Source organism: Shewanella sp. MF05956, from assembly GCF_059758055.1.
In genome coordinates, this window is the sequence record NZ_JCAYNV010000004.1 from 115,343 (window position 1) to 173,013 (window position 57,671).

59 protein-coding genes and 2 pseudogenes (2 of these 61 running past the window's edge) are annotated in these 57,671 nt (G+C 38.2%); 48 read left to right on the forward strand and 13 right to left on the reverse strand.

Annotated elements, in window-relative coordinates; all coding sequences use genetic code 11:
* The 28 genes from AC19MX_RS05890 to AC19MX_RS06025 form a co-directional block, all read left to right on the forward strand.
* Positions 1-199, forward strand: the 3' portion of a protein-coding gene (locus AC19MX_RS05890) for a hypothetical protein (protein ID WP_498296996.1). 89 nt of this gene lie to the left of the window's left edge; the window shows 199 of its 288 coding nt (coding positions 90-288); the start codon falls outside the window, past its left edge; its stop codon occupies positions 197-199.
* Positions 180-602 carry an HNH endonuclease gene (locus AC19MX_RS05895; protein WP_498296998.1) on the forward strand — a complete coding sequence of 141 codons (423 nt, stop codon included), beginning with the start codon at positions 180-182 and terminating at the stop codon, positions 600-602. The genes AC19MX_RS05890 and AC19MX_RS05895 overlap by 20 nt, the downstream gene beginning before the upstream one ends.
* A 1-nt stretch (position 603) precedes the next feature.
* Complete coding sequence (locus AC19MX_RS05900) at positions 604-789, forward strand: hypothetical protein (RefSeq protein ID WP_498297000.1); 186 nt, start codon at positions 604-606, stop codon at positions 787-789.
* Positions 790-1,027: 238 nt separating this feature from the next.
* Positions 1,028-1,573 (forward strand): hypothetical protein, encoded by a 546-nt coding sequence (locus AC19MX_RS05905; protein WP_498297002.1) that lies wholly within the window; start codon positions 1,028-1,030, stop codon positions 1,571-1,573.
* The gene (locus tag AC19MX_RS05910; RefSeq protein WP_498297004.1) at positions 1,570-1,845 is read left to right on the forward strand and encodes a hypothetical protein; all 276 of its coding nucleotides are present in this window, start codon (positions 1,570-1,572) and stop codon (positions 1,843-1,845) included. Before AC19MX_RS05905 ends, AC19MX_RS05910 begins: the two co-directional genes overlap by 4 nt.
* Positions 1,846-2,226: 381 nt before the next feature.
* Positions 2,227-2,646 (forward strand): P27 family phage terminase small subunit, encoded by a 420-nt coding sequence (locus tag AC19MX_RS05915; protein ID WP_498297006.1) that lies wholly within the window; start codon positions 2,227-2,229, stop codon positions 2,644-2,646.
* Positions 2,639-4,405 (forward strand): terminase large subunit, encoded by a 1,767-nt coding sequence (locus AC19MX_RS05920; RefSeq protein ID WP_498297008.1) that lies wholly within the window; start codon positions 2,639-2,641, stop codon positions 4,403-4,405. The genes AC19MX_RS05915 and AC19MX_RS05920 overlap by 8 nt, the downstream gene beginning before the upstream one ends.
* A 70-nt stretch (positions 4,406-4,475) precedes the next feature.
* Positions 4,476-5,783 carry a phage portal protein gene (locus tag AC19MX_RS05925; protein WP_498297010.1) on the forward strand — a complete coding sequence of 436 codons (1,308 nt, stop codon included), beginning with the start codon at positions 4,476-4,478 and terminating at the stop codon, positions 5,781-5,783.
* Positions 5,784-5,816: 33 nt separating this feature from the next.
* Complete coding sequence (locus tag AC19MX_RS05930; RefSeq protein WP_498297012.1) at positions 5,817-6,578, forward strand: NUMOD3 domain-containing DNA-binding protein; 762 nt, start codon at positions 5,817-5,819, stop codon at positions 6,576-6,578.
* Positions 6,572-7,276 carry an HK97 family phage prohead protease gene (locus AC19MX_RS05935; RefSeq protein WP_498297014.1) on the forward strand — a complete coding sequence of 235 codons (705 nt, stop codon included), beginning with the start codon at positions 6,572-6,574 and terminating at the stop codon, positions 7,274-7,276. The genes AC19MX_RS05930 and AC19MX_RS05935 overlap by 7 nt, the downstream gene beginning before the upstream one ends.
* A 197-nt stretch (positions 7,277-7,473) precedes the next feature.
* Entirely contained in the window at positions 7,474-8,658 is a 1,185-nt protein-coding gene (locus AC19MX_RS05940) for a phage major capsid protein (protein ID WP_498297016.1), read from the forward strand.
* A 43-nt stretch (positions 8,659-8,701) separates the two neighbouring features.
* Entirely contained in the window at positions 8,702-9,208 is a 507-nt protein-coding gene (locus AC19MX_RS05945) for a head-tail connector protein (RefSeq protein ID WP_498297018.1), read from the forward strand.
* A gap of 8 nt (positions 9,209-9,216) precedes the next feature.
* On the forward strand, positions 9,217-9,531 hold the full coding sequence (locus tag AC19MX_RS05950) for a phage head closure protein (protein WP_498297020.1): 315 nt from the start codon (positions 9,217-9,219) through the stop codon (positions 9,529-9,531).
* A gap of 2 nt (positions 9,532-9,533) precedes the next feature.
* Positions 9,534-10,085: an HK97-gp10 family putative phage morphogenesis protein gene (locus tag AC19MX_RS05955; protein WP_498297022.1), complete on the forward strand. Its 552-nt coding sequence runs from the start codon at positions 9,534-9,536 to the stop codon at positions 10,083-10,085.
* Positions 10,082-10,450, forward strand: a complete 369-nt coding sequence (locus AC19MX_RS05960) for a hypothetical protein (RefSeq protein ID WP_498297023.1) — start codon at positions 10,082-10,084, stop codon at positions 10,448-10,450. Before AC19MX_RS05955 ends, AC19MX_RS05960 begins: the two co-directional genes overlap by 4 nt.
* Before the next feature lie 20 nt (positions 10,451-10,470).
* A complete protein-coding gene (locus tag AC19MX_RS05965; protein WP_498297025.1) occupies positions 10,471-10,905 on the forward strand; it encodes a hypothetical protein in 435 nt (144 codons plus the stop codon).
* Between the two features lie 91 nt (positions 10,906-10,996).
* Complete coding sequence (locus AC19MX_RS05970) at positions 10,997-11,386, forward strand: hypothetical protein (protein WP_498297027.1); 390 nt, start codon at positions 10,997-10,999, stop codon at positions 11,384-11,386.
* Positions 11,387-11,409: 23 nt separating this feature from the next.
* Positions 11,410-11,748 carry a hypothetical protein gene (locus tag AC19MX_RS05975; RefSeq protein WP_498297029.1) on the forward strand — a complete coding sequence of 113 codons (339 nt, stop codon included), beginning with the start codon at positions 11,410-11,412 and terminating at the stop codon, positions 11,746-11,748.
* Between the two features lie 83 nt (positions 11,749-11,831).
* Positions 11,832-14,774, forward strand: a complete 2,943-nt coding sequence (locus AC19MX_RS05980) for a hypothetical protein (RefSeq protein WP_498297030.1) — start codon at positions 11,832-11,834, stop codon at positions 14,772-14,774.
* Positions 14,775-16,001: 1,227 nt separating this feature from the next.
* Positions 16,002-16,580, forward strand: coding sequence for a hypothetical protein (locus AC19MX_RS05985; RefSeq protein WP_498297032.1), 579 nt, complete (start codon positions 16,002-16,004; stop codon positions 16,578-16,580).
* Complete coding sequence (locus tag AC19MX_RS05990; protein ID WP_498297034.1) at positions 16,580-17,299, forward strand: hypothetical protein; 720 nt, start codon at positions 16,580-16,582, stop codon at positions 17,297-17,299. Before AC19MX_RS05985 ends, AC19MX_RS05990 begins: the two co-directional genes overlap by 1 nt.
* A complete protein-coding gene (locus AC19MX_RS05995) occupies positions 17,299-17,721 on the forward strand; it encodes a DUF6950 family protein (RefSeq protein WP_498297036.1) in 423 nt (140 codons plus the stop codon). Before AC19MX_RS05990 ends, AC19MX_RS05995 begins: the two co-directional genes overlap by 1 nt.
* A gap of 14 nt (positions 17,722-17,735) precedes the next feature.
* Entirely contained in the window at positions 17,736-21,284 is a 3,549-nt protein-coding gene (locus AC19MX_RS06000) for a phage tail tip fiber protein (protein WP_498297038.1), read from the forward strand.
* Between the two features lies 1 nt (position 21,285).
* Positions 21,286-21,891 (forward strand): hypothetical protein, encoded by a 606-nt coding sequence (locus AC19MX_RS06005; protein ID WP_498297039.1) that lies wholly within the window; start codon positions 21,286-21,288, stop codon positions 21,889-21,891.
* 47 nt (positions 21,892-21,938) lie between these two features.
* A complete protein-coding gene (locus tag AC19MX_RS06010) occupies positions 21,939-22,319 on the forward strand; it encodes a hypothetical protein (protein WP_498297041.1) in 381 nt (126 codons plus the stop codon).
* Positions 22,316-23,872: a WD40/YVTN/BNR-like repeat-containing protein gene (locus tag AC19MX_RS06015; RefSeq protein ID WP_498297043.1), complete on the forward strand. Its 1,557-nt coding sequence runs from the start codon at positions 22,316-22,318 to the stop codon at positions 23,870-23,872. The genes AC19MX_RS06010 and AC19MX_RS06015 overlap by 4 nt, the downstream gene beginning before the upstream one ends.
* 1 nt (position 23,873) lies before the next feature.
* Positions 23,874-25,973 (forward strand): BspA family leucine-rich repeat surface protein, encoded by a 2,100-nt coding sequence (locus AC19MX_RS06020; protein ID WP_498297044.1) that lies wholly within the window; start codon positions 23,874-23,876, stop codon positions 25,971-25,973.
* Positions 25,974-26,037: 64 nt separating this feature from the next.
* Positions 26,038-26,355 (forward strand): hypothetical protein, encoded by a 318-nt coding sequence (locus AC19MX_RS06025; protein WP_498297046.1) that lies wholly within the window; start codon positions 26,038-26,040, stop codon positions 26,353-26,355.
* Positions 26,356-26,407: 52 nt separating this feature from the next.
* Here AC19MX_RS06025 and AC19MX_RS06030 read toward each other — a convergent pair whose 3' ends face one another.
* The 7 genes and pseudogenes from AC19MX_RS06030 to AC19MX_RS06060 form a co-directional block, all read right to left on the reverse strand.
* Positions 26,408-26,911 carry an H-NS family histone-like protein gene (locus AC19MX_RS06030; protein ID WP_498297048.1) on the reverse strand — a complete coding sequence of 168 codons (504 nt, stop codon included), beginning with the start codon at positions 26,909-26,911 and terminating at the stop codon, positions 26,408-26,410.
* A gap of 74 nt (positions 26,912-26,985) precedes the next feature.
* A complete protein-coding gene (locus AC19MX_RS06035) occupies positions 26,986-28,500 on the reverse strand; it encodes a recombinase family protein (protein WP_498297050.1) in 1,515 nt (504 codons plus the stop codon).
* Between the two features lie 51 nt (positions 28,501-28,551).
* Positions 28,552-28,800, reverse strand: a pseudogene (locus tag AC19MX_RS06040) (FKBP-type peptidyl-prolyl cis-trans isomerase N-terminal domain-containing protein); the annotation flags it as partial.
* 121 nt (positions 28,801-28,921) lie between these two features.
* Complete coding sequence (locus tag AC19MX_RS06045) at positions 28,922-29,272, reverse strand: DUF1294 domain-containing protein (RefSeq protein WP_498297051.1); 351 nt, start codon at positions 29,270-29,272, stop codon at positions 28,922-28,924.
* Positions 29,273-29,344: 72 nt separating this feature from the next.
* Positions 29,345-30,493 (reverse strand): DUF418 domain-containing protein, encoded by a 1,149-nt coding sequence (locus AC19MX_RS06050; protein ID WP_498297053.1) that lies wholly within the window; start codon positions 30,491-30,493, stop codon positions 29,345-29,347.
* Positions 30,494-30,653: 160 nt separating this feature from the next.
* Positions 30,654-31,538: a prohibitin family protein gene (locus AC19MX_RS06055; RefSeq protein ID WP_432399402.1), complete on the reverse strand. Its 885-nt coding sequence runs from the start codon at positions 31,536-31,538 to the stop codon at positions 30,654-30,656.
* Between the two features lie 63 nt (positions 31,539-31,601).
* Entirely contained in the window at positions 31,602-32,078 is a 477-nt protein-coding gene (locus tag AC19MX_RS06060) for a hotdog fold domain-containing protein (RefSeq protein ID WP_188954569.1), read from the reverse strand.
* Positions 32,079-32,235: 157 nt separating this feature from the next.
* Between AC19MX_RS06060 and AC19MX_RS06065 the strand changes: the two genes are divergently transcribed.
* The 13 genes from AC19MX_RS06065 to AC19MX_RS06125 all read left to right on the forward strand — a co-directional run bounded on the left by AC19MX_RS06065 (position 32,236) and on the right by AC19MX_RS06125 (position 45,518).
* On the forward strand, positions 32,236-33,162 hold the full coding sequence (locus AC19MX_RS06065) for a polyprenyl-phosphate transporter (protein ID WP_498297055.1): 927 nt from the start codon (positions 32,236-32,238) through the stop codon (positions 33,160-33,162).
* 211 nt (positions 33,163-33,373) lie between these two features.
* Positions 33,374-34,336, forward strand: a complete 963-nt coding sequence (locus AC19MX_RS06070; RefSeq protein WP_498297057.1) for a YbgA family protein — start codon at positions 33,374-33,376, stop codon at positions 34,334-34,336.
* 11 nt (positions 34,337-34,347) lie between these two features.
* A complete protein-coding gene (phrB, locus tag AC19MX_RS06075; protein ID WP_498297059.1) occupies positions 34,348-35,781 on the forward strand; it encodes a deoxyribodipyrimidine photo-lyase in 1,434 nt (477 codons plus the stop codon).
* 259 nt (positions 35,782-36,040) lie between these two features.
* Positions 36,041-37,252, forward strand: coding sequence for an NnrS family protein (locus AC19MX_RS06080; RefSeq protein WP_498297061.1), 1,212 nt, complete (start codon positions 36,041-36,043; stop codon positions 37,250-37,252).
* Between the two features lie 42 nt (positions 37,253-37,294).
* Positions 37,295-38,704, forward strand: coding sequence for an ammonia-forming cytochrome c nitrite reductase subunit c552 (locus AC19MX_RS06085; RefSeq protein WP_498297062.1), 1,410 nt, complete (start codon positions 37,295-37,297; stop codon positions 38,702-38,704).
* 326 nt (positions 38,705-39,030) lie between these two features.
* On the forward strand, positions 39,031-39,429 hold the full coding sequence (locus AC19MX_RS06090; protein ID WP_498297253.1) for a nuclear transport factor 2 family protein: 399 nt from the start codon (positions 39,031-39,033) through the stop codon (positions 39,427-39,429).
* Positions 39,429-40,184: an SDR family NAD(P)-dependent oxidoreductase gene (locus tag AC19MX_RS06095; RefSeq protein ID WP_498297063.1), complete on the forward strand. Its 756-nt coding sequence runs from the start codon at positions 39,429-39,431 to the stop codon at positions 40,182-40,184. Before AC19MX_RS06090 ends, AC19MX_RS06095 begins: the two co-directional genes overlap by 1 nt.
* Positions 40,185-40,239: 55 nt before the next feature.
* The gene (locus AC19MX_RS06100) at positions 40,240-41,508 is read left to right on the forward strand and encodes an NAD(P)/FAD-dependent oxidoreductase (protein WP_498297065.1); all 1,269 of its coding nucleotides are present in this window, start codon (positions 40,240-40,242) and stop codon (positions 41,506-41,508) included.
* Positions 41,505-42,329: a DUF1365 domain-containing protein gene (locus AC19MX_RS06105; protein ID WP_498297067.1), complete on the forward strand. Its 825-nt coding sequence runs from the start codon at positions 41,505-41,507 to the stop codon at positions 42,327-42,329. The genes AC19MX_RS06100 and AC19MX_RS06105 overlap by 4 nt, the downstream gene beginning before the upstream one ends.
* 98 nt (positions 42,330-42,427) lie before the next feature.
* A complete protein-coding gene (locus AC19MX_RS06110; protein ID WP_498297069.1) occupies positions 42,428-43,663 on the forward strand; it encodes a class I SAM-dependent methyltransferase in 1,236 nt (411 codons plus the stop codon).
* A 61-nt stretch (positions 43,664-43,724) separates the two neighbouring features.
* A complete protein-coding gene (locus tag AC19MX_RS06115; RefSeq protein ID WP_498297071.1) occupies positions 43,725-44,243 on the forward strand; it encodes a DUF2878 domain-containing protein in 519 nt (172 codons plus the stop codon).
* Positions 44,240-44,905, forward strand: coding sequence for a chalcone isomerase family protein (locus AC19MX_RS06120; protein ID WP_432399392.1), 666 nt, complete (start codon positions 44,240-44,242; stop codon positions 44,903-44,905). The genes AC19MX_RS06115 and AC19MX_RS06120 overlap by 4 nt, the downstream gene beginning before the upstream one ends.
* A gap of 112 nt (positions 44,906-45,017) precedes the next feature.
* Entirely contained in the window at positions 45,018-45,518 is a 501-nt protein-coding gene (locus tag AC19MX_RS06125; protein ID WP_498297255.1) for a DUF3833 domain-containing protein, read from the forward strand.
* A 77-nt stretch (positions 45,519-45,595) separates the two neighbouring features.
* Here the strand turns inward: AC19MX_RS06125 and AC19MX_RS06130 are convergent, their stop codons facing one another.
* The 5 genes from AC19MX_RS06130 to aptA all read right to left on the reverse strand — a co-directional run bounded on the left by AC19MX_RS06130 (position 45,596) and on the right by aptA (position 50,327).
* Positions 45,596-45,940 carry a DUF3634 family protein gene (locus tag AC19MX_RS06130; RefSeq protein ID WP_432399391.1) on the reverse strand — a complete coding sequence of 115 codons (345 nt, stop codon included), beginning with the start codon at positions 45,938-45,940 and terminating at the stop codon, positions 45,596-45,598.
* A gap of 279 nt (positions 45,941-46,219) precedes the next feature.
* Entirely contained in the window at positions 46,220-46,942 is a 723-nt protein-coding gene (locus AC19MX_RS06135; RefSeq protein ID WP_498297073.1) for a TorF family putative porin, read from the reverse strand.
* Positions 46,943-47,070: 128 nt separating this feature from the next.
* Positions 47,071-47,439, reverse strand: coding sequence for a cupin domain-containing protein (locus AC19MX_RS06140; protein WP_498297075.1), 369 nt, complete (start codon positions 47,437-47,439; stop codon positions 47,071-47,073).
* A gap of 9 nt (positions 47,440-47,448) precedes the next feature.
* Positions 47,449-48,948, reverse strand: coding sequence for a CoA-acylating methylmalonate-semialdehyde dehydrogenase (locus tag AC19MX_RS06145; protein WP_498297077.1), 1,500 nt, complete (start codon positions 48,946-48,948; stop codon positions 47,449-47,451).
* Between the two features lie 26 nt (positions 48,949-48,974).
* Positions 48,975-50,327, reverse strand: a complete 1,353-nt coding sequence (gene aptA / locus AC19MX_RS06150; RefSeq protein ID WP_498297079.1) for an omega-aminotransferase AptA — start codon at positions 50,325-50,327, stop codon at positions 48,975-48,977.
* Positions 50,328-50,631: 304 nt separating this feature from the next.
* Between aptA and AC19MX_RS06155 the strand changes: the two genes are divergently transcribed.
* From AC19MX_RS06155 to AC19MX_RS06185, 7 genes and pseudogenes are all read left to right on the forward strand, one after another.
* Positions 50,632-52,128, forward strand: a complete 1,497-nt coding sequence (locus tag AC19MX_RS06155; protein ID WP_432399386.1) for an aldehyde dehydrogenase — start codon at positions 50,632-50,634, stop codon at positions 52,126-52,128.
* Positions 52,129-52,278: 150 nt separating this feature from the next.
* Positions 52,279-52,686, forward strand: coding sequence for a VanZ family protein (locus AC19MX_RS06160; protein WP_498297081.1), 408 nt, complete (start codon positions 52,279-52,281; stop codon positions 52,684-52,686).
* A gap of 57 nt (positions 52,687-52,743) precedes the next feature.
* On the forward strand, positions 52,744-53,577 hold the full coding sequence (locus tag AC19MX_RS06165; RefSeq protein WP_498297083.1) for a sulfurtransferase: 834 nt from the start codon (positions 52,744-52,746) through the stop codon (positions 53,575-53,577).
* Between the two features lie 752 nt (positions 53,578-54,329).
* Positions 54,330-54,643: pseudogene (locus tag AC19MX_RS06170) on the forward strand (IS91 family transposase); the annotation flags it as partial.
* 340 nt (positions 54,644-54,983) lie between these two features.
* Positions 54,984-55,310 carry a DUF6572 domain-containing protein gene (locus tag AC19MX_RS06175; RefSeq protein WP_498297085.1) on the forward strand — a complete coding sequence of 109 codons (327 nt, stop codon included), beginning with the start codon at positions 54,984-54,986 and terminating at the stop codon, positions 55,308-55,310.
* Between the two features lie 255 nt (positions 55,311-55,565).
* Positions 55,566-55,967 (forward strand): hypothetical protein, encoded by a 402-nt coding sequence (locus AC19MX_RS06180; protein WP_432399380.1) that lies wholly within the window; start codon positions 55,566-55,568, stop codon positions 55,965-55,967.
* Positions 55,968-56,475: 508 nt separating this feature from the next.
* Complete coding sequence (locus tag AC19MX_RS06185) at positions 56,476-56,829, forward strand: 2OG-Fe(II) oxygenase (protein WP_498297086.1); 354 nt, start codon at positions 56,476-56,478, stop codon at positions 56,827-56,829.
* 113 nt (positions 56,830-56,942) lie between these two features.
* Here the strand turns inward: AC19MX_RS06185 and AC19MX_RS06190 are convergent, their stop codons facing one another.
* Positions 56,943-57,671 carry the 3' portion of a LysR family transcriptional regulator gene (locus AC19MX_RS06190; RefSeq protein ID WP_498297087.1) on the reverse strand. It continues 186 nt past the right edge of the window, so only the last 729 of its 915 coding nucleotides appear in the window; its start codon lies beyond the right edge, outside the window — the gene reads right to left on this strand; its stop codon occupies positions 56,943-56,945.

Sequence of the window (57,671 nt, forward strand, 5' to 3'; positions counted from 1 at the left end):
TTTAGATAATAAACTTGAAGATTTTCATATCACACCGCATGGTAGTGATGACTTATACCAATATTTTTATATCGAATTGTTAGAACAAGAAAATAATAAAGATGCTGATGAACGTATTGGAACATACATGTTACCAGCTGGATCGTATATTGAGTTCACTCGAAAGTTACGTGACTTAGATGCTAAAAAAGATATGTAGCCAACCATGTTGTAAGCAAGTCGCAACTAAAGATTCTAAGTGCGACTTGCATCAGCTGAAAAGAACTACTAACCCGTCTAAAACACAGGATAACAGCAGATCGTCAACTACAGTAAACAATCACATATACCAATCAACAAAATGGCGCAAACTAAGAGCTAGGAAGTTCAAAGAACAACCTTTGTGTGAACACTGTTATAAACTAAATATCATTACTCCCACGGATGTTATAGATCATGTAATTGCAATTATAGACGATGAAACTTTGGCTTATGTGTATAGTAACACTCAGAGTCTCTGTCATTCTTGTCACAATATCAAAACGGCAAAAGAAACAAAAGACAGAAAGTATCCTAGAGTGTTATCTGCTAGTGATTTATTCAATAAAATAAAAGGACAATAAAATGGACAACACAATTATACCATTCCAAGACGACCACTCATTACCTGCTGAAGTATCAGAAGCATTATTCTCGACGCTTACAGAAGAACAAGACCCCTTGGATTATATCATCAAACAATACCAAGACGAGAACTTGATGTGGTGTTATAAACTTGAACTTAAACCAACTGAACCAACTGGTAACTAATATGTTTATACCACAACAAATAGATGATTGTATTTTTATCTACTTAGGTAAACTATACCAGTTTACTATCCAAGAAACTGATGATGGTGATGTGTATAGCTTTATTGATTTAGACTTAGATACAATCGCAGACGAATCAATGAACAACACTCTACTAAGACACCTCTGCGAACTTAGCCTTTCTGTAATGCATAAATAAAAGTAAGCAATAACGCACAATAATATAAAGGTAAACTCTATGACAACAGATGAAATAATCAAAAAATACTTCAACGATGAATTAATCAATCTTGTAGCTATTAATGTCTTAGATGGTTTACATGTAACATATACACAAGATACAGATATTGATTTTACTGCGCGGTTATCAGTGGATGTAATAAAATTAGCTGATTCAATTAAACGCTCAATCGACCGACTATCTTATTACACAACAACAAAATTTATTGATTTACCTCGGCTAGAAAGCACAGTGTCCTATTTATTAACAACTCAGTTATATAATAACAACTCATCATGTGGAGCTTTTTATTTTACTTTACGTGACTATATATCTCTTTATGCTACTGAATACAGTGTTAAACAAATAGACAATGATATACCCAATACCGTAGAAACTTTGTTGTGCCTTATTGAGGTAGAAGATATGTTTTCTACATCACCATTTTCTTTATTTACAGATCATGTTGCAACATGTATGAAGAAATTAATCAATACAAGATACAACGATATAGATGAAACAGATCAGTTTACAGTTACCTTAACAACAGGATACCAACCATGAACACAATAGTATTCAATATTACTACTACAACTAAAGATACCGTTAGTGATTATAACACTAACACTAAGCGAGAAGTGAACTTATATATTAATGATGAGTTCCACAAGGTAATAACTATCGTAGATGCAAAAAGTTTATTTGATTGCGAATACAACGTTGATGGTGAGTCGCATATAGCTGTGAGCATCAGTGAGCAAACAACTACAGGCAATGTATACGTAGAGACTAAACCGTTGAAACAAAAAATAAAATACGTTGAATGGGATCGTTAGTAGTTGGTGGTTGATAGTAGTGAACACTAATAGCTGATGACTGATAAATTATTTTATTTTATTCGTTGAGGGGCTATTACTAAACTGTTGAAACCATTGATGATTAAGCGCCAGTCCAAAGCAATTTATGCGTATTAAATTTTAGAACTTTTTTCCCCTCAAGTAATCCTCGCTCGTTTCCACTTCGACACCTTACAAACCCCCAGCATTACTATGCTTTAAACACGTTTAAACACGCTATAGCTAGGCTTCCTCGTTATGCTTAACACAGTATTAACTTTATATTTTATAAGCTTAAAACGCATTACAGCGCGTTTAATAAATACATAAATAGTAAACAAGTCCAGCTGAAATAATTATAACTAAAAGAGGGCATTTACTATGGCACAAGAGCCTAAAAATACAGTTTTAAAACCACCCAAAACAATGCGAAAAGACAAGCATTCTACACAGTTCTTTAAAGAAATATCTCAAGCTTGCCAAGATAATAAAACTATATCAATTGGCGATACATTTGCTTTAGGAATGATAAGTGAATTGTTTAGTGTCTATAAATACAGTCAACTTGAACTATACAAAACAGGCCAACCTGAAGTTGCCATAGAGCAAACAGGGGATAGGGATCAAAAAGTCCAAAAACAAAATCAAATAATGAAAGTTAACATTGAAGTATATAAAGAAATAATGAAAGGTCTATCTGAATTTGGACTTACTCCTAAATCAAGATCTAACGCTGAAAAACTTCAAGCAGAAACTAACTCATTACTTAATCAACTTATAAAAGGCCCAAGTGATGATTAACATTTCAGACGAGCTACGCTCGTATATCTTAGAACACAACCACGAAGAATTAATAGAAACAGATCAATCATACTTATGGACACATCAGTATTGTTATGATGTTTTAGTAGGAAAGATTAAAGCTAACAAGTGGATTAAACTTGCTGCTGAGCGTCATTTTATAGACTTACAAAAAGTTAAACAAGATGATTTCAAATATAAGTTCAGCCCATCAAGAGCACAACACGCAATAGATTTCTTTAAACTAACTCGACACACTAAAGGCGTTCTTGCTAACACTAGTATTAAATTAATGCCATGGCAAATGTTTATCATTGGATCATTGTTTGGTTGGGTTACTAAAGAAAAAGACCTAGAAGCTAATAAATGTCTACGTAGGTTTAAACGAGCAGAAGTATTTGTTGGACGTAAAAACGGCAAATCAACATTAGCATCTGGTATTGCACTTTATATGATGTTACTAGATGGTGAGTTCGGGCCAGAAGTATATACAGCCGCAGCATCACAAGACCAAGCAAGGATTGTTTTTAATGACGCAGCAACAATGGTTCGCTCTGGTGAATTAAAAGAAATAGCACAAGCATTTAAATATGATATCCGCTGTGAACACAACAACAGTATATTCAAAGCTCTAGCCGCTGAAGCTAAAAACTTAGATGGTAAGAATCCTCATTGTGCAATACTCGACGAACTTCACTCGCATCGCGACTCAAGTGTCTTAGATGTTTTAACATCAGGCTTAGGTGCTCGTAAGCAACCATTGATTTTTATTATATCAACAGCTGGTTTTATATTAGATGGTGTAGCTACTGATCAATGGAAGTATGGCGAAAACATATTACTCAAGATACATGAAGATGATGAATACTTTGCTGCTTTGTATTGTATTGATGATGGTGATGATTTTACTGACTCAAGTAATTGGATCAAAGCTAACCCATGTATTGGTGTAAGTATGTCATATGAATACTTAGAAGCTGAACTTAAACAAGCTTTAGTAATCAACTCAGCTAAAGCAAACTTCTTAACTAAGTTCTGCAATAAGTTTGTTAATTCAAGTGACTCATGGTTAGATTTTGATAAAGTTAAACTATGTGAGCACAAGCTAAACCTAAATGATTACAATAATAAGCAATGTTACTTAGGTTTAGACTTAGGTCAAAAGGCCGATTTAACTGCTATTAGTCTAGTATTCCCAAATGAAATAGGCGGTGTTGATGTATTCAGCAAGGCATTTATACCTGAAGAAGCATTAGAACAAGCTACTAAACAGCAAAAACAACTCTATCACAAGTGGCATTTAAAAGGCGATTTAGTGGTAACTGAAGGTGCTGTAACTGATTTTGAACTAATTGAAGAGCATATAAAATTATATTGTTTGCAATTCGAAGTTGAATTTGTTTGTTATGACCCATGGAGTGCTACACAACTAGCCATGAATTTAACAAAACAAAACATACCAATGCTAGAAGTTCCACAAACATCAATGAAACTAAGTGAACCCGCTAAAGAATTTGAAAAAATGATATTAGCTAAACAACTAAGGCATGATGGTAACGAAGTGTTTATGTGGTGCTGTATGAACAGTTATGTCAAAGCAGACATGAATGAAAATATTAAAATCCATAAAGAAAATCAAAAATCCACTAATAAAATAGACTGTGTGATTGCTTGTATTACAGCTTTATCAGCTGCTGTATATGGCAAAGAACAAGAACAATCAGTATATGAAACCCGAGGCATATTAGTTTTAGGTTAGTAGTTTAGGTTCATAGAAATAATAAATATATAGAACAACAAACAATGTCAGTTAACTGACGGAGATCATTATGTCAATTAATATACTTGACAGCGATGGTGTTCCATTTAAACAAAAATCTTTCTCAAATTTTAATTATGATTTTAACTTCCTAAGTTCAATCAATATTGGTGGTGTTGACGTTAACTCACGTTCAGCATTTCAACACTCTATTGTTTACTCATGTATTAGGGTATTAGCTGAATCTATTGGTCAGCTTCCAGTAAAGTTATATAAAATAGATGATAAAGGTAATCGTGAGCGTGTTTATAAACATGACCAACTAAAAGTTCTAACTAAACAGCCAAATGATTATATGACTTGGCAAGAAATGTTAGAACTAATTGTTACTCACTTGAACTTAAATGGTAACTTCTTTGCTTATGTCAACAAACGCAAAACAAAAAACAGTTTTAAAATCCTCGAAATAATCCCTATTCCAAATCCATCTGCTGTAACTATTAAGATGTTACGTGGTCGTGTTACATACGAAATCAATGAAGATAGTATTATCAATCTACCTAAACGTGTTTTTTCTTCTGATGAAATATTACACATCAAAGGCCCAAGCATCGATGGTTTAAAAGGTGTTTCACCTATTACACAAGCCGCTAGAACTATTGGTTTATCAATGGCTGCTGAAAAACATGGTGAAGAGTTCTTTAATAACTCAGCTACACCAAACGGTATCTTAACCTCAGATCAAGCTCTAAGTGACGCAGCTATGAAGCGTTTGCAAGCTGGTTGGAATGAAGTTCATCAAGGTATTAAGAACTCAAATAAACTTGCTGTATTAGAAGAGGGTTTAAAATACCAAAACATCACAGTAAGTAACCGAGACTCACAGTTTATGGAAACTAGAATGTTTCAGAAGAATGAAATATGCGCTATTTTCCGTGTTCCTACACAAATGGTTCAAGCTGGTGATAGTAAGTATAGCAACTATGAACAAGCTATTTTAAGTTTTCACAGAGATACATTAGTGCCGTTGATTAATCGTATTGTTCAACGTTTAAATTTAATGCTCAACGATGATTTAGAGCTTGATTTAGATGACTCACATATTATTCGTGGTGATAGTAAAACTCAAGCTGATGTAGCAGATATATATTTTAAAATGGGAACTTATACCATCAATGAAATAAGAGCTTTACGCGGTGATTCAATGATTGAAGGCGGTGATGTTGTTGCTGTCGCAACTAATAACATGACTTTAGGTAATTTAAAAGATATTGAAAAACTTCAAGCTCAAGCACTAGCAGAAGCACAGAAACCTAATCCTATACCAACACAAGAAGCAGAAAACAATGAATCTGCCAGAACTGATGAGGATAAATAATGGTAATGCAACATAACTAACTAAGAGACAATTATGAAAACTAAAATAAACCACTGGAACCTACTAACACAACCTACAAGCAATTCAACAGCATTTACATATATTGTGCGATTTTTATCAGTTAACAAATATTATATTGGTGTTAAAAGTATGACTGGAGGTAGCGATTGGGAAACATATTTTAGTTCAAGTAATAAAGTAAAACACTTATTAGATAGTGGTGTTGAAGCTAGTTTTGAAATTATTGAGTTTTTTGATTCTTATCCAGAAGCTAAACACCAAGAAGAAAAGGCTCAATATGCTTATGATGTGTTAAATAATGAAAATTATCTAAACGCTAATATTGGTGGTTTTTGGATTATGACTGATGAAGTAAAACAAAAAATAAGCAACTCGCTTAAAGGTCGTGAAGTTACTGAAAAAACTAGAAAGTTACTAAGTGAAAAACTAACTGGCCGTAAAGTTACTGATAAAGAAAAACTTCAAAATATAAAAGAAGCAGCACTAAATCGCGAAAGTAATTACACTCAAGAACAACGTGAAGTGTTAAATAAAAAAATAAGTGAATCTTTATTGGGTAAAAAGAAACCATTTTTAAACCCTGTTATTAGTGCCAACTTTAGATCCACAAAAAAAGTTAGTGAAGAACAAGTTTGGGATATTAGATATGGATGCGATAAAACACTATCACTAAAAGAACTTTCAGAAAAATATAATGTTTCTAAAAGCTGTGTTTGCACAATTAGAAAACACAAAACTTTCAAAGAAGTTACTGAGGATTGGAAACAATGCTAATAAAACAAAAAAGTATATCTTATGATATAAAATCAATTGATGAGCGCGGCTGCTTTTCGGGCTACGCTAATGTCAAAAATTACAAAGACTTTGCATCAGATGTAACATTAGATGGTGCATTTTCAAAATCAATTGCTAAACACAAAGCTGATGGAACTATGCCGTTGATGTTTTGGAATCATAATCAAAACGAACCAATTGGTGTATGGACAGAAATGTATGAAGATGAACATGGATTGTATGCTAAAGGAAAGCTTTTAATAGATGACATTCCGCGCGCAAAAGAAATTCATGCTCTAATGAAACACAAAGCTGTAACTGGTTTAAGTATTGGTTACATAACTACAAAAGAGCATTACGATAAAAATACAAAAACTAACTATATTGATGAATTACATGTTTTAGAAGTTTCTGCTGTTGGATTTCCATGTAATGATAAATCTCAAGTAGAAGTAGTTAAATCTAAGTTTGAAAATGACGAAACCCCAACAGAAAGAGAATTTGAAAAAGCTCTCCGTGAGTTAGGTCTAAGTCGTAAACAAGCTAAAGCATTTATGACTTTAGGTTTTAAATCACTTGATGAACCTGAAGTTATTTCTGATGAAACAAAAGAACCACAAGAAACTGATTTACTAAATAATAATGTAATCAAAGAAGAAAAAGCTCAAGAGCTTTTAGCTTTATTGAAAACTTTATAATCCTCGCTTTACACCTAGCTTTACACTTCGCTTTACACACTCAACCGTCTATCCAGACAACGAATAAAACAAATAATAGTCTTTTTCTAGCGGGATGCTAGCACATGACACTCTATTACATTCAGCGCGATGCTGAACATATAGATGTTATTCATTACAAGTTTATTCAAATTCAAATAATAAAAGGAACATTCTAAATGGAATTAGAACAACTAATGGCGGCTGTTCAAGAAATCGCTGCTAAGAAAGATGCATCAATTGAAGATATTGCTCAAGTAAAAACACAACTACAAGCATTTGAAGCAAAACACAATGAAGCATTAGAAACAAAAACATCAGCTTTAGAAGCTGAATTCAACGCATTAAAAGAACAATTCTTAGACATGGAAGCTAAAGGAGCTTATTCAATGGATCACGCACAACCACAATTAAATATTAACGCAGCTATTAAATCTTTAGCAATTGCTAACCCACAAGCTGACATTCTTTCAAAAGGTTTAACAACTGCTGATCATGCTTCTGCTGGTGTTACTATTCGCACTGAATACGAAGCAGGTATTATCAAGCCACTTCGCGAACGTTCTGCATTTTTAAGTTTAATCGGTTCTAAAACTGTTCAATCAACAGACTTCAAACGTTTAGTTAAAATCAATGGTGCTGAAATGCGTTGGGGCGGTGAAAACGTTGCTAATGGCGCAATCGCTAGCACTGGAACACAAGGCTATGCAGAAGTAATGGGAACATATGGTAAAGCAGAAGCTTACCCATTTGCATCTAACGAAATGCTTCATGATGCAGCTTACGATTTACAGTCTGAACTTTCAGAAGCTGTTGTAGAAGAAATCTCTATTGGTGTTAATGATGCTGCTTTGAATGGTGATGGCGTTAAGAAGCCTAAAGGTTTACTTGCTCACACAACTGGCGCAGCACATGAAAAGTTTGAAGTATTGACTGTAGGTGCTTCTGGTAAGCTTGCTACCACTACCGCTGCCGCTGTTAAAGCTCTACGTGATATCGCTCGTGCTCTTAAAGCTGGTTATCGTCAAAATGCAGTATGGCTAATGAACGAAGAAATGCGTGATACTTTAGCTGGTTTTGTTTACACAGACGGCAAGTCAATCATCAATGAAGACGTTACTGAAATGCCTGATGGTAAGTTACTTGGTAAAGCAATCGTAGTTGATTCAGCTGTTCCAGCTGGCACTATCGTTTACGGTGATTTCCAACGTGGTTTCACTTTCTTATCTGTAGAAGGTATGACTGTTCTTCCTAACCCTTACTTGGCACCAGGTAACGTTCAGTTCTACCACTCTATGCGTGTAGGAACAATCGTTGGTGACGTTCAAGCAATCAAGATCGTTAAAATCGCTGGCACTGTTTAATCTAACAATGGGGCAGCAATGCCCCTAATCATCAGGAACTTATATGATTACAAACATACAAGAAATAAACAGTGAGCTTCCTGTTGATTTGTTTGAAGCTAAACAACACTTAATGATTGATCATGATTTAGATGATTTATACTTAATAAGTTTGATACAAGCTGCGACAGCTATTGCAGAGAACCAAACTAACAGAAAACTTACTTTACACGAATCAACGTTGTTACTAGATAAAGCTTATGGCACTGTCCATTTGCCTTACGGTAACACTAAAATAAAAACAATAAGAGCAAAGGGCGAATTACTAGATAATATATCTGATTATATCAGTGGATCAAATCTAGTTGTATTTCGTAAACCTGCCATAGATGTAGAGATAGTTTTCTTGTGTGGTTATACTGTAGATAGCTGTCCAGCTGATATCAAAGCTGCTATCAAATTGTTAGTAGCAACAATGTATGAATCTAGACTAGATATTACTTTTGGTGTTCAACAATTTAAATCTCATTTGAGTTCAACGACCATATTGAACAAACACAAATTATATTAGGAGGTTATATGATTAACTTCGGACGATATAATAGTATTATTGAGTTTTATGTAAAAGAAGAAACAATAGATGAGTTTAATGACACTAATGAAACATTAGTTCTTTATACAACAAAACGTTCTCGTGTATTAAATAAATCCACAACCGTTACCCAAGACAACACACCCTCTACAGTAGAAGTTATAGAAGCCAAAATAAGATACCAATCTGATATCGACAACAACATGATACTCCGATTCAAAGGCGTTGATTACGAAATCAAGTCTGTTGTTGATTACGATCATACTAGAAAAGAACTTACTATAACCGCTGTAAAGGTGTAATTATGATTACATTTGGACTAACTGGTTTCGATGATTTAAATAAAACACTTACTGAACTTGGTGGTGTGCTTGGAAAGAAAGCTGCTAGAGCAGCCGCTAAAAAAGCAATGCTACCAATCAAAGCAGAAATAGAACGAACATCACCATTCGATACAAAAGATGATGGTATACATTTAAAAGAAAACTTTAAAATCAAAACTTCTGGAAGAACTAAAAAACACCAGAAAACAGGTGATGATGTATTTCTTAAATGTAGCGTTCAGACGTCAAATAAAGAAGTAGAACAATATGCTGCTTTAGTTGAATTTGGACGAGGTGAAGTGAACATAGAACGAACTAATGCTTTTGGAGTGAATACAAATCCATTTAAATTAAAAATGAAAGCTATTCAATCTAATCCATTTATGCGAACAGCACTAAGAAATAATGCTGAATCTGTTGCTGATAACTTTGCACAATTACTAACTGATGAAATTATTAAAATCGTTAATAATAAAGCCAAAAAAGAAGCAAGGATAAAAGCAAAAGAAAAGAAACTCGGAGGTAACACTTGATTGAGTTAATAATCGCAAAGAAACTAAATGATTTAGGTTTAAAAAACTTTCCTTATGAAGCACCTAAAGATACAGATCTTCCTTATGTTGTATGGCACTCAAACGGATTAAAAAAACATAAAGATTTTAGTTCAACAAAACACAGAACAGCAGATATTCAATTTAATGTATTTGCTAGGACTTACAAAGAATCAAAAACTATACAGTATCAATTAATAGACTATTTTGAAGAATTAGATGAAGTTAATACACTTAATGAAAAACATTACTCGCTAATATCATCTTTAAATAACGCAATTGATTTATTCAATACTGAACTTAAACAAACTGTCGTTGATATAAGTATCGAATACTTAATCTCGTAGTAAAAAAATGGAGTTATAACATGGCTGGATTTTCAACATCTAAAGGCACAATCGTTCACTACAATTTAACTGGCTGGAATAAAACTGCTACTGAAACTGTTACTAAATTTACAGAAGTTTTATCATTTAGTGGGTTAGATATTTCACGTGAACTTATTAAAGAAATTAACTTAGAAACAGATACTGAAGTTACTGGTTCAGGTAAAACTGTTGTTTCTGACATTGAGATCGCGTTTCGCGTAGCTAGTGCTGACACTACTACTTACAAACTATGGTTCAATGCTTTAACAGCTGGCACTGACCTAACACTTAAATGTTTCTTACCACTTGGAACAGGTGTTACTTTCTTAGCTAACGCAACATTAACCAAAGTATCTACACCTATTGAAGCAGGTGGTTTTTTACATATTACTTTAGGTTTCTCAGTAGCTGGAACGCCTACACTTTTACCATAAAAGTTTCCTCTGGTGAAGCCTGCGATAACATCAACGGCTTTATTTTTTAAGGAACTAAATAATATAAACAATCATATCAGAGGAACAGAATATGAGCTTAGCATCACGCATTCAAGCAAAACTAAAAAGTAATCCATACGAATTATATTTCGAAGAACTAGATGAAACTGTATTTTTATATCCACTAACAGTTGAACAACAATCAAAATACTTACAACTAAAAACACCTATAAAACGAAAAGTATATTTACTGACTAGTGTTATTACTTCAAGTGATCATGAGTATATTGCTGCTAATGAAAAAGAAGCTCTAGTCTTACCTGAAAATATGGTTGTTTTATGTGAAACGGTTATTAACATGCTAACACAAGGCTGTAAGCATTCTGTTGTTAATAAATTAGTTGATAATTACATTAGTTCAATTAACCCAGACTTTGAACCTCATGTTATTACTGAGGACGAACAAAGCCCAAACCTATAAGGGAGTTATACACTAACAAGGAATTGTTATTAAAGCACAGAGTTTGTGATCGTTTAAATAAAACATTCACTGAAATAGATGATATGCCTTATCCAGAATACCGAAGTTGGGTTGCTTATATATTAAAAGAACCTACTGATGGTTTAATTCAAGCTCGTTACAATGCAGATTTATATGCTTTGATGTTGAATATTAATAGAGATCAAGAAAAGAGTCCTGAACCTGTCAAACCAGATGCAATTTATCCTTGGTGTAATAACGAACTCCCTGATTATTTAAAAACAGAAGAAGAACGTAAAGCAGATGAAGATATACAAAACGCAGAAGCTTTAAAGTCTTTACTGAATTTATCCAAATTATAAGCCTAAGGCTTACCCTCTAGCCTCGCAATTGCGGGGCTTTTTTATATCCAAAAAAGAGAAACTTTAGTTTCCAAGGAGTATATATGGCAAAGAGAATCCAAGCTGCTCAGATTTCTGTGGATTTGATAGCCCGTAGTAGTTCATTTAGTGAAGCGTTAGATAAAATCCAACGTGACGCAGCTAAATCAAGCAACGGTGTTATTAAATCTTTAGGTGCAATGGAATCTGCATCTAAGTCATTTGAAAAGAAAATGAACGCAGCTTTATGGGCACCATTTAAAGCATTTAAAACAGCAACAGCACCATTAACAATCGGCCTTAAACAAATACAAAATTCATTAGCTAACGTTTTGCGTCCTTTTAAGAATTTAGCTGTATATGTAAGTGGCCCTTTCGTAGCTTCATTTAATCAAGCAAAGAAAGCAGTAACTTCAATTGGTGGTGTGTTAGTTGATGTAACTAAAAAAGCAGGTCTAGCAGCTCTAGCATTAACAGCTGGTTTTGCGGCAATGATGATTGGTTCTGTTAACTCAGCTTTAGAGATTAACAAATTAGCTAACAAACTAGGCATTACTTATAAATCACTTAATAGTATTGGTTTCGTTGCTGCTTCTGTAGGTGTGTCTACTGAACAAGTAGCTGATTCAATGAAAGACTTAACAGCAAAGATTGAAGATGCTGCTTATGCTGGATCTGGTGCATTAGAACCATTCTTTACACGCATTAATCAATCAGCTTTAGAGTGGAAAAAACTAGACCCTGCTGAACAGTTACTTCGTTTTAGTGAAGAACTTTCAAAAATGGATTATCAATCTGCTTTGTATTGGGCTGATGAAATTAATGATTCAATGAGTGACATGGCTCCTTTGTTATATAAAGGCCGTGAATACTTTGAATCAATGCGTAAAGAAGCTGAATTGTTTGGTTCAAGTGTTAATGGAATAGATGGATTAAAAGAACTATCTACTGTTGCAGGTCGAATTCAATATACATTAAGAAATATGTTCAGTGGTATTGCTGGTCATTTTGCACCTATTTTACTTGCTGGTTTCGATAAAGGAATGGAACGCTTTAAAACTTATGTCGCTGATAGTGGTGGGTTTGAAAAAGTTATTACACATTTTAGTAATAAATTACTTGATACTGTTGCTAGTTTTTTAAATTCAATGCAAGTTTCATTTAATTTTATTAAAGATACTTTTGGTTCTTTTATTGAATTCAATAACAACTTAGTAGATACATTTGGTGGACAAAAACGTTTATCAGGTGATGTTAGTGAACCTAGACAAAAGTTAATAGATACAGCTGATAGTGATTTTAAAGATTCACAAAGAGCACAACAACGAGCAGATGTATTAAACCAGCAATTAAAACAACTTCAATCAATCAGCACATTAAGAGCAGATTTTTCTAACGAAGATCGTGTTGCTCATTTTCAACGTGTAGAAATGGTTAAGCAGCAACTTAAAGAAGAACAAAAGATTGCTGATTTATATGATTATAGATTAGAGCAATACAATGAACAAATAGACTTAGCTAATAAAGAACGTGCAGCTAAACCAAAAGAAGAATTAATTGGTGATAATTTTAGAACATATACTAAAGATTTAATTGGTTCATTTAGTGGTGGTTCTTTAGCTCTAGATCCTAAACAAATAGCAGCATCTAACGCACGACAACAAGCTAACAACGACGCAGAAGCAAATATGATGTCTGTGTTAGGAAAAGATTATAAAGGGCAAGAGCTAGCGTTAAACGCAGCTAAAACAACACAAGATCAAATGATTGAAATGTTGCGAGCACAACAAGATAAATCAATGTCTATCAATGAAGCTTATGATAAGAAAAAAAGCTTATTAGACGAAACATCTAAATTCCGTGTAGCACAACTTGAAGCTGATAAAACTTATGCTGTTGAAATGGGTCAAGTTGATCAACTTGCTTCTATTCAAAAAAGAATAGATGAAGAGAAAGGTTTAAATGAACAAGCGTTATTAGGTTTAGAAGCTAATCGTCAAAAAGAATTGTTTATAAATGAACAGCAACAACAATCTTTAATAAAATCTAATAGAGCATTTAGACAAGCACTTTTACAAATTGATATTGAGAATGGTTTAAAGAAAGAACTAGCTTATTCATTAGCGCTTGAGCGTGAATATGATTCTTTAGAAAGCTTCTATGATCGTGAGCTTAATTCAATTATCAATAGTAATACTGCTGAAGTTGGTGCTTACCAAAATATGCTTGCTAAGAAAGAAGAAGCATTAAAGAACTTCTACGCAAAAGCATCACAACTTGAAGTAGATCGTATTAATGAAGAAGCTGCTAACCGTGACGATACATTATCACAAACATTAGGTTATTTGGATTCTGATTATAGTGCAAAAGCAGATCACCAAGTTGGTTTAAGTGATATGCGAATGAGTGATATTGATAATGCATCTTCTACCGAAGAATATATTACTAACATCACCACTAACTCAGCTGAAACAAGACAAGAAGTAGAAGCTAAACAACGTGCTAACCAAAAAGCAGGGACTATAAAACTTGCTGGTGATTTGTTAGCAGAAGGTGCTAAGAGCAGTAAGAAAATGTTCGAGCTTAATAAAGCTATGAACATAGGTAACGCAGTAATGGATACATATACTGGTGCGACTAAAGCGTTTGCTCAGTGGGGTTGGCCTTATGGTGCTGTAGCTGCTGGTTTAATCACAGCCGCAGGTGTTGCTAACGTTGCTCAAATTAAAGCACAGAAATTCTCAGGTAAAGCTCACGCGGGGCAAACTGAGATTGATGGAACAGGTGATCAGTCTTGGATATTGCAAGGCGGTGAACGTATTGTATCAAAAGAACAGAACGTTGATTTAAAGAACTACTTGAAAAATGCTGAGAGTAAATCAAATGAATCAAGTGGTGTTGCTATATATCAAACCAATACTATCAATTCAAACAAAGACGCAGATGCTATTGAGTTGTGGATGAATGAAAATCCACAGAAACTAAGAAAGATATTAGGGAAGTTATAAGCTCTAATGCAAGAGACAGCGCTCTAACGCGCTCTAAGGCGCTTTAAGTAACAGACAATAGCAATATAGTGCTTGTATTACTAAAAGGCGTTAGAAAGCGTTGTCGTGCGTTTAAAGGCGTTTTAAGTAGTAACACTTACTAGTATTAGTATTAGTATTAGTATTAGTGCTTATATTGGTATTGCAAAACAGAGCAAAGCGCTGTAACGCGCTCTAAGGCGTTTTAAGTAAAAGACAATAGCAATATAGTGCTTGTATTACTAAAAGGCGTTAGAAGGCGTTGTCGTGCGTTTAAAGGCGTTTTAAGTAGTAGCACTTACTAGTATTAGTATTAGTGCTTGTATTTGGTTGTAGTGCTTGTATTGCTTGTATTGCTTGTAGTGCTTGTAGTGCTTGTAGTGCTTGTAGTGCTTGTATTACTTGTATTGGTATTTGTATTATAAAACAGAGCTAAGTGCTTTTAAGTTGTTGAATTTAAATAAGTAATTGCAAAATGCTAGATTCGTTTATATATATATATATGAAAAACTAACATTTCGTCACTTGTTATTTAAAATCAAATACTTACAACTACTTATTTTGCAGTGCTTACTATTATTGGTTTAGTGCTTGTAGTGCTTTAGTGGTTTTAGAGCTAAGTGCTTTTAAGTTGTTGAATTTAAATAAGTAATTGCAAAATGCTAGATTCGTTTATATATATATATATGAAAAACTAACATTTCGTCACTTGTTATTTAAAATCAAAAACTTACAGCTACTTATTTTGCAACACTACTAAAGCAACTACTAAAGTAACTACTTCACTTCTAGCAAAGCGCTCTAACGCGCTCTAAGGCGTTTTAAGTAAAAGACAATAGCAATATAGTGCTTGTATTACTAAAAGGCGTTAGAGGGCGTTGTCGTGCGTTACAAGGCGTTTTAAGTAGTAGTTGTTGTCTTAACTTACTAATAGCAACTACTTCTAGCAAAGCGCTCTAAGGCGCTTTAAGTAACAGACAATAGCAATATAGTGCTTGTATTACTAAAAGGCGTTAGAGGGCGTTGTCGTGCGTTTAAAGGCGTTTTAAGTAGTAGTTGTTGTCTTAACTTACTAATAGCAACTACTTCTAGCAAAGCGCTCTAAGGCGTTTTAAGTAGTAGCCTTAATGCTTTTATTTAAAACACATTTCCACTCATGCTTTCGCATCAATCTATTCGATAAATACATAACAACAACGAGGATATATAATGAAACAACTACCTCTTTCAACAAAGCTTTTTATCAGTGACTATGAATTAACATCAGTTACACCTGTTTACCGCAATGTTACTAATACAGGCAAGACTTCAATGAAATCGCAACAATACCAATATTACAAAGGTGATGTTGAAGTTACTTGTATTGGTTATAGTGAAGTGAAGAAACTTATTGCTTTTGGACAATCATTGAATGGTGGAATGGAATCTATTCAGTTAAAACTACCAGTAATGAAATCAAATAATACAATCACAGGAACACCTGCATTAAGTGTAGCTTACAACAGAAACACAGATAAAGTTGTAATCAATAACTTTACTGGAACAGCATCAGCAGGTGATTACTTTAATATTCAAAACGATCCTAAGCTTTATGTCCTGTTAACTACAGGTCAAGCTGGTGATGTATTTGAAATAGCTCCATCTTTAAGAAAAGATCAAATAGCAGGTGCAAGAATATCATTTGATGCAGTGCTTACGGTTAAAACTGATGATGAAGATTTTAGTATTAAACCAAACAAAACAGCTAAATCAACACAGCTAACAATTAAATTCACAGAGGATTTATAATGGGTTCAAGTAATAAAAACAAAAATGTTTTAAACAACGAACGAAACGCTCAGTGGTTAATCTCTAGGTATGAAAAACTTGAGGGTATAGCTGCTGGAACATTAAGAGAACTTACACCTACACAAATGATTAAAGTAATGAGCTTACCTACACCTTTACTTACATTTGAATTCCAAACTCTACCATCTTTATACTTAACAAGTTGGCATAGTGATATCACTTATGACAATAAAGTATTCAGAGCATCAGCTGATTTAATCAAAGGTGAAAAGATATCAAATACAACTGAATTACATAACGATGGTTCAAGTTATAAACTAAGCGCAATTAGAGATGATATTCTACAAATCCTAGAAGCTAAAGAAGCAAAGAATGCAAAAGTAATTACACAAGCAGCAATCATGGATGACAATGGCAACTTAGCTTTTGTGTTAGATGTTGATGTTGGTATTGTTGATGCAAGCACTTTAGAAATTGATCCTAAGCGTGGTTTAAAAGAGATTACATTAAAAACAAATTCAATCTATAAACGATTAGAAGGTGTTAGTGGAACTCGTTTAGCAGCATCAGCACAACGAGCTTATTATCCAAACGATTCAAGTTTCGATTACATTACAGATGAATACATTCAAGCAGCTATAGAGCAAGCAGAAAAAGATGCACAAATCAAAGCAGCAGAAGCAGAGGCTAGAAGTAAAAAATCTTGGTGGAGGCGTTAATGAAAATAATCTATTTAAATAAGTTGATTAAATACGTAGAAGCTAACAAAAACAAAAAAGTAGAGATTGGTTTAAATGATTGTAATGTTATTGCACTTGAAGTGATTGATTTATTACTAGAAACAAACTATTCAGTAATCAAAGGGCAATACAAGTCATACAAAAAAGGACTTAGGTTAGCAGATGAGTTATTTGGTTTTACTTTCATAAGTGATCTACTAGCTAGCATAGTAACACCAATCGATAATCAACTAATTCAAGTTGGCGACATATTAGTTAAAAACACCGACTCTTATAGTTGTTGTTATATCTGTATAGGCAAACAGTTCTTTGTATCTAATACAGAATCAAAACAAACCGAAATAGTAAATCTTACACTTGAAGAACTTAATGAATTAAAGGCGTATAGATTACTTAATTGATAAAAGGATTTATCATGGCAGTAACAAAACATTCAGAAGTAGTAGTCCCATTGTGTTATGGGGAATCTCGCGTAGACGGGATTAAGATATTTGAAGATAAAGTTGAAATCAGTAATAAAGAACAATACTTGTGTATGGTTTATGTTATTGCAGAAGGCCCTATTGCTTCATTTAAAAACGTAAAAATTAATGACGAAGATTTATTTGTTGGTTCATATCAATCTGGTGTTATTGGACAAGCTGATATTTCAGCTAAATTCAATAAGCACATTCAAATAGAACTTTGGAATGGTCACACAGATGGGCGTCACATTAGTTTATTTGATACTACATCAACTAAATGGAAAGCTGATTCTACGCTGAATGGTAAAGCTGCTATTGCTTTGAAGATTCGTTTAGGTGGTGAGATTAAAGACGAAAACGTTACGTTAACTTCATTCGTCAAAGGTCGTTTAGTTCAAGATATACGTTATCAATCTAATGAAGAAGTTTATGGTTATACAAGTGGCGGTGGTGTATATGACTCAGTAACCGAGCCTGGCACAAACCCAGCTTTATGTTTATACGATTACTTGACACACACTAGATATGGCGCGGGTTTCACTGCTGTAGACTTAAATTTAAATAGCTTCATTGAAGCTGCTAATTGGTGTGATGTTAACTTAATTCGATGCAATGGTGTTATTGACCAAGCTGAAGAATATAAGAAAATCATTGAAGCTTTATTGTTATGTTTTAGAGCTAGTTTGACTCGTTTAAATGGTGTTGTTCATTTAATGCTAGATGTTCCAGCAGTATCAGTTCAGCACTTTGAACTTGAACATACTATTAATAAAATCAAAATCGAATATCAAGCACAAGACAAATATTTCAATCAACTAGAAGTTACTTATAATACTTTATATGAAGAATCAGATACTGCTTCTGTTTTATATCCACCTACTAATGACGATCCATTTATCCTTAAAGATAATAAAGTAATTAAAGAAGATATTAGCTTACCATTTACTAATTCAAAAGCAGAAGTTGATTTGCTTGCTTCAATGATTGTTCGTTCAAATTTAGAACAAACAGAAATTGAATTCGAAACAGTAGAAGATGGTTATAATGTTTCAGTAAATGATATTTTTACTATTACATTAGATGAAGCTGGTTGGGTTAATAAAGCGTTTAGAGTTGTTGAACACACTAGTGATATTTTTGGTGATAATCCTCTTACTGTTAAAATCAAAGCTCGTGAATACACTTCAGAAATATATGATTTAGTTTATGATGGTGTTGTTATTCCTACACCTACTAAAATCAATGTTCCAAATCCATCTAATTTACAGTTTAATTTTGAAGATAGTAAATTCGGTATCACTGGTAAACTAACTTGGGATCAGAGTTTAACTACATACGAAACTCATGTGATGTATAAGTTATCAGCAGAACCAGATACTGCTTTCCAACGTTATACTATCGTTAAAACAAACGAAGCTTTAATTACAGATTTAAAGAATACTTATTATGATTTCTATGTCGTTAACCGCGATATCTTTAATAGATCAAGTGAAATCTGTTATTTAAGAAACGTTAACTGTTATGATGCTACTGTTTTACCAAAAGTAACTAACTTACAAGCACAAAGCGATTCACCTGATTTTATCTTTACTTGGGATAGTATGCTTGAGAAAGATATTAAAATAACAGATCCTAAAAATCCATCTACTATTGGTTCAGGTAAAGTTAAAGACGTATTCTTAGGATATGAAGTTGAAGTGTATGTAAGAAACGTTTTAGCGTTGACTCGTATTGTAACTGAAAACAAATTTATATTTGATTATGATACTAATACTAAAAATGGTATAAGTCGTAATGTTACTTTTAAAGTTTCAGTCGTAGCTAAGTATGGCGCACGTTCACCAGTAAACACAATCAACGCAGTAAACTATCAACAACAAGTGCTTTCAGGTATTGAAGTGTTTGGTGGGTTGTCTGGTATTACTGTTAAATTCGATGCACCTACAGCTAATGATCACAGAGGTGTGTTAGTTCACATGTCTAAAACTCGTGATTTTACTCCTTTAAGTAATAATATTTTAGTTGATTTAGTTGCAACAAATTCAATACATCAACCTGTTATTGATGACGGTGTTTATTTCTTTAAACTTGGTGCATATGATTGTTTCGGTAAAGACTCTATTGTATACAGCGCACAATTTGAAGCATCAGTTCAAGATGTAAATGCAATGCTACAAGATATTAGTTCAGATCAATTATCAATTGATTTACTTAATACGATTACAGGTAAAGCAGATACTTCTACTGTGGATTCTAATTTGTCTTTAGTTAAAACAGAAGTTAAATCAGTCACTGATGACTTACAAGCTAAAGTTACGCAAACCACTAGTGCATTAGCTACATTAGATGGACGGTTAAATTCTACTTGGGCATTAAGTTTAGACTCAAATGGCAAAATAGCAGGTATGGGTATTGCTAATGATGGTATTACTAGTTCGTTTAGTGTCTTAGCTGATAGCTTTAAGATATACGCTAATGGTGCTGATAATGCAGTGTTTGCTGTAGATAATGGGAAGCTTATTGTTAAGACGGCACATATTGGTGAGTTAGATTCAGCTAACATTAAAGCAGGTTCTATTGATGCAAGTCATTTATCTGCTTCTGCGATTGAAGCTACTAAAGCAACAATTAATATAGCAGACATACAAGATGCTACTATTGGTTTTGCTAAAATTAAAGATGATATTAAATCAACTAACTTTAGTTTAAACAACGCAGGATGGCAATTAACTAAAGCAGGTGCGTTGAATGCAGTAGGTGTTAATGTATCTGGATATATATTTGGTTCACATATTAAAGGTGGTTTAGTTGAAGGTGCTGTTGTGTTTGGTAATGAAGGATATATACAAGCAACAACAGCAGATACTGGAACGGGTGTTAGATTGGGTTGTTATCCTAGACTTCAATATGATGCGAGAGTATCTAGTATAGATGGTTGGTCGGATTATGTAGAAGTTCCTATGTGTAGCTTAGATTATACTAGCGCGGGAACTACTACAGTTGACAATATAACTATAGCTAAAAACTATTACAGATCTAGGACTAAATTTGTTGACGTAGTTGGTAAGATTGATATGGATTGTTCAAAAATAACAATTATAAGTAATAGAACAGAAGGTGTTACTTTTAATGTTCAAATAGATGTATCTTCTATTAACTCAGCAAACACAAGAACCCTAATAGCTCAACATGTATTAGTTGACGCTACATTATTAAAACAAGACGCTGATGTAACCCAAACACTACCTTTAAATAATGGGTGGGGTGGTAATATGGTTATTAGCTGGGGCGATGTATCGGTTACTGACGCAAACGGCAATACTAGGCAAGTAAGAAGAATCATTTCGTGTGCAATAACAATAACAAGTATGCCTAACAGTATAATGTATTCAGGAAATCAAAAAGCATTACAATTTAGATATTATGCTGGAGCTACTAATGCTTTTATTTTTACTGATGTAGTTCCAGCGTCTATGTCTTTAGTTGTAAAAGGACAATAAGATGATAAATTTAACAAGCAAAGAACAAGAAGTAATACTTAATATAGATGGTTATCATGACATTGCTTTTATTGGTAATATTTTAGATTGTTCAAATTACGCAGGTCGATTTTGTAAGCATAATAAAGAATTTACTTGGACAAATGGATTAAGTAAACAAATAGATCTACCTAAACCAATAAACCCAAAAGCTAGTTTGTATTACTTAGGTGAGTTTTTTGACAACAAATTACCTAGTGATGTTAGACCTAATACGGGTTTAATAGTTATAGTCGATGATCACTTAGATAGATTAAATGCTACATTATTGTTATTAAGCAGCATTGCTCCTAGTATTCGTGTTCAAATACTTAAAGCTAGAACATCATTTGGTGTAACAGAAGAACAACTTAAACTTAATGATTCAGACAAACTTGTAATAAGAGAACTTGAAAGGATGTTTCTATTAGGTTCTTCATTAAACTTAGAACGCGAGTTGTTACGTAAACAAGTTGATGATAAAGAAACATTTGAAGAAACTTATACTTTATATGAAAAGAAAAATAAAACTCAAGAAGAACTAGCATTAATCAACTCTAATGTTGTGCAAGCCGTTTTAATAAAGTAAACATAAATAGTATATCACTTCCATAATAAAAATAACGAGGAAGCATAATGCTTATTTCACACAAACCATTCATTTTAGATTGGAGTTTAAAAGCAGGCAATACTTATAAAGTATTAATAACTGTAAAGAACGCAATTACACTTGAAACAATAGATTTAACAGGAATTAGAATAGAGGGCGATGCTCGTATTGCTCCTACTTCTACACAATTATTTGCTATTCCAATAACAATACTGAATCAAGAAATATATCGCGGTGTATTTCAAATTGATTTAACTAGTAATTTTACTTACAGCTTATCTAGTCCAGTAAAACCAAAAACATTCAATTATGATATTGATTTAATTTATCCAAGCTTAGAACGTTATACGTTTATTGAGGGTAAGTTTGAGGTTAGTAAAGGCTACACTGAAGATGGTGACCTATGATTGAATTAACAGTAGAACAAATAGATCAAAATGGCGTAGTTGCAATTTCAACTGCAAACATAAACATCCCACTGTATACAGGTGCAAAAGGAGACACTGGTGAAAAAGGCGATAAAGGCGATACTGGTGAGCAAGGCATTAAAGGCGATAAAGGCGATACTGGTGAGCAAGGCATTAACGGCTTAGATGGTAAGGATGGTAAAGATGGAGCTGGTTTATTAGAAGCACCATTGGATGGTAAAACATATGGGCGTAAATTTGGCGACTGGTCTGTAGTAGAAACACAACTTAAAACACTAACTTCAACTACTGAATGGATAAGAATACCAAAAGGACTCGGTGCTATTGATCCAACTTATAGTGTCGTTGCTTTATCATATAAAAACACAACTATATATGCATGTATTGGTAATGGGCAAATGACAAGAAGCACTGATGATGGTAATACTTGGGTTCCTTTGCTTACTGGACAAAACCGCATCTATCCATCTTCAAGTTGTAAAGCGATTGCTGCTGATGGTAACTTTGTTATTATTGGTAGTATGTATGGCGAAGGTGCTTATAGTAACGATAAAGGTGATACTTGGACTGTTATTACAAGAGATGAATTTAATACAGGTAAAACAACTAGTCAAAGTGACTTTGAAGGTAGTGCAATAGATGTATTAGGTTATGGTATGTCAGGTAATGTTATTGTTGCATTACACGAACAAGGATATGCATCACGTTCAACTGATAAAGGTTTAACGTGGACAACTTTACCTAGGTATTTAAATTCAGGCTCTACTACAAGCTATTATAGTTCAAATGGTGGTATTGCTGTTTCAGGTGATGTTTTTATCGTTTTACTTGAAGATGGAACTGCATCACGCTCAACTGATAAGGGCTTAACATGGACTGCATTACCGCGTAGATTAAACACTCCATCAACTAGTCAAGGTAAATGTATTGCTGCTTCAGGTAACACTTTTATTGCTGGTTTTGGTGATGGTTATGTTGCTAGGTCAACTGATTTAGGTTTAACGTGGACATCGTCTATTAAAAACTTAGAAGCAACTATACCTAATACAAGTATTAATACTTTAGCTATTGATGGGTTATATGCGTTTGCTGGTTTACGTGATGGTTATTCATGTGACAGCATAGATGGTGGTTTGACGTGGAGACGTTTGCCTTATGACTTGAACATGGGTTCAACAGGTAACCATTTCTACACTTCTGCTATTCGTGATTCTAATATTATCGTTACTGGTGGTGTTGGGTTAGCTTCTATCCGCAAAACAACAGGTTACACTACTAGCAATCCAATTAATGGTGATATTGTTATTGGTGATGATGGTTCTTTACGTGTTTATTTAAATAAATGGATTGTTTATGTAGAGGAAGCTCCTTTAGATGGAAAGTCATATATACGAAACAATGGTAAGTGGGTTGAATATATAGAAACTCAGTTAGATGTAAGATCATCTGTCCTATCACTCCACACAGTAGCAGCAAATGAACCTACACAACTAGATGGTGTAGATGGTGATTTTTGGTGGATAGAGGAATAATATGTCTGGATATTTAAAGCGAGGTAATGAATGGGTTAAAGTTAAACGTGGATATAAAAAAAACACTAATGGTGATTGGAGACGTTTAACTTCTGGGTTTAAAAAAGAAAATGGAGAATGGGTTAAGATATATAAAGACCAAAAAGCAGAAACAATACTTCAATATGCAACTTCATATTTCGATTCAGAGATAACAACTAGTTTATGGTCTGATGCAGTAGGTGGAAAGAATGTTGTTAATGGAAGTAAAGTTGTTGCTTTGTCTGATTTGAAAGGAACTGATGTATTAACAGTAAAATCAAATAGCAGTTACAGTAATAATAATTATTATACAGTAAAGGGTGATAGGAGTTATATTCGTAGCAGTAGAGATTATGCTAGTATGTTGTTTGATGTAAGTTCATTGTTTGAAACTGGTTATACTATATTAGTAGGTATTCCTAATTTTGGTGTAGTTAGTTTAAATGCAACTTCAAAATTACCTAGACGTTTTTCACAAATTGTAAAAGTTAAAAATGAATTAGTTTCTTATGTTACTGATTTATTGTTTAACAAACAATTCAATATTGATAACACTGATATAACAGTAGATGATTTAAATGACTTTTTCTATTTCTTTCCATCTTTAATATCAGTTAACTCGTTTAATAAAATAGATACTCAAAACATTACTAACATGAGAAGTATGTTTTTTGGTAATTCAACATTTAACCAACCTGTTAATTTTGATACTAGAAACGTAACTGACATGACCCAGATGTTTTTAAGTGCAAGTTCATTTAACCAACCTGTTAATTTCGATACAAGTAAAGTGCAAAATATGTTGAACATGTTTAGTGGTGCTGCGAAGTTCAACCAACCTGTTAATTTTGATACAAGTAAAGTGCAAAGCTTTAATAAAATGTTCTATCAAGCTAATGCATTCAATCAAGTTATTAATTTTAATGCTCCTGTAGCTACTGATTTAGCTAGTATGTTTGAATCATCTGGTTTGAACTCACCAGTAACTATCAATGCTAGACTAGCAACTACAGCATCTAATATGTTTAAAAATGCAAGTTCATTGAATCAACCAATTTCTATTATTGGTGAGTATCTAAGCACTATTGATAACATGTTTAGTGGTTGTAGGGTGTTGAATAGTCCTGTAGAAATTGTTTCAAATAAATTATCAAATACACAAAGTATGTTTTATAATGCAATTGCATTCAATCAACCAGTAACACTAGACACTAATTACGTAACAACAATGTCTTATATGTTTAGTGGTTGTAGTGCATTTAATAGCGCTATAAACTTAGATACTAGTAACGTAACTAACATGAGTCAGATGTTTTCATACACATCAAAATTCAATCAAATATTAAACTTTGATACTAGTAACGTAACTGATATGAGTATGATGTTTTCATATGCATCAAACTTTAACCAACCACTTAACTTCAATACAAGTAAAGTTATTAATATGTCTAGTATGTTTAGTGGTGCAAGTAAATTCAATCAATTATTAAACTTTGATACAAGTAAAGTTTATACGATGTCTAGTATGTTTAATAGTTGTAGTGCTTTAAATCAAATATTAAACTTTGATTGTAGTAAACTAAACAATGCATCCGGTATGTTTAATGGTTGTATCACATATAATAAGCCTATTAACTTTACAAGCCCATATTTGACTGATACAAGTTATATGTTTAAAGGTTGTGTTGCATTCAATGAATCAATCAACATAGATACTAGTAACGTAACTAATATGACTAGTATGTTTGAAGGTGCTAATTCATTTAATACCGCAATGAATATAAACACTAGTAATGTAACTAATATGACTAGTATGTTTAAAGGTTGCAGTAAATACAATCAACCACTTACATTTGATACAATTAAAGTTACTAATATGTCTTATATGTTTAATAGTGCAATAGCTTTTAACCAACCACTTAACTTCAATTGTAGTAAAGTGCAAAACATGATTTATATGTTTAGTGGTGCAAGTGCTTATGCTAATAGTTTAAGTCATATTAAAGTGCCTTTACTAAACACTGCACCGTTTGGTTTTGGGTTACCTACTCAATTACAACCACAATGGGGTGTTGCATAATACTAAAAGCATCTAGTATGTCTTTTATAATAATTTCCACTAATAAAAATAATAAGGAAATAATATGCCTATTGAATTTATATTACTAGGCATCAGTCTAGTAGCAGCAGTGTTTGGTTACTTAATTAAAAATCAAATACAAGCAGCACAACAACGTGTAGATATGCTTGAATCATTTAATCAACATCACGCACAGAAACAAGCAAGAGATGATGTTAGATGGGAAAATCAAGTTATAGTTAATGCTAAAGTTGACTTGAACCAATACGACACAGCAGTATTGAAATCACAAGTTTCTTCTTTACATAACAGTGTAGATGAACTTAAAAAAGACATTAAAGAGGTTAATAACAAACTTGATGTTTTGATTCAACGTAAATAAAAAAAAGCCCTAGCAATAATGCTAGGGCTTTTTTATGACTTCAATGTTTGTTTTATTTTTGTGCTTTTGCTTTTAAGTAAGCTTCACGATCTTCTGAACAAACAACATCGTCTAATGTCATCATATTATCTTTTAAGTAATTTACGAAAGCATCTGGTTTACGTCCACCAATCTTACCAAAGTAAACTAAATCTTCACCATCAACTTTATAGTTAAAATGAAACTTAGGTTGTGCTTTTACGTTACGCTTTTTCTTAGGTAGATGGATTGAAGCTACAGGTTGCCCTTGTGTTAAGCTAATCAAGTCATCAATGTTTAAACCTTTAGCTGAAAGCTGGTCTTTGATTTCTTTTAAAGCGTTTAATTTAGCTTCACGTTCAGCTGATTCAGCTTCGTATGCTTCGCGTTTTGCTTCCATTACTTCTGTGATTTTTGAATACAATGATTCAGCTTCGTCCATCGCTAGTTCGCTGAACATATTTCTTATGCTGTTTTTATTAGATAAGATTTCAAGTGTAATATCGCGCTTTTCAGTTACTGTGTTTGCTAGTTGCATTTTACGGCCTCATTACTATCAGTTGGTTTTCATAATAGTAATGAGACTAAAGCAAGAAAACAACAGATTAATGCTTATGCTTCAGCATGCCAACCTTTTGGTAGTTCTTCTGGTTTAGTTGATTGTTTTATGTGTTTTACACCAAACTTGGGATTTTTGAAGTAAACGCTAAATGTTATTTCTTTTTTAACTACCACCACATCAATTTTGTCAATAACTTTTTGAAGCTCCATATTAACAATACGTCTTAAATCTATATTAGATGAGTCTAAAGCATCTTTTGTTTCAATACGTTCGATTTGTGGTTTTTCATTTTGTAGATCTAATGTTATTAGCTTAGACTTTGCTTCTTTTAGTTGCTGTTCTATTTGTTCAAACATCGAAATAGCACGTTGATTACCAGTTGAGACTAAGTATAAAAGATTAGAAGCTTGTTCATCGAGTTTAGTTACTAAAGCTTTTGTAGTAGTAATTTCATCAGTTGAATCGATTTGAAGTTTGCTAAAACGCAATGATCTAAAAAAGTTCAAGATAGTATATTCAGCATTAGGTAAGTTTATAGATTTTGCTTTACATGACTTACCATGTGCTTTATCAGAACATCTTAGATACCACATAGGTATTTTGATGCCTTTTTTTGTTGTAGTAGATAATGATGGTTGTATAGATGCTCCACAAGCACCACATTTCATGATACCAGCGAATATGTTTTGTAACTTATGAGTTTTTGTTTTTTTAATAACTCTTGATGCCATTATTTGTTGAGCTTTGTTATATGTGTCAATATTGATAACAGCAGGATAATAATCATACAAAACATCGTCTTTATGTTCAGGCTGTGAGCTAGTTAAAGCGCCATAAGTAGCAGTTGATTTGATCATTTTTAAAATTCGTTGCTCATTCCATTCAACTTTAGTTTTAAATGATTTTTTATTATAAACTGGATATTCAATACCTTCAGCTCTTAGTTGTTTAGAAATAACACTACCACCACAACCACTAAGATACATTGTGAATATTCTTTTAACTAACTCAGCACGTTCAGGGATTAATACTATTTTATTGTTTTTAACTTCCATCCAAACAGGCACTAAGCTTGTTATCACTTTACCCGTTTCAGCTGCTTTTTGTTTAGCTTTTTTATAAGCTTGTTTAGTTCTTAATGCTTTTACTTTTGACTCGTTATGAGCACGTTCCATTACAGCAATAGCAATATGGATTTTGTGAGTATCTTCGCGGTTATAAACTACACCAGTTGAAACTTCATGAACAACTACACCTGAGTTTATAATGTCCATTAAACGCGGTAGAGCGTCCATTGTATGTTCACGCCCTAAACGATCTAATGACTCAACTACTAAAGCACAAGGCGTTTGAACTTTACCTGTTTTTATAGCATCCAAGAACACACCTAGACGACCTTGCATTTGCTTACCATGATAACCAGAAGCAATGTCTTGAAAGCTATCTTGTTGGATTTCTAAATTAAGGGATTTAGCGTAGTTGTGAGTTAGTTCAATCTGTCTATCTAACCCATCACCTGTTTTTTGTTTAGTGGAACTGATACGTGAGTAAATGTATGCTCGCATGATAACAACCCTATGTAGATAACGGCTTCCGTTTAACTGTAGTTGTTATTATATGCGCGTGCCATGGTAATGCACGGTCACTTTGCTGTTGGCTTTAGGATGTTCGGTGTTGTCGCCTTTGGTGAGGATTTCATATTGCAGCCCAGACAAGGTTTGCACTACGCCTTCGCGCTTCACATTTTCAGCTAAAAACAACTTACCTTTTTCGATATTTTCTTTTGCTTCTTTTGAGTTATTCATTTGGCTGAAAAAGTAAAATATCACTCCAGCAATGACCACCACGGCCAAAATCATACGCATAATTGTTCTCAATAAAATAGGTTTAGTGGCATGAGTTTACCGCAAAACGATTGGCGCTATCAAACAACGCCAAATCTATTTTGCAAGCGGGTTATTGTTTCGCGGTAGATGTTTTAATGCTTTATGACATGTGCACTGTGGTCCAATCTAAATAGACATAACCCGCAGCGCTAATCACGGCAATATTAACCACTATGCAGCACCACAATATCCTAATAAAAGGTTTCTTTTGGGTCTTATGGCGAAAATGAAATTGACCTAACAGCGCTGCGGGCCAACCGCCAAATAACGCACAAAGGTGAAGTGTTTTTTCACTGATGCGGCGCGAGCTTTTAATCGCTGCGCGTTTATCGAGGTAATACAAACTGATGGTCAGTAAGTTAAGCGATAAAAAAATGGCGGTTAGCCAGGGTTGAATCAATGCGCTCACCATGGTGAGCACGGTTAACATTAGCCAAGCAAATTTGTTCATATGTGCGTTTTTCACTTTCAGATGATGTGATTACAGGTGACGAGGTGTTGTTTCTCTCAATGCCTACAGCGATTAGCCACGTCTTAGCACTAAATAGCGCCACAGCTTTTCCAGTGGACCTTGTTTGAAATAACGTAAATACCAATGCGCGAGCAATAGTTGCACCATGGTGTAAATGACTGCGATAGACATATAGCCCGTTCTATCTAGCTGTTGCTGCCATTCAGGGGCAAGGTAGCGGAGCAGTATAATCCCAACAATGGACTGTAGAATATATAAACTGAATGCCAGTTTACCGACGTTTTGCAGCGCGCTTAAACGCTGTGAGCTGTTTTTACACAACAAACAAATGATATGGATATACACCAAAGCACAGGCGATGGCGCTTAACAGTAAAATCACGTCAGAGAGTGCCACTAATAGTGTATTACCGCTAAAGCTCAATACTGAATCGATTAATGATAACGTCACAGCCCAAAAGAGACTTTGTTTGAGTGTCTTGGCGTCTAATCCCTTGCTAAATACTTCGCGTTTATACAGTGCCATGCCGATTAACATCAGCCCAGCAATAAACCACATCAGTGTCAGTGGGATGACCATCACCATGTAACCAAACATCATTAGGTGCAGCACTAATTGCTCTGAATAGCTGCCCGTCCATGCTGATAATTGTTCAATAAAGAGTGAGGAGTCACGCAGGTATACCTGGTCGTCTGGCGTGAGCGATATCAAAGTGATTGGGATCAGCGACATAAAAATAAACCATTTTGCCTGCCTGATTAATGCATCTGCATCGAGGTAGCGATACTTAAAAGCCAATAAGCCACTAATGCCATACGATAATAAAATATCGCCTGGGAAAATAAAAATCCCGTGAATAATCCCAAATATAATCAGCCAATATAAGCGCCACTTTTGTTGCTTGAGAAAGGTTTGTGATGAACTAGGTGTTAACTCAGATTGGTATTTTTGAAATTGAATTAACATACCCGCGCCAAACAACATTGCGAATAAGCTAAAGAAACGGCCTTCCAGGAAAAAGTTACTCAACAGCTCAATCGTAATGTCGCTAACCGGCTGCACAGCATGCGGCGCATAGCCATAAAAGCTATTGCCCATAAAATAGATATTTAAAAAGAAAATACCCAGCACGCCGACACCACGAATGGCATCAAGGTTGGCTAGGCGTTGTGGTTGAGTCGAAGCAGATTGCTCGTCCATGTGAGTTACACTGTTAATCGCAGAAGTCCTTTTGGATGATTAAAGCTTTAGCTAATTTACGCGTGAGGCAATAAAAAACCAAGCATTGTGCTTGGTTTTTTAAGATGTTAATCGTTATTGAGGATTAAACGCATCCACAACGCTGACTTAAGGTTATGGATTACTTTTTCTGTACTTCTAAAAACGGGATCGTGCCAGTCGGTAACATGGTGGTAGGCAGCTTACCGTCCCAACGCTCAGCTTTGGTTAGCTCAACCAGGTTTTGGTTTTGTGCTAAAGCTTCGGCACGGATTTTAATTGCTGACGCTTCAGCATTACCTTTAATCCGAATACTTTCGGCTTCTGCAATGGCACGCGCTAACTGAGAGTCAGCTTCTGCTTGTGCTTGAGTCACGGCAATTTGCGCGCTAACACGTTCTTTTTCAAGATTTTGCAATTGGGTTTGTACTTCGACTTCGGCGCGCATTCTGTCTTCTACCGATTTCTCATAAGCATTAGAAAAATCGATGTTTTCTATCTGTACCGAGGTAATCGTTACCGGGCCTTTGATTGACTTGGTAATGGCATCTGTCACGTCAATACCAAACTTAATACGCTCTTGTACCGCCGAGATAGCAGTGTACTTACCAAAAATGTTCTCAACTTGAGTTGGCACCTGGCGGTCGAGCAAGCGTGAAACCATTGAGTCGATGCCTTTAAACTTGGCATACACTTCTTCAACGCGATCGGGTGGCACACTAAACGTCACTGACGCACGTAAGGTAGCAGGTTGCTGATCGCGGCTATAGGCCTGCAGCGCTTGATAACTTGCGGTGTGAGTTTGAGTTGAGATTTTTACCACAGTGTCCATTAATGGAATTTTAAACCCAAGCCCAGGTTCTGCGGTATCGATAATTTTACCGTTACGCAATAATACGCCGCGTTCGCCTTGGTCAATCGTATACCAGCTGCCATATAAGCTGATAAGCATGATTAACAATATCGATACTGGAATAATTTTACCCAGGTGATTATTACTTACACTTGCGAGATCGTTTTTTAACATTATGCTTCCCTAGCAAAAAATATAATAAATTTGATTATCTTATGATTGTTTATGATTTTATAACTATTTTTTCGGTTTTTCAGAAATCCACAGCTTAATGTGGCCTTGTACGACTACCACACCATTAGTGTCATAGGCTTTTACGTCCACTAACATATCACCCACTTGCCACTGCTCTGGTGTTACCTCTGCGACACACAGAATATCAGTCCCTGCTTTAGCGGTATAGTCAACCGACATCCCTTTAGGTATCCAACGTAAATGCGCAGGAATAGAAGCTTCGGCCATGGTGCCCATTGCCATTTCTAAGCCATTACAAATCGCAATAACATGTACGGTACCAATATGGTTTTGCACTTTTTTACGTTTTTTAATTAAACATTCGCAACGATTAACCTTTAGCTCGTTAATGTACGGATGAACCGTGCCAAAATAGGGCGCCATGCGTGCGACCATTTTAGAAAAAATATGTTTGCCAAAAGGGTATGAGGTCACTTTTTTGTACAGTGACATGACTTTATTAGGTTTAGTTGGTGTCATATTAATAAAAACTCGGATTATTGAATAAATACGTTGTCTGGTCGGATGAGGTTAACATTGTTGTAACCTTGGGTGAAGCGTTAGGCACTCTTTTTCATCGCTCATTTGCTTGGCGACAGGTATAATTTTGCCAGTGCTGAATAGTTAAGGATAAATTTTGAAATCGAACTTGTTGTTGAATTATATCAAAGGTATGGCCATGGGGGCTGCCGATGTGGTGCCGGGCGTTTCTGGTGGAACCATTGCATTTATTACCGGGATATTAGATCCATTGTTAGACGGTATACGCAAAATCAATTTATCTTTGTTTGGCATTATTAAGCAGCAGGGGATTAAAGCGGCCTTTATGCACATTAACGGGCCATTTTTGCTGTGTGTGTTTGGCGGTATCTTAACCAGTATTTTTACCTTAGCTAAGTTGATTTCGTGGCTATTGGCCACCCATCCCATTCCAGTATGGTCGTTCTTTTTTGGGTTAATTATTTACTCTGTTGTGCACATGGTAAAGCAGGTAGAAAGGTACACTGCGCTGCGTATTGTCATGTTTGCCCTTGGGGTGGCCTTTGCGTGGGCCATTACGGTATTGCACCCCATTGAATTGCAGATTACTTATCTTAACTTTTTCTTTTGCGGCGCCATTGCAATATGCGCGATGATTTTACCGGGTATTTCTGGCAGCTTTATTTTGCTGTTATTAGGCATGTACCCTGCGGTACTCGCAGCAGCTAAAGGCTTCGATATTATTTATCTAGCGTGTTTTGCTGCAGGCGCTGCCATTGGTTTACTCAGCTTTAGCCATGTGCTATCGGCCTTGCTGCGTAAGTTTCACGATGCCACTGTGCTGTTTTTAACCGGGTTGATGCTTGGTACATTAGGTAAAATTTGGCCGTGGAAAGAAGTGATTAGCTGGCGCGAAAACAGTAAAGGCGAACAAGTGCCTTTACTGGAGCAAAACTTATCGCCGTTTCAGTTTGAACAAGTTACTGGTGAGTCATCACAAATTGTCATGGCCATAGTGTGTGCGCTGGTCGGTATTGCCTTGGTGTGGGGCCTTGAATACGTAGGTCATAAAGCGAAGGCGTAGGTTGGTTAAGTACAACGACCTCACTATTTAACTAAATAGACAAGCAGAATCTCGGTTCTGCTTTTTTATGCTTCAAATTTAGCTGAAAACGTTCTATAAATAATGAACTTAATTCATTTTCATTTCGTATTATGAAACATTAAACCCACAATAAGTGGGTATGATTTGCTTGAAAACAGGCAAAATCAATTCGGTCTCAGGAGTATTATAAATGCCAGATACAGTCACATTTGTGCCAGAAAAAATCCAAATTGGGATCAGCAGCTGCTTATTGGGCAATCAAGTTCGTTTTGATGGCGGCCATAAAAACTCTTATTACTGTAAACAAGAAATTGAACCTTTTTTTGAATACACCACTGTTTGCCCAGAAATGGCGATTGGCATGGGCGCACCACGCAAAAGTATTCGTCAAATTCGCGACGGCGACATTGTGCACATTAGAAGTGCTGATGGTTCGTTAGACGTGACTGATAAGCTTAATGAATATTCTCGAAGCAAAGTAGAAGAGCTCGACTACCTAGGCGGTTATATTTTATGTGCAAAGTCGCCAACCTGCGGAATGGAGCGCGTAACCGAATATAAAATTGGCACTAATAACGGCAGTAAGACAGGCGTTGGTGTTTTTGCAAAAATATTAATGGAACGTTACCCGTTTTTGCCAGTAGAAGAAGAAGGGCGTTTACACGATCTACCAATCCGAGAAAACTTTTTTACTCGCGTATTTGCTTACAACGATTGGAAAAAAATGAACCAGTCTGGGCTAACTAAACACAAACTAATGCAGTTTCATTCGCGTTATAAATACTTGCTAATGGCGCATAGCCCTAAATGGTATCGCGAGTTAGGTCCAATATTAGCCGACATCCAAGATCTAGAACAAACGGCGCAGCAGTATTTCGAAGGCTTTATGACGGCGTTAAAAATTATTGCGACGCGTAAAAATCACACCAGCACATTGCAACATATTCAAGGTTATTTTAAGAAGCAATTAAGTGCAGATCAAAAAGAAGAATTGAGCGAATCGATTTTAAAATACCGCCAGGGATTATTGCCTTTATTAGTACCTATTACCTTAATTAACCACTATGTACGTGAATTTCATACACCGTATATTCAAGAGCAAGTGTATTTAAATCCGCATCCTGAAGCGCTTAAGCTTCGTTATGCCTACTAGGTCGAGTATTAATGAGTAATATGAATAGCCTGATGTGGTTTAGGCAAGATTTGCGAGTTGCAGATAACCCTGCTTTAGTGGCTGCTTGTGAGTTTGCCAAACAACATCAAGGTCAGGTGAGAGCGTTATATATTGTGACGCCGTCGCAATGGGCGCAGCATGATGTTGCGCCAATACAAATTGATTTTATAGAGCGTCACGTTAATTTGTTAGCTCAGTCGCTTGCCGCTTTAGGTATTGCTTTAGATGTCATTCATTTGCAATTGTTTAGTGATACTCACGCCGCGTTAAATGACTATTTACAGCAGCACAATATTGATGCTGTGTTTGCTGGCAGCGAACCTGAAATTAATGAGCGTCGCCGTGATGCGCAATTAATTGAACATGGTGTGCCGCTGACATTAATCAATCAAGATTGTGTATTTGCTGCCGGAGACGTGCTTAACCTGTCTGGCGACATGTACAAGGTGTTTACGCCATTTGCCAAAAAGTGGAAAAGTATCGCCAGCCAAAAAGCCATATTACCAGTTGCAGCACCTGCTCCCGTCGCAGCGTCATTAACATTGCCTGCCAATATTGAATTTAATTGTGCTAAACGTAGCAGCGAGCAATGGACTGCAGGCGAGGGCGCAGCCAAACGAATATTAGATCAGTTTTTAGTAAACCAAGTGGCTGACTATCAGGCAGAAAGAGACTTCCCTGCGCTTGACGGCACCAGTCGTTTGTCGCCTTTTTTAGCGCTTGGTATTATTAGCTCACGCCAGTGTGTCGCGGCAATTCTAGCGCGTTATCCAGAGGCGTTAGTTGACGATACCAGCCCTGCTAAAACCTGGCTGAACGAATTGATATGGCGTGAGTTTTATCGTCATTTGCTGGTGGCTTTTCCACGGTTGTCGATGGAGCATAACTTTAACGAGTTGGGCGATGGCATTGTGTGGCGCAATGATCCACAAGAGTTTAAGGCCTGGTGTGATGGCCAAACCGGTTACCCGATAGTGGACGCCGCGATGCGTCAATTAAATCAAACGGGTTGGATGCACAATCGTTTACGCATGGTGGTAGCGAGCTTTTTAACCAAGCATTTATTGGTCGATTGGCGTTGGGGCGAACGCTACTTTAGGCAACAACTGATTGACGGTGATTTAGCGTCTAATAATGGTGGTTGGCAATGGTCTGCCGGAACCGGTTGCGATGCTCAGCCCTACTTTAGGGTGTTTAATCCGATGATGCAAAGCAGTAAATTTGACCCAGACACCAGCTTTATTAAGCGTTATATTCCTGAAATTGCCCGGTGGTCGATTAAAGATATCCATGAGCCTAAATCGGTTAACGTGAATGATTTATTTGCTCAACCGGACAACCAGGGTTATCCCAAGCCAATTGTGGAACACAAAATGGCACGCTTAAGAGCCATTGAAGTATTGAGTGCACTCAAGCGCGGTTAACTAGCGTTTTCTTTAATTTTTTTTAGCACGATAAATAAAAGCCAACACCGAAATCGGTGTTGGCTTTTTTGCGTTAGATCACAGTATGGCCAGCTTAGTTTGCATTAGCTAAGGGGAATGATTGAAGTAATGTATTGGGCAGCATACAATGGCCTCAATTAAAGATTTATATGTTATACATGTTTAAGTCTTATGCATGTTTAAATCTTATACATGTTTAAGTCTTATGCTTTTAACTCATTAAACGAGTGTGCTGCTTATGCTAAATATTGATGACCCTGCTGAAATTGATAACACCCCTGCGATCTGGCGTTTAGGCTTTAGGCCATTTTTCCTTGGCGGTGCTGTTTTGGCTGCGTTGTACATTCCGCTATGGTTAATGGGCTGGTTTACGCCGCAATACAGTTTATTTAACAGTGAGTTTTGGGCCAATGTGGTGCCGTTATGGTGGCACCCGCATGAAATGCTGTTTGGTTTTGCCATGGCCATCGTGTGTGGTTTTTTACTGACCGCAGTGCAGGCATGGACTAATCAACCGACGATTAAAGGCCGCAGTTTGATGCTGACATTTGCATGCTGGCTCATTGCTCGATTAATGCTGCTTCTGCCAATGAATATTCCATTAGTGCTTCCAGCCTTATTCGACAGCTTATTTTTAGGCTTGAGTGCGTTGGCATTGTGGCGCTGTATTTACCCGGTAAAACAATGGCGTAATATTGGTTTTCCATTGCTGCTAGTGGTGGCTCTCGTGGTTAATCTCGTCAGTTATTATGCGCTGTATCAACGCGATTTTTCACTTTCAACTCAGCTATGGCAGGGAATGATTTGGTGGGTCGCCATGATCATCACCATTGTAGGTGGCCGAGTCATTCCATTTTTTACTGCAATGCGTATTCAACAACCGAAGCCAGATCCCATTAGTATATTAGAAAACACGTTATTATTGACGATGGGAATATTGTTTATACAAGCTGTAAGTCACTGGCTTCCGAAAGGGATTGAGCAGATATTACTGGCAGTTGCTGGTGGATTACACCTTATTCGTTTTGCTCGTTGGCAAGCACATAAAACGCTAAAAGAACCCATGCTCTGGTCTTTGCATTTAGCGTATTTATCTTTGCCTATCACGCTTATTTTGATGGCAATCAATATTAATAACGAATATGCCTATCGCACGCTATTACATCTTTTTGCAGTGGGCGGTATTGCAGCATTGTGTTTATCGATGATCTCGCGCGTATCACTGGGCCACACTAGCCGTAATATTTATCAAGGCCCTAATATGACATTAGCCTTTTTGAGCATCGCGTTAGCCGCCGTGTTTAGGGCAATAATGCCGTTATTCATGCCAGAGCACACCCAAATGTGGTTATGGATTGCTGGGATGTTTTGGTTTATCGGCTTTGGGATGTTTGTGTGGTTTTATGCGCCTATTTTAATGCGTCCTCGACTCGATGGTCGTCCTGGGTAATGTTCAATTTATATCGATGATTTCTGGTGAAAGGCAAACTGTATGATTAATTTACTAGTAGAAGTAATGATGAAAACTTCTCGTCCACTACGCAGTAAGCTTGGGCTGATAGTGCTTGCTACTGGGTTGGCATTATTAACCCTGACATCTTGGTCTTTGCAAAGCGCAGAGGTCGATCCAAACCAAATTAAGTTTCCTAATCAGTTTGACTCTTGGCAGGCAACGGTTGAGCAAGAAGGGCGTGAAGACATGTTGGCGCAATACCCTGCCAGCATTATTTTATGGGCCGGTTCATCTTTTGCTAAAGAGTATCATAGCCCGCGTGGCCACCAGTTTGCGGTTGCCGACGTCACTCATACTCTACGTACCGGTGTGGCAATTGCTGAAGGTGATAAAGGCTTATCGGCCAGTTGCTGGACCTGTAAAACCCCAGATGCACCCAGATTAATGAAAGAAATGGGTATCGAAGGGTATTCAGGGGCTAACTTTGTTGATTTAGGCCGCGAGATAAAATCTGTGGTGTATTGCAGTGACTGTCATGTTGACGGCAGTGAAAAACTGGCATTACCGCGCCCACATGCACAAGATGCGATGGCAAAAATTAAACTGCCATTTGATAAACAAGACACCACCATGCAAGGTGCACAGGTATGCGGTCAATGTCATGTGACGTATTACTTCCAACCCGAGAAAAGTAACAAGGTTAATATCCCTTGGATTTTCGGCAGCACCGCTGATGACATTGAAAAATATTACGATACTCGTCGATTTTATGAATGGATCCACCCGATTTCAAAAACACCAATTTTAAAAGCTCGTCATCCTGAATTTGAGCATTGGAGCCGCTCTACTCATGCTAAAAAAGGCGTAACGTGTATTACTTGCCATATGCCAGCAACAAAAGATGCCCAGGGTAATACGTTTACCGATCATAAAGTGGCAGGTGCCATGGATAACTTTGAGCAAACCTGTGCCAGTTGTCACAGCAGTAAAGCAGCCATGGTGAAAAAGCTCGATAAAACCAAAGCCAATATTGAAGCCAAAGCACGTAACGTAGAGTCTTTATTAGTTCAGGCACATTATGAAGCGAAAGCGGCATGGGATGCCGGGGCAACATGGCCACAAATGAACGATTCGATTATGGCGATTCGTCATGCACAGTGGCGCTGGGACTTTGCTATGGCATCGCACGGTTTATATGCTCATAACCCTAAAGAAGGTGTTGCATTACTCGACATGGCAACCGAGCAGATTACGTATGGCCGTGAAGCATTAGCCAGAGTGTTGAATCAACTTTCGGTTGAAAAAGTGGAGTATCCAGATTACAGCACCAAAGAAAAAGCCCACGCAGCCATCGGATTTATTGAAGCTGACGCCATTAAAGCGAAACAAGCCTTTATTAAAGAAGAGGTCGATAAACATTGGCAACCGGTAGCAAAAACCGGCTATTAATTTGTTTTGTTGAGCCATTGAATGACAAACGCCCAAGCTTAGCTTGGGCGTTTTGCTTTTTACCTACCATAGTGATCTGCATTTTGCCTTATTTCGTATCAACTCATAATTGAATTAGTATTGCTTTAGCTGCATGAAACACTTTTATCTTATTGTGATATAAGGCATTGTTGTATATGTGTTTGCTTAAGGTACCGTAATGGCGTAATAGGAGTCTGTTAATGCAAAGCGCACAGTCGATAGTTGATATTTCATCAAAACCGTTAAAGGGCGAAAATACCAGCCCTAGTAATGGTCATCCTGCTATTGTTGATGCCTTTATTGATATGTATCAGCAGCTTAATAAAGATAATTTGTTTTTACTGCGCCAAGTGTATCGAGACGACATTATGTTTCGCGACCCCATGCATCAAGTTAGTGGTATTAACGATCTCATTCAATATTTTGCCAATATGTACCTTAATGTCACTCACATCGAGTTTGATATTAACGAGGTGGTAGTGAGCCATAACAGCAGCCAGGCAGCATTGTATTGGACTATGGCTTATTCGCATCCCAAGCTTAATAAAGGTCAAACAATCCACGTTGAAGGCATGTCGCAGCTTAAATTTGATGACAAAATTTACGCTCACCGAGACTACTTTGATTTAGGTCAAATGCTTTATGAGCAAGTGCCTTTTTTAGGCGGTTTAATCGGATTGCTAAAAAACAGAGCAGCAAAATAATGGTCATGACAATCGCAAAATCACCTGCTGTATTAATTACTGGCGCCAGCTCCGGCATTGGTTTGGCGTTAGCTGAACACTATATCAGCAAAGGCATGGCGGTTATTGCCTGTGGCCGTAATCGCGATGCACTGCAAAAAATCAACGGTGCTACCGCGCTTGAGTTTGATATTACCGACAATGCCCAAGTGCAAGTGGCAGCGACTGAGCTTAAGCAGTTACTGCTTGATAATCACTGGCAGCTACAGCAAGTGATACTCAATGCCGGCAGTTGTGAGTACATCGACGATGCATTGCATTTTGACTCAGCATTATTTGCGCGGGTAATTAACACCAATGTGGTTGCGACGGGCTATTGTCTGGAGCATTTTTTACCGTTACTCAGCAGTGGCGCACAGCTTGGATTAATGAGTTCAAGCGCAACCTATTTACCGTTTCCTCGCGCTGAAGCGTATGGCGCATCAAAAGCCGCGATTAGTTATTTAGGCCGCAGTTTACGGGTTGACTTAGCCGAACACGATATTGGCGTTAGCGTGATTTGCCCAGGATTTGTTAAAACGCCACTCACCGATAAAAATGATTTTGCGATGCCAATGCAAATTACAGCCCAGCAAGCCGCAGTGGCGATTTTTAACGGCATGAGCAATCAGCGAAAAGAAATTCACTTTCCAGGTAAATTTACCTGGTTACTTAAATTAGCGTCACTATTACCCGAGTCATTGTTAGTGTCTTTATTGGCAAAAAAGTCTAATTAATCAGTTAATAAATTACTCTGAAAATGATTTGATAGCGTACTCCAAGGATTATTAAATGAAAAACATCGCCGTGATTGGTACAGGCATTTCAGGCTTAACTTGCGCACACTTATTGAGCCGTCAACATAAGGTGACTGTTTTTGAGGCTAACGATTATATTGGTGGCCATACCGCCACTGTAGATGTTGAAGTTGCTGGTAAGCAATACGCGATTGATACCGGTTTTATTGTCTTTAACGACCGCACTTACCCTCGTTTTGAAAAGCTCATGGCACAACTCAATGTTAAGTCTATGCCGACAGAGATGAGCTTTAGCGTTAATAATGCCATTACTGGACTTGAATATAACGGCCATAATTTATGGAGTTTGTTTGCCCAGCGTCGTAATTTATTTCGCCCCAGTTTTTACAAATTCCTTGGCGAAATAGTGCGTTTTAATAATGGCTGTAAAGCGATTTACGAAGCTGACAAATACCCAAGCACCACGCTGGGTGAATACCTTGATCAAAATGATTTTTCTGCCTTTTTTTGTGAGCATTACATCTTGCCAATGGGCGCCGCGATTTGGTCGGCCAGCATTGACGATATGCGTGGCTTTTCACTACGATTTTTTATTCGATTTTTTCAACACCACGGTTTGCTCAACATTAACGACCGCCCACAATGGTATGTGCTTGAAGGCGGCTCACGCAGTTATATTCCGGCATTAACCGCGCCGTTTAAAGAGCGTATACACCTTAATTCGCCGGTGACAGGGATTAAGCGCAATGACGATGGCGTGCAAATTCAAGTCTTAAATGGTGAGTGGCAACAGTTTGATGATGTGGTATTGACGTGCCATAGCGATCAAGCACTTGCCATGCTAACCGACCCAAGCCAGGATGAAACAGAAATATTAGCGCCGATGGCCTATCAAAATAATGAAGTGGTGTTACACACCGACATTAACGTATTGCCAAAGCGCAAAGCGGCCTGGGCCAGTTGGAACTATCGCCTCGATGGTGAAAATGAGTTAGATATCGCTCAGCGTCCAGCAAGCGTGACCTACAACATGAATATCTTGCAGTGCCTACCCAAAGACGCACCTACATTTTGTGTGACACTCAATCAAACTGATTTGATTGACGAATCAAAAATTTTGCGTAAATTTAATTATGCGCACCCGGTGTTTAATGATGCCAGCATGAAATCACAAGCTAAAAAATCGCTAATCAATGGTAAACGTCATACTTATTATGCGGGTGCCTATTGGCACAATGGTTTTCATGAAGATGGCGTGCGCAGTGCTGTCGACGTGTGTAATTTATTTGGGATCGCTTTATGACGCTAACTTCATCGCCACAGAGCTTACATAGCGGTATTTATACTGGCACTGTCAGCCATCGTCGCCATGTGCCTAAAGTGCACAGTTTTGGCTACAAGTTGGCGATGATGGCGATTGATTTAGACGAAGTGGATGCCATATGCGCGACCAGTAAACTCTTTTCGACAGATCGATTTACACCATTAAAATTTAAGCCTAGCGATTATTTAAATGAATTGGATAAGCAATTTTCTAACGCGTTAGTTTTACCTACTGCTTGTCATGGCAATGACGCTCGGGCGTTAAAGCAACGGGTATTAGCCACAATTAAGCATTTAGGCGCGAGCCTGCAATGTGACAGAGTGATTTTTTCGGGACAAATTCGCCATTGTGGTCTTTATTTTAGTCCCGTTAATTTTTACTTTTGTTATCACCATGACGAAATGGTTTATATGTTGGCAGAAGTGAGCAACACACCCTGGAATGAACGCCATTGTTATCTTGTCGACATCGCCAATACCACTCATACCGACAAGGTGTTCCATGTTTCACCATTTATGAATTTAGACATGCACTATTTATGGCGAATTACCGCGCCCGCTAAGTTTTTAAAGGTGACTATTGAAAATCGCAACGCCAACAACGATAAATTATTTGATGCAGGGGTGGTACTTAAACGCCAAGACATAAGTGCGAAAAGTGTGCGGCAGTTTATGCTGCATTTTCCGCTCATGACAGCCAGCATTATGTTGGGTATTTACTGGCAAGCACTCAAGCTATTTGTTAAACGTATTCCCTTTGTGAGTAAGCAGCCGACAAAGCCATCTAATCAACATGGTTAACAAGTCAGCAAAACAATTGTAAACCAAATGGACTGACGCAACGTATTGACTGTGAATAAGGTGATATAGCCTACGCAGTGATGAACTGGAGACAAAAAATGGAAAATACAGCCACAGAAAATAGCATGGCTCAAGCTGGTTTATCAGACAGTCTGGCAAGAAAAATTTTATTACGTGCACTCGCACATCTTGCAGAAGGTCATTTAACGATTGTTGACGGCAACCAGACGGAAGAGTTTGGCGATATTAAAAGTGATATCCATGCAACGATGCAAGTCATGCACCCTAATTTTTACCGTCAGGTAGTGTTTGGTGGCTCAATTGGTGCCGGTGAAGCCTATATTCAAGGTCACTGGTGCAGCCCAGATTTAACCAAAGTCGTGCAAGTGTTTGCGCGCAATCTAGCATTACTCGACAACATTGAGCGTTATTTTTCATGGTTAAGTAATGGTGTTAGCCGTTTAAAGCATGTATTAAATCGAAATTCTGAAGCGGGTTCTAAACGCAATATTTTGGCGCATTACGATTTAGGTAATGACATGTATCAGCAGTTTTTAGACCCAGAAATGATGTACTCAAGTGCGTTATACCCGGCTGACGACAGCACTTTGGATGAGGCGCAAATCCATAAGTTGCACACCATTTGCGAACGTTTGGATTTAACGCCTGGGCAAACACTATTAGAAGTTGGCACAGGTTGGGGCGCACTCGCGATATATGCAGCCAAGCATTTTGGCGTGAATGTCACAACCACAACGATTTCAGATGCGCAATATGACTATGCCGTAGCACGCGTTAAGCAAGAAGGCCTAGAAGACAAGATCACTTTGCTTAAACAAGACTATCGACTGCTCACCGGTGAATATGACCGCGTAGTATCGATTGAAATGATTGAAGCGGTGGGGCATGAATACTTGGGTGGTTTTTTTGAAAAGTTACAACACTTATTAAAACCTAATGGGCGTATGCTCATTCAGGCCATTACCATTGCCGACCAGCGCTACAATAGCTACCGTAAAAGTGTTGATTTTATTCAGCGTTATATTTTTCCCGGCGGTTGTCTGCCTTCGGTTAGTGAAATGACCAAACACATTGCCAAAAAGACTGACATGGTCACCTGGTCTGTGAGTGATATGGGCAAAGACTATGCTCGTACATTAAAGCACTGGCATGAAAATTTTGATGCGGCTTACGACAAGATTAAAGCCTTAAACTACGGTGATGATTTTATTCGCATGTGGAAGTTCTACTTAAGTTACTGTGAAGGTGGCTTTTTAGAGCGCACAACCAGTACGGTGCATTTAGTTGCAGTAAGACCACTATACCGCCTGTAATAATGTCCCTTATGCGTTGCTCGCATCCTGCGAGCAACCTTGCTTGTGCGACGAGGTAGTTATGCCTAATCCAAAGCTATTTATCTTCCTAAATGCGTTATCTTTTCAATTGGTGTGGTGGGCCGGAGTGCTTGCCGGTAACCAGCTTGTTTTATTGTCTATTTTACTCATACTGGGTCATTTTCTTTTATCTCAAGCGCCACGACAAGATCTGCAGCTTATGTGTCTGTGTGCAGTGATTGGCATGAGTGTCGATACCGCATTAACCTTGTTTGGCGTATTTGTGTTTGCCGAGACACCATATTGGCTAGCACTGCTTTGGCTCGCATTTGCATTAAGCCTCAGATACAGCCTAGTGTTTTTTCAAAAGGTTCCTGTGTTTTGGCAAGCCCTGTTTGGCGGTGTGTTCGGTACCTTAAGTTATGTTGCAGGTGCAGAATTTGGTGCAGTGTTATTACCACATGGGCAATGGGTCAGTGGCATTGTGCTGCTAGTGATCTGGAGTGTGTTGTTTCCCGTATTGTTGTTAATAAGTCGCGGTGAATACACTGCGGATCTTACTCAGGAGAGTCGGCAATGAAAACGGTAAATGAGGCGGTTAATGTTACCCGCAGTGCTTATCAATGGCTGGTGGAGTTACTGTTTGGCGTAGTCGGTGCCACTGTCGTCATGGTTATTTTGACCCTGAGCATGGGTGATGCGATGGCAAATCAAGATGCGACAGCGAGCAATAATACTCAAGCGTTTCTTTTATCAACATCAGAGCTATCAACATCAGAGCTATCAACACCTGAGCAATCATCATCCAATTTAACCATGCGTCAGGTCGGGTCGGCGAGTATGAGCATGATGTGGTTCGACATCTACAGTGCCAAGCTGTACTCAAGAGACGGTAAATATCAGGCTAATCAATTGCCGTTAAAACTTGAGATTGAATATCACCGTAATATTGAAGCAGAAGATTTAATTGATGCCACCGTCGACCAATGGCAACACTTAGGGATACCTGAACAACAAATTAATGAGTATCGCGAACAATTAGCCAAAGCATGGCCCGATGTGAAAGAGGGTGACCGATTAACCTTTATGGTCAATACGGCCACTCAAGCTGAGTTTTTATTTAATGATAAACCCTATTTTCAAGTGAGTAATGTGCAGTTCCCTGCTGACTTTTTGGCGATTTGGTTATCCGAAAACACCAGCCGCCCTAAACTGCGCCAGCAACTCATTGGCATGAATTAAATACGATTAAGGCTGAATTATGTTATCTAAATTGACCCATTTATTGAACGTCACAACCTGGAAAAAGTCATTGCGTCATAGCGCCATATTTGTACTTTTTGCCTTGGGTGCAATGTCGTGTTCATCTGCATCAATTGACGACTATGCCGACACCAATCCTAAGCTGGATTTAGCTCAGTTTTTTGATGGCAAATTAACGGCTGCTGGTGTCGTACAAGATTTTTCTGGCAAGGTTACCCGCAAGTTTACCGTTGTTATGGAAGCTCAATGGAAGGATACGCCGCAAGGTAAACAAGGCGTAATCAATGAGTGGTTTGTCTATGATGATGGTGAAAAACAAACCCGAGTGTGGACCATTATCGATAAAGGCAACGGTCAATACCAAGGTACAGCCAATGATATTTTAGGCATTGCGCAAGGTGAATCGCGTGGCAGCGCATTGCGTTGGCGCTACGACATGCTATTGCCTGTCGATGGCAGTGAATATGAAGTCCATTTTGACGATTGGATGTTTTTAGTTGACCCAAATACCATTATTAACAAAAGCGACATTATTAAGTTTGGTGTTACCGTTGCACAGGTGACCTTAGTGATTTCAAAGCAAGCCGATTAATCTTCGCATCGTTAACAAAAAATGGACTCAATTGAGTCCATTTTTTGTTAACGGCCGGCAGCTTCTGCTGAACATGACTAGCCTTTCAATTTTGATGAGTCTTGCTGTTTTTTATCGTAATACTCAAACGGGAATTGATTACGAATTTGCTGAGTTAAATTATCACCCACGTTGGCAGAAACATGCAGGCGCACATGGCCTGACTTTTCCGCTCTAATGGTGCAGGTCAGTTTGTTTGATTTAGCAATGGCACGGGTTTCTCGTTCAAAACGTTCTGGAATTTTGCCTTTATGGTTGCTGAGCTTGCCGTCTTTAAAATGCATTTCAAAAATGGTTAAGCCACTACTGCTGCTAAAAATGAGTTTATACGCGAGAAAAATCAATCCAACAATCACCAAAATTTTAATGATGGTATCAGCCATAGTTCGCTCCTTTGTAGCGCATATTTAAGGTGTTATATTATTGTAAGATACTCCCGTAAGCGCGGTATGCAATGCAATTTTTTTTAAATTTATGCGCGATGTCTAAGTCTTACAAAAACGATTTATAAAATGGACTGTTTTAACGCTTCTATTATTATCGATTATGAACATAGGCAGTTTAAGAAGGTTAGGAAATAAAAAAACCGCACTTAAGCGGTTTTTTTATATTCACCAGAGTCTATTTTTATAAGTACAAACTCGACTGGTTCACCGTTGCGATTAGAACGAGTAACTAATGCTTGCTAATAATGTGCCGGTGTTTTTATACAGATCAGAACTGACTTCGTTATCACCGTCAATGTCAGTGTCTAAATAAGCAACCGACAGCCCGAAACCCTGTACTTCAGTTGATACACCAATAGAGTAATCAGAGTAGCTGTCAAAGCCTTCGCCGTCATCAATGGCGTCGCCAAAGTTGTAGCCATAATGCAAATCTATGCTCCAGTTTTCGGCAAACTCCCAGCCATAGTTTATTTCGGTGTAATGTAGATCTTGATCACTTCCACCATAGTCATTGGTAAACCAGTAAGCGGCTCTAAAACCATTAAAGTCGATGCCTGCGCTCACTTCTAAATAGTCGAGTTCGCTGTCTCCAGGGTAATTATAACGGTACAAGGTTAAGTCATAGCTGGTGTCATCGTTAATCTCACCATAGTAACCGGCATACAAATCAATTTCGACGTCAGGGCCGTTGTAGCCAGGTTCGTCAAAATCGACGTTACTGCCCCAAGCGCCAACAAAGAAGCCACTGTCATGGCTCCAATCGATATTGCCTTGTAGCGCAGGGTCGCCAGCGGTTTGTGATACACCACGGAAGCGGTAATCATTGGTTACGCTCACTGCGCCAGAGACTTCTGCCGTCGCTAACGGAGCCAGTAGGGTAGCTGATAATGTTAATCCGCTTAACAGTGCAATTCGCGTTCTTTTAAATGTTTTCGACACGATATTATCTCCATTTACATAAAATGCAGTCGCTGGTGTTTAGTTATCCTGCGACCACTAATGCCACTTATCAGAAGCAAAACCGTTAGGTTCTGTCTGTACCGCATGGCGGTTAAACGTTATGGTTATTAAAGTTGTTGCTCAAACATAACGTAGATTTTTTTACAATGCTCAATCACTTCCCACGTGCCGATAAAGCCTGCGGGAATAACAAATTTATCACCAGCCTTAACCGTTAAACTGTTGCCCTGACTGTCGGTAATGATGCTGCAGCCTTCGAGAATATCGCAATACTCATATTCGCTGTAGCTCACATTCCAGCTGCCAGCTTCACTTTGCCACACGCCAACGTTAAATTGCTTACAAGGGCTTTCAAAATGATTTTGTACCGATTGCAGCGGGTTTCCCGTGATTCTTTTTTCATCCGCTAAGCGGTACGACTCAACCTCGGTAGTTTGATCGCTAAATAAGGTAATGTCGCTAATGTGTTTACTCATAATGTGACCTTATTTCATGGTGGGCATAATGAACGCCGAAGGCTCGTTGGAGTCGGCTTTTGCTTGCGGCCAACGAGCAGTAATGGCTTTGCGTTTAGTATAAAAACGCACGCCATCTGGGCCATGCATATGCAGTGGACCAAATAGTGATCGTTTCCAACCGCCAAAGCTATGAAAAGCCATTGGCACCGGGATTGGCACATTCACCCCAACCATGCCCACTTCAACATGGTGGCAAAAATGCCGCGCCGCCTGGCCGCTTTGAGTAAATATTGCAGTGCCATTACCAAACTCATGTTGGTTAATGAGCGCTAATGCTTCGCCATAGGTGTCTACTCGTACAATGGCCAACACTGGGCCAAATATCTCTTGTTGGTAAATGCTCATTTGTGGGGTGACATGGTCAAACAAACATGCACCTAAAAAGTAACCTTGCTGGTGGTCGCTGATGCTGATGTTGCGGCCATCGACAACCAATTTAGCGCCCTCATTAATGCCAGCGTCAACATAGTCACGTACTTTGGCTAAATGCTGCGCCGAGATCAGCGGTCCCATGTCCATTTCTGGAGTGATACCGCTGCCGACCTTTAATGCACTAATCTGCGGTAATATTTTATCGACCAGTTTGTCGCCGATATCACCCACCGCCAATACCACCGAAATGGCCATGCAACGTTCACCGGCACTACCATATGCTGCACCCATTAATGCATTAACAGCTTGATCTAAATCAGCATCAGGCATTAATAACATGTGATTTTTAGCACCGCCCAACGCTTGCACTCGCTTGCCGTGGGCTGATGCTGTGGCATAGATATACTCTGCAATAGGGGTTGAGCCAACAAAGCTAACCGCTTTAATATCTGGGTGGGTGAGCAAAGCGTCTACCGCTTCTTTGTCACCATTAACGACATTAAATACCCCATCAGGAAGCCCGGCTTGCTTAAGTAACTCGGCCATAAACATCACTGAGCTGGGGTCTTTTTCTGAGGGTTTCATAATAAAGGTGTTACCACAGGCAATGGCAATCGGGAACATCCACATGGGCACCATCACTGGGAAGTTAAACGGCGCAATCCCCGCCACGACTCCTAATGCTTGATTGACCGACCATGCATCAACACCACCACCCACTTGCTGAGTGTGCTCACCTTTTAATAAGTGCGGAATACCGCAGGCAAACTCAACCACTTCTAAGCCTCTGGTAATTTCGCCTTTGGCATCATCGAGCACTTTGCCATGCTCCAGGGTAATCAGTTCGGCTAATTTATCGACATGCTGTTCCACCAACGCTTTAAATTTAAATAACACGCGAGCACGATTCAGTGGCGTGACTTGTGACCAGGTTTCAAATGCGGTTTTAGCAGCACTAATGGCAATGGCTACGTCATCTTGACTGGCTAATGACACGAGACCACGAGCTTCACCTGTGGCGGGGTCGTAAATTGTTTGTGTACGTTGGCTTGCTTGGGTGTGTTGCCCATTCACAAAATGGCTGATATTAAGCATGAACTCTGTCCTTGTTGTTAAATGGGTTATCCCACAGCGTGAATGGCATCGGTAAGGTGATTTACCATGTCATCTATTTGCGATTTCTCGATAATCAATGGCGGCGACAGTGCAATGATGTCGGCCGTTGCGCGAACTAATGCGCCGTTTCTAAAACAATGGTCAAATATGCCATAGCCGCGTTTACCCACGCCTTTGTCGCTCGGAGCAAATTGAATGCCTGCCACTAGTCCGGTGTTACGAATATCAATCACGTTGGGTAAACCTTTGAGGCTGTGTACAGCTTGCTCAAAGTAAGTTTCAAGATTTTTTGCGCGCTCAAACAGCTGTTCGTTTTCATAAATAGACAAGGTTGCTAACGCTGACGCTGCAGCCACAGGGTGGCCCGAATAAGTGTAGCCATGGAAAAATTCTATTAATTCGTCAGGGCCGTCCATGCAGGTGTCGTGAATGGTATTACTCACAAATACCGCGCCCATTGGGATCGCGCCATTGTTAATGGCTTTCGCTGTGGTAATCATGTCTGGGGTGACTTGCCAGCGTTCACTGGCAAAGGCGGCACCTAGGCGGCCAAAACCGGTGATCACTTCATCAAATATCAGTAAAATACCGTATTTCTGGGTGATTTCTCGCAACCGTTTAAGGTATCCCTGTGGCGGTAAAATAACCCCAGCAGAGCCAGACATAGGTTCAACGATGACGGCGGCAATGTTTTCGGCGCCGTGTAAGGTAATCAATTGTTCAAGCACTTCGGCTTTGTCTAAACCATGAGGCGGCAGGCCATGACTAAAGGCATTATTAGCCATGTCGAGTGTGTGGGGAAGATGATCAACACCTTGTAACAGCTGTTGGCTAAAGGTTTTACGATTATTACTAATGCCGCCAACAGAAATACCGCCAAAGCCGACGCCGTGATAGCCCAGTTCGCGGCCAATAAAGCGTGTACGACTCGCTTGGCCATTGGCACGATGATAGCAAAGGGCCATTTTGAGGGCGGTATCAACTGATTCAGAGCCTGAATTGGTAAAAAACACATGGTCTAATCCATCAGGGCTCATTTGACTCAATTTATGGGCTAACTCAAACGCCAGTGGATGACCCATTTGAAACGAGGGCGCATAGTCCATTTGGTTAATTTGCTTACTGACGGCCTCGGATATTTCCGCTCTGCCATGGCCGGCATTACAGCACCATAACCCCGCCGTCGCATCGAGCACCTTGTTACCTGCAATGTCGGTGTAATACATTCCTTGCGCCGACACTAATAACCGTGGATTGGTTTTGAATTGTTTATTGGCTGTAAACGGCATCCAATAATGATCCATATTTGGCCATGTTTGCGATAAATCGCCAGTTCCTTTGTGCTGATATTCGCTCATATTTCGACTCTGCATTGGTAACAAGTGGGTTGTTGTTTCATCTCATAATGGTTAAATTATGAGTGACGAATATTTGCTATGCTATGTCAAAAATAATGAACGTTAAAGCGTTTTGTGCATTTATTTAAACTAAATGTACCTGTTTTGTAAAATATATTGAAAACAGCTTGCTGTTAAGCATCATCAGGTGACAATATTCAGTAATGTAAGTGTGTCGATTTTTCATTAAGCAACGACACAAAAATCCTTATTTGGCATCACATGGCGCGATGCTTATCAATCCATTTATTATTTCGAGGTCACAATGAGTACTCCAACAAGTCGTAGCGATTGGGAAGCACTGGCAGCCAGTTTGCAAATTAACGGAAATGCCTTTATCAATGGTAAATATCAATCAGCCGCGTCTGGCGACACCTTTGATTGTATTAGCCCAATCGATGGCCGCGTATTAGTTAAAGTGGCTAGCTGTGACTTAGTCGATGCAAATGCGGCTGTTGCCAATGCTCGTGAAGTATTTGAAGCCGGTACCTGGGCTAATTTACCGCCGGTTAAGCGCAAAGAGGTGATGATTAAGTTTGCCGATTTACTTGAAGCCAACGCTGATGAAATGGCATTACTTGAAACGTTAGACATGGGTAAACCTATTCAACACTCAAAAGGTGTAGATGTGGTTGGCGCAGCACGCGCAATTCGTTGGTCTGGTGAAGCCATTGATAAAATTTACGATGAAATTGCCCCAACCGCACACAACGAAATCGGCATGATCACCCGCGAAGCGGTAGGTGTTGTCGCGGCGATTGTACCGTGGAACTTCCCAATGATTATGGCCTGCTGGAAGCTTGGACCATCGCTTGCAACGGGTAATAGTGTCATTTTAAAACCGTCTGAAAAGTCACCATTAACCGCTATTCGTATGGCGCAATTAGCCCTCGAAGCGGGTATTCCTGCAGGCGTATTAAACGTACTGCCTGGTTTTGGTCATACCGTGGGCAAAGCATTAGCCTTGCACATGGACGTCGATACGTTGGTGTTTACCGGTTCAACCAAAATTGCTAAACAGCTGATGATTTATGCCGGCGAGTCGAACATGAAACGCGTGTGGTTAGAAGCGGGTGGCAAGAGCCCTAATATTGTGTTTAACGATGCGCCAGATTTAAAAGCCGCTGCAGAAGCCGCAGCCGTCGCCATTGCTTTTAACCAGGGTGAAGTCTGCACCGCAGGTTCGCGTTTACTGGTTGAGTCGGGCGTAAAAGATGAATTAATTCAGCTTATCATTGAAGAAATGCAAGGCTGGCAACCGGGTCATCCACTAGACCCAGCGACCACCTGTGGCGCGATGGTTGACCAACAACAACTGACTAATGTGCTTAACTACATTAAAACCGGTAGCGAGCAAGGTGCCACATTAATGACAGGTGGTAAGCAAGTGATGGCAGAAACGGGCGGTATGTATGTGCAGCCAACGATTTTCAGTAATGTTAAAAATGACATGCGCATCGCCAGCGAAGAGATTTTTGGCCCGGTATTATCGGTAATCGAATTTGATGGTATGGAAGAAGCGATTAAGATTGCTAACGACACCATTTACGGTTTAGCCGCAGGGGTTTGGACCTCAAACTTAAGCAAGGCACATAAAACCGCTAAAGCATTGCGCAGTGGTATGGTGTGGATTAATCACTACGATGGCGGCGACATGACCGCACCTTTTGGTGGTTATAAGCAGTCAGGCAATGGCCGCGATAAGTCATTACATGCATTTGATAAATACACCGAATTAAAAGCCACCTGGATTGCTTTATAACGGTAATTATCTCTGTGATGTAAACAAAGCCCTTTAGCAATAAAGGGCTTTTTTATTAAGTAAAATTAACGCCTCTTTTTGCTCTCTTCGCGTACACTGAAATCTCGAACATTACTTACACATTCCACCGTCATACATGGATGAAGCGACATGACTCATACTCTATTTTCTCGATTAGCCATCTTTGTTGGCGCTGGTTTTTTCGGTTTTATTTTATGGATCATTTATTTAGCTAACACTGGCGGCAACAGTATTTTTTTCGACTTAATCCGTCATATTCCTTATGGCGATAAAGTTGGCCATATGTTGTTATTTGGTTTATTAACTTATGTAGCCAATTTAGCGTTACAGAGTCGACACTTTTCGCTCGGACGTATTCCGCTTTATTATGGTGCTGTGCTAGTGTCAATATTCGTCTTGAGTGAAGAAATCAGCCAGGGCTTTATTCCATCAAGAACATTAGACATTATCGACTTAGTCGCCGATGCTGTAGGTATTACTTTATTCAGTTATTTAAGCTGCTTAACTCAGCGTTATATTGATAAACAGCGGCAATAAAACGCTTGAGCTAGCATCCATTGGTTTAACCATATAGTGAACATAGTGAGGTATAATGTGAATTCTCCTTTAGTGACCACAGATTGGCTGGCGTTACATCTTGAAGATCCCGATTTAGTCATACTCGATGCCAGCATGGAAGTTGTGCTGGGCAAAGAACCATTGGTTTACGATGAGCTATATGTCATCCCCGGTGCAATATCATGCCAAATTGATAAGCTATTATTTGATCACCATTCACCGCAAACCCACGCAATGCCAACCCCAGAGCAATTTACAGATGCCGCGAAAATCCTAGGTATCACTCATAACAGCACTGTGGTTATTTACGATGACCAAGGTATTTATTCATCGCCACGTGCCTGGTGGACATTAAAAGCCATGGGAGTCGAAAAAGTATTTGTGCTTGATGGCGGCTTACCGCAGTGGCGTGCAGAAGGTAAAGACACCGTGCGCCAATTTGCGAGTCCAACTCAGGCTGGCGATATAAAAGGGCGTTTTTTACAACATAAAGTGTGCGACACCGAATTTGTGTTAACTCACCTTGGCCATGCCAATGTGGATATTATTGATGCCCGCGCAGCAGGGCGCTTTAATGGTACTTCACCCGAGCCACGCGTTGGCATGCGCAGTGGTCATATTCCTGGGTCATTAAACTTGCCGTTTGCCCAGGTGTTAAACGGCTTTAAAATGAAATCGACTAAAGAGCTACACACGATTTTTGCCAAGCTTGATACCAGCAATAACGCCCAACGGGTGTTCAGTTGCGGCTCTGGTATCACCGCCTGTATTTTGATTTTAGCCTCTTATGTTGCAGGCCATCATCAAGCCGCGTTATACGATGGTTCATGGGCAGTCTGGGGCGGAGATGCAGCACTGCCAATAGAATAGGGGTCAATATTATCGTTATCTCGGGAATGCTTATATTCACTGTCATTCCCGAAAATCTGTTAATCGGGAATCCTGGTGTTGTTTTGTACTTATGGCCTGCGGCCACTAACGCTTAAGTTCGCAAGGTTCCACCCTGCACGGGCCAAATGCTGCGTCATTCCGGCAATGTTTTTGAGCCGGAATCCAGGTGTTTTTTTGCTTTGTTCTTTTTTTACTTTATGGCCTACGGCCACTAACGTCGTGGCGCTTCGCCCACACCAGATTAAGATCGCAAGGTTCCACCCTGCACGGGCCAAATACTGTGTCATTCCGGCAATGTTTTTTAGCCGGAATCCAGGTGTTTGTTTTGCTTTGTACTTTTGTACTTTTGTACTTTTGTACTTATGGCCTGCGGCCACTAACGTCGTGGCGCTTCACCCACACCAGACCAAGAGGAAACCAACGGCTGTTCCCTCTTGGATCTCCCAGCCGCCACATCAAAATTATCTGAAAAGCGATAATTTTGCGACGTGGTCAGATCCAGCTTTTAACTTCATCTTAGTGTTCTTCGACCTTATTCGAAAATGCTAACGCTTCAGATGGGGCGTCCCTTCCCCTCTAAAGCTAGCCCGCCATCCATGGCTAGCTCACGCTATTTTCTTCAACGGCCTCAAGTTCAGAGTGAATTTGGATCTTTAAAGCACACTACGTGTTAGGACAATAGTGACTTAGAACTTATCCTTTTATAAAAGTTTACCCTGACCCAATTAAATTCTAAAGCAGAAACGGTGGTGGAATATCTCGGGCGTTACACCCGCAAAGGCATGATGCACGAATCACGGTTAAAGCAGGTTACCGCTAATGCCATCGATAATTAACCGTGCCATCCATTGTTAATTAGCTACGTAAAAAGTTAAGCCTAATTCAACAACAAATGCCAACCAAAGCCCTTAAAGACATCAAGATTACTGAGACGTTAGGACATTGGTGTTGCCCAAAATGTGCCAATGGGCGATTAATGTTTATGGGGCTGGTACCACTGCTGACCATGTTAGCGCGAGAGGCGAAGTTGAGGTTGTCAGGTTAATCAGAGAAAGTCGGGCTGTCAGTTATAAAAGCAAACTTAGCAAACATTCAGTTGGGTGAGGCAGTCAAACGCATCCTCAAGTGGACAAATCAGAAAATAGAACGATGAAAGAGCAATGATAAAAGATGAAGAATGATAAAACCTACCTTAAAAGGTGTAATCAGAACAAACAATTAGCCGAAAGGTTGTACAAAATACCACTACCGAAAAAAAGCAAATTCCTATAGCATAAAACATACCGATTAATTTGGATGTGGCATCGGCCAAGTCCAACAAGCGATTTATGCCTTGCAAACTACGCAACGCATAAATACTAAAACGTTAGCTGGTCAGGGGAAGTATGGCTATAACGGAAATCAATAAAATTGACTCAGTAGTTTCTTCTATTGAACATAATGAGGTCGTTTTATTGATTACTGACCATTTAGATTGGTGCGATGAATTAGCGCATCAGCATTTGTTACAAGCGAAAATTAATTCATACATTCGCTTTATAGAGTCCGGTCAACTTTTTGAAGAATTCCCTGATGATGAGGGGAAGAGTGTTTCAATAGTTGTGGCATGTGCATTTGAATTAAGTGACAGTGCAAAAAAATTCTATGAAAAAGTTAACAATTTTTTAAATGAGACTCTAGGTATTGAAATCAAATACGAAGTTTCCAGCTAACAAGCCAATATTGTTCGGCCAACAAGTTGGCCTGGGAAAATTACTCGCTGGCACTTCGTGCCAAAACACTCACAATTTCCCCAAATTGGGGCGTTGAGGCTGTAGAATTACTCTTTGTTAAGAAAATACAGCCGGTTCCAAATGCATTACCTAGTGTCTTAAAAGCGCCTAGGATTGATTTCAGGAGCTCGTTTTTTAATTGAATTTGGCTGTTAGAGTTATTCTACAGTCTCGTTATATTGCTAAAGGATTATCGTGAAATACTCTAGGATTGTGCTCTTTTCAGTAGGCTTGTATTTATTATTGGTTGTTTTATCTGCGATTGCTACGCTGATTGTTGGCTCTGGTGAAGCGACTCAAAGTATGCCATTCATTTTTACTCTTCACGTCCTAGGTTTTGTAATCTCTCTAATTGCGTATTTTTACTTAGGCTATAAGCAAACAACTAGTCCGTATAAACAAGCAGTTTTAGTTGCGGCAGTTTATTGGTTTATGAATCTAAGTGTGAGTGTCTTACTATACATTTTCTTAGAAATACCAATCGAGCCTTTGATATTTTTAATTCCAGCTTTGCTACATGTCATAGCTGTTTTATTAGGTACGCTACTTGGTGTTCAATTGCGTCATAAAAGAGAGTTGAGCGTAAGCGCAATATAATCGGGTCGCCGGAGGTATCTAGCCTCCAGCTCCCACATCACCCTGCATGCGGCTCCGCACACGACTGAACGGATTCAGGAGATAGAGCAACGCAGGAGCATGTTGCCGAGGGCGGTTCATTTAGAACTCCTAACTCACTTTTTGGTTAGGATAATGAACTGCGATCCATCCATCTCTTAGTGAATATAATCCAGCTTTCTTTAAATTTAGTGGGGTCAAAAATTTAGTGGGGTCAGGGTAAACTTTAATAAAAAGGTAACTTTTAACCCGCTTTTGTCCATAAACGAGTTGTTCTTAGCTTTCAAATGCCCAAATTCAGCTCTGAACTTGAGGCCGTTGAAGATTATTTATAAAAGAATACGTGAGCTGGCCATGGATGTGATGTGGGCGAAGCGCCACGACGTTGGTGGCCGTAGGCCATAAATGAACAAAGGTTGACCCTTTTTCTAACCCACGATAAAAATTATGGTTAACTTGTTTCTACCTCACAAGGATTTCGAGAGTCTGTATGTCTTATCTGAGTAAACTATTTCGTTGGGAACGAGGCAGGCAAAAATCGGGTTACGATAAAATGCTACTTTGTGGAGCAACTTGGCCTGTAAAATTCGATACTTATCTGCTCAAATTTCCTGAAGGGAGTGAAATCGCTCCGCATACGGATAAAGTTGTATCGGGTAAACATTATCGATTAAATATAGTAATCAAAAATGCAGATATTGGTGGTGAGTTTATTTGCTCTAATCCAATTTATGAAACAAAGCGGATTAAACTATTTAGACCAGATGTAAGTGAACATCAAGTTTCAAAAATTGTAAAAGGTAATAGATATTTACTTAGCATTGGTTGGGTAAAACACACTTAACTAATACGATATGCCGCGATGTTTGATGAGATTGTTATCGGGCAAGTTTCGTAGTCAGCAAGTTCCTTTAGTCCATTGCTATTCTTTTCAATTTGATCGATAAACATTTAAAACTAATGATCAATATGAAAGCTGTTATGGAGGTTTTGCTGATTCATATACTCTTTCAACAAGGCCATGGCGCGCTCGTAAACAGGGCCTAAAACATGTCGACGACTGGAGAGGCAATCAAGGGTATTAATCCAACCGTTAGGCTCGAAATCTATATCGAGCTTGATGAGCTTTCCTGTATCAATAGCGGGTTGCACCATTTGCTCTGGTAAAATAGACCAACCAACTCCTTGCTGAGTTAATTCATTAATGATGGTGTGATTATTGGCATACCAATGCTGAGAACTAATACCGTAACTGAACCAGAGTTCTTGACCTTCGGTTGCCCTTAACACCACTTGTCGATGGTGGCGTAGGTCGATATCTTTAATTTTTTGCTTACTGGATAGTGGGTGATTTGGTGCTGCTACTGTAATAAATCGTGTATAACCAATGGTCGTGAAATCAACTTGATGATGGATTTTTCCGTCGGCATACACAATCCCAATATGTGCGCTGCCATCTTCTACGAGTTTACCTATGCCTAAAGTGGACTCTGCAATAATTTCAACATTGGTGATAGGGAATTCATCAGCAAGAATCGCCAAATGAGCCAATAATGCAGGACTAATTAAACTCTCTTCAATCGCGATAACCAACTCATGCTCGTGCTGTAATTCAAGCGAGGCAATCTTTTGCTCAAAGTGCAGCTGTTGCAGCATGATTGCCTTTACTACAGGCAGTAATGCTTC

Bases quoted from the DNA above. Each gene is read 5' to 3' on its own strand.
- AC19MX_RS05910 (WP_498297004.1), top strand. From the start codon at position 1,570: ATGAACACAATAGTATTCAATATTACTACTACAACTAAAGATACCGTT.
- AC19MX_RS05925 (WP_498297010.1), top strand. From the start codon at position 4,476: ATGTCAATTAATATACTTGACAGCGATGGTGTTCCATTTAAACAAAAA.
- AC19MX_RS06070 (WP_498297057.1), top strand. From the start codon at position 33,374: ATGCCAGATACAGTCACATTTGTGCCAGAAAAAATCCAAATTGGGATC.
- AC19MX_RS06005 (WP_498297039.1), top strand. From the start codon at position 21,286: ATGATAAATTTAACAAGCAAAGAACAAGAAGTAATACTTAATATAGAT.
- AC19MX_RS06020 (WP_498297044.1), top strand. From the start codon at position 23,874: ATGTCTGGATATTTAAAGCGAGGTAATGAATGGGTTAAAGTTAAACGT.
- AC19MX_RS06140 (WP_498297075.1), bottom strand. From the start codon at position 47,439: ATGAGTAAACACATTAGCGACATTACCTTATTTAGCGATCAAACTACC.
- AC19MX_RS05985 (WP_498297032.1), top strand. From the start codon at position 16,002: ATGAAACAACTACCTCTTTCAACAAAGCTTTTTATCAGTGACTATGAA.
- AC19MX_RS06010 (WP_498297041.1), top strand. From the start codon at position 21,939: ATGCTTATTTCACACAAACCATTCATTTTAGATTGGAGTTTAAAAGCA.
- AC19MX_RS05940 (WP_498297016.1), top strand. From the start codon at position 7,474: ATGGAATTAGAACAACTAATGGCGGCTGTTCAAGAAATCGCTGCTAAG.
- AC19MX_RS06095 (WP_498297063.1), top strand. From the start codon at position 39,429: ATGGTCATGACAATCGCAAAATCACCTGCTGTATTAATTACTGGCGCC.
- AC19MX_RS06085 (WP_498297062.1), top strand. From the start codon at position 37,295: ATGATTAATTTACTAGTAGAAGTAATGATGAAAACTTCTCGTCCACTA.
- AC19MX_RS05980 (WP_498297030.1), top strand. From the start codon at position 11,832: ATGGCAAAGAGAATCCAAGCTGCTCAGATTTCTGTGGATTTGATAGCC.
- AC19MX_RS05915 (WP_498297006.1), top strand. From the start codon at position 2,227: ATGGCACAAGAGCCTAAAAATACAGTTTTAAAACCACCCAAAACAATG.
- AC19MX_RS06175 (WP_498297085.1), top strand. From the start codon at position 54,984: ATGGCTATAACGGAAATCAATAAAATTGACTCAGTAGTTTCTTCTATT.
- AC19MX_RS06100 (WP_498297065.1), top strand. From the start codon at position 40,240: ATGAAAAACATCGCCGTGATTGGTACAGGCATTTCAGGCTTAACTTGC.
- AC19MX_RS06120 (WP_432399392.1), top strand. From the start codon at position 44,240: ATGAAAACGGTAAATGAGGCGGTTAATGTTACCCGCAGTGCTTATCAA.
- AC19MX_RS06155 (WP_432399386.1), top strand. From the start codon at position 50,632: ATGAGTACTCCAACAAGTCGTAGCGATTGGGAAGCACTGGCAGCCAGT.
- AC19MX_RS06000 (WP_498297038.1), top strand. From the start codon at position 17,736: ATGGCAGTAACAAAACATTCAGAAGTAGTAGTCCCATTGTGTTATGGG.
- AC19MX_RS06030 (WP_498297048.1), bottom strand. From the start codon at position 26,911: ATGCAACTAGCAAACACAGTAACTGAAAAGCGCGATATTACACTTGAA.
- AC19MX_RS06080 (WP_498297061.1), top strand. From the start codon at position 36,041: ATGCTAAATATTGATGACCCTGCTGAAATTGATAACACCCCTGCGATC.
- phrB (WP_498297059.1), top strand. From the start codon at position 34,348: ATGAGTAATATGAATAGCCTGATGTGGTTTAGGCAAGATTTGCGAGTT.
- AC19MX_RS05945 (WP_498297018.1), top strand. From the start codon at position 8,702: ATGATTACAAACATACAAGAAATAAACAGTGAGCTTCCTGTTGATTTG.
- AC19MX_RS06110 (WP_498297069.1), top strand. From the start codon at position 42,428: ATGGAAAATACAGCCACAGAAAATAGCATGGCTCAAGCTGGTTTATCA.
- AC19MX_RS06160 (WP_498297081.1), top strand. From the start codon at position 52,279: ATGACTCATACTCTATTTTCTCGATTAGCCATCTTTGTTGGCGCTGGT.
- aptA (WP_498297079.1), bottom strand. From the start codon at position 50,327: ATGAGCGAATATCAGCACAAAGGAACTGGCGATTTATCGCAAACATGG.
- AC19MX_RS06015 (WP_498297043.1), top strand. From the start codon at position 22,316: ATGATTGAATTAACAGTAGAACAAATAGATCAAAATGGCGTAGTTGCA.
- AC19MX_RS06125 (WP_498297255.1), top strand. From the start codon at position 45,018: ATGTCGTGTTCATCTGCATCAATTGACGACTATGCCGACACCAATCCT.
- AC19MX_RS06090 (WP_498297253.1), top strand. From the start codon at position 39,031: ATGTATCAGCAGCTTAATAAAGATAATTTGTTTTTACTGCGCCAAGTG.
- AC19MX_RS05930 (WP_498297012.1), top strand. From the start codon at position 5,817: ATGAAAACTAAAATAAACCACTGGAACCTACTAACACAACCTACAAGC.
- AC19MX_RS05920 (WP_498297008.1), top strand. From the start codon at position 2,639: ATGATTAACATTTCAGACGAGCTACGCTCGTATATCTTAGAACACAAC.
- AC19MX_RS05935 (WP_498297014.1), top strand. From the start codon at position 6,572: ATGCTAATAAAACAAAAAAGTATATCTTATGATATAAAATCAATTGAT.
- AC19MX_RS05905 (WP_498297002.1), top strand. From the start codon at position 1,028: ATGACAACAGATGAAATAATCAAAAAATACTTCAACGATGAATTAATC.
- AC19MX_RS06035 (WP_498297050.1), bottom strand. From the start codon at position 28,500: ATGCGAGCATACATTTACTCACGTATCAGTTCCACTAAACAAAAAACA.
- AC19MX_RS06050 (WP_498297053.1), bottom strand. From the start codon at position 30,493: ATGGACGAGCAATCTGCTTCGACTCAACCACAACGCCTAGCCAACCTT.
- AC19MX_RS06025 (WP_498297046.1), top strand. From the start codon at position 26,038: ATGCCTATTGAATTTATATTACTAGGCATCAGTCTAGTAGCAGCAGTG.
- AC19MX_RS06105 (WP_498297067.1), top strand. From the start codon at position 41,505: ATGACGCTAACTTCATCGCCACAGAGCTTACATAGCGGTATTTATACT.
- AC19MX_RS05995 (WP_498297036.1), top strand. From the start codon at position 17,299: ATGAAAATAATCTATTTAAATAAGTTGATTAAATACGTAGAAGCTAAC.
- AC19MX_RS06130 (WP_432399391.1), bottom strand. From the start codon at position 45,940: ATGGCTGATACCATCATTAAAATTTTGGTGATTGTTGGATTGATTTTT.
- AC19MX_RS06185 (WP_498297086.1), top strand. From the start codon at position 56,476: ATGTCTTATCTGAGTAAACTATTTCGTTGGGAACGAGGCAGGCAAAAA.
- AC19MX_RS06060 (WP_188954569.1), bottom strand. From the start codon at position 32,078: ATGACACCAACTAAACCTAATAAAGTCATGTCACTGTACAAAAAAGTG.
- AC19MX_RS05955 (WP_498297022.1), top strand. From the start codon at position 9,534: ATGATTACATTTGGACTAACTGGTTTCGATGATTTAAATAAAACACTT.
- AC19MX_RS05990 (WP_498297034.1), top strand. From the start codon at position 16,580: ATGGGTTCAAGTAATAAAAACAAAAATGTTTTAAACAACGAACGAAAC.
- AC19MX_RS05965 (WP_498297025.1), top strand. From the start codon at position 10,471: ATGGCTGGATTTTCAACATCTAAAGGCACAATCGTTCACTACAATTTA.
- AC19MX_RS05970 (WP_498297027.1), top strand. From the start codon at position 10,997: ATGAGCTTAGCATCACGCATTCAAGCAAAACTAAAAAGTAATCCATAC.
- AC19MX_RS06115 (WP_498297071.1), top strand. From the start codon at position 43,725: ATGCCTAATCCAAAGCTATTTATCTTCCTAAATGCGTTATCTTTTCAA.
- AC19MX_RS06145 (WP_498297077.1), bottom strand. From the start codon at position 48,948: ATGCTTAATATCAGCCATTTTGTGAATGGGCAACACACCCAAGCAAGC.
- AC19MX_RS06055 (WP_432399402.1), bottom strand. From the start codon at position 31,538: ATGTTAAAAAACGATCTCGCAAGTGTAAGTAATAATCACCTGGGTAAA.
- AC19MX_RS05900 (WP_498297000.1), top strand. From the start codon at position 604: ATGGACAACACAATTATACCATTCCAAGACGACCACTCATTACCTGCT.
- AC19MX_RS06045 (WP_498297051.1), bottom strand. From the start codon at position 29,272: ATGAACAAATTTGCTTGGCTAATGTTAACCGTGCTCACCATGGTGAGC.
- AC19MX_RS05895 (WP_498296998.1), top strand. From the start codon at position 180: ATGCTAAAAAAGATATGTAGCCAACCATGTTGTAAGCAAGTCGCAACT.
- AC19MX_RS05950 (WP_498297020.1), top strand. From the start codon at position 9,217: ATGATTAACTTCGGACGATATAATAGTATTATTGAGTTTTATGTAAAA.